Source organism: Nostoc sp. CALU 1950, assembly GCF_051172895.1.
GTDB lineage: Bacteria > Cyanobacteriota > Cyanobacteriia > Cyanobacteriales > Nostocaceae > Nostoc > Nostoc edaphicum_A.
Genome location: NZ_JBDNJQ010000030.1, coordinates 1 through 57,671, shown reverse-complemented (window position 1 = coordinate 57,671; position 57,671 = coordinate 1). Strand labels below are relative to the sequence as shown.

Genomic DNA, 57,671 nt, shown 5'->3' with positions numbered 1-57,671 from the left:
CTATTAATCAAGTTTTACTGGCAACTAATTTGCCAACAGCAGAGGCGATCGTGCATTATCTTAAACAGATATAGCAATCATAGATGAGTTACGAACAAAAAGATCCCCGACTTCTTAAAGAAGTTGGGGATCTTGGCATTTCAGTGCTTGCAAGTAAAATATAATTACTATATTTTTTGAAAAGTTGCAAATTGCGTAGAATAATTTCAATAATAAAAATTCATCTAAAAATATCCGTATATTTTAAAGTAAAACCTATTTAAAAAGATGGTTGCAAATTATAAAAGTTTATTTAGACAGCCAGTTATTCTTTCAAGTGCGATCGCTACACTTTTACTAGTAGGCATTCAAAAACTTGGGGTTTTCGAGCCTCTGGAAATGAAGGTCTACGACCAAATGATGCAATTACGTGCCGACCCAGGCCCAGACGCTCGTCTGTTGATAGTTGCTTTAAGTGAAAAAGATATCCAAAAATGGAATTGGCCCCTGTCTGGTGAACTTCTAGACCAACTATTAGGCAAACTTGAAGCTTATGAACCGCGAGCCATTGGTCTAGATATTTTTCGTGACTTACCAGTACAGCCTGGTCATGAAAAACTCCTGCAACGCCTACAACAGAGCGATATCATCATTCCTATCTGCAAACATTCTGGTTCTAACAATCCGGGAATAGCGCCCCCAAAAGGGGTTGAAGCAGAGCGAGTAGGATTTAATGATGTCGTAGAAGACACTGATGCCACAATTCGCCGCAACCTATTATTGGTAAGTGCAGAAGAGTCCGATTCTTGTCAAAGTACTTATTCTTTTAGCTTACAACTCGCACTCAAATACTTAGAAGTTGGAGGCATCCAACTAGAATTTACCCCAAAAAAGGAACTACAACTACGAGATACTGTATTTAAACCTCTGCAAAGTAACGCTGGCGGTTATCAAAAAGCCGATACCAATGGCTACCAAATCCTGCTTAACTACCGTTCTGGTCATCAGGTCGCCCAGCAGGTAACTATTACAGAAGTACTTGCAAATCAAGTTAAACCAGATTTGGTCAAAGACCGCATCGTTTTAATTGGTTCAACAGCCAATAGTTTAAATGATATTTTTAATACGCCATTTGCTAGTGGTAAGTCAGATAATTCTGGCAAAATAGCCGGAATTGAAATTCATGCCCACAGTGTTAGCCAAGTTCTCAGTGCTGTTCTTAACAAACAGCCTCTATTTTGGTTTTTGCCTGAGTGGGGTGAAGTCCTTTTGATATGGGGATGGACTTTAGTTGGTGGGTTGTTAGTATGGCGAATTCAACATCCACTAGGCTTAGGATTAGCAGGAGCAACAGCCCTTGCAGTGTTATTTGGAGCTAATTTTGTCATTTTTACCCAAGCTGGATGGTTGCCAGTAATATCTCCGGCGTTGGGGTTAGTATTTACCGCTGGGAGTGTCCTTGCTTATACTGCTTATCAAACGAAGCAAGAGCAAAAAGAAATTACCCAACGGGTTCAAGAACACCAACAATTAATTGTGGAATTGCAAGGTCTTTTACGACAGCGCGGCAATGCTGCTAATGAAGCACCAACGGTAATTGCTGATTCCATTGGGCAGGAAATCTCGCTAGGCACGTTACTAAACAACCGCTACAAAATTACTCAACCCTTGGGTTCTGGAGGATTTAGCAATACTTATTTGGCTGACGATATCCAGCGCCCTGGTAATCCGCAGTGTGTGGTTAAACAGTTGCGACCTCCCCGCCAAGATGCAGAATATTTAAATGTCGTCAGACGCCTATTTGATGCTGAAGCAGAAATTTTAGAAATTTTGGGTAAGCATCCACAAATTCCCCAATTGCTAGCTTTTTTTGAAGAAAATCGACAATTTTCTTTAGTCCAAGAATTTGTTCGAGGGCACGCTATGGATAAAGAGCTATCTTCTGGGAAACGACTCAAACAAGCTGAAGTTGTAGAGATGCTCAAAGAAGTTTTAAACGTGCTTGTTTTTGTTCACAGCTATGGCGTCATCCATCGAGATATTAAACCTAGTAACTTGATTAGACGAGAATCAGATCAGCACATTGTTTTAATTGACTTTGGTGCTGTTAAACAGATTCAACCTCAGCAGCAAGAAGCTCAGACTATTTCAATTGGCACTCCTAATTACGCACCTTCTGAACAAATGAGCGGATTGCCAAAACTGAACAGCGATATTTATGCGTTGGGAATTATGGGAATACAAGGTTTAACTGGGGTAGAACCAAGAGAATTTCGTAGAGACACAAACACTGGTGAAATAATTATTTCAAAAGAATCTGATGGAAATCAACAGGTTTGGCAACATTGGCGCGAACTAACTGAGGCTACAAACGAATTAGTGATTATTTTAAATAGAATGGTACATTTTGACTTCACTCAAAGATATCAGTCAGCCGCAGAAGTGCTGAAAAATCTCGAAAGTATTTAGTACTTTTTTATCAACGCTAAATTGCTTAGAAAAAAGCCTGGTCACTCGCATGACCAAGCTCTTAACTATTTCAACCAATCATTGGAGGTAAAGTAGTCTGATCGCAAACCATTAGTTAGCACGTTGTTCCAAATTAACCTTAACAACTTTGTTCTTTTCTTGCTCAGTTTTAGGCAGTGTCAGATTCAAGATACCGTCTTTATAATCTGCCGTAACGTTAGTATTTTGAATTCGAGCCGATAGAGGAATTACGCGTTGAAATTTGCCGTAATGAAACTCACTTCTAGTAACACCTTTTTCCTCTGTTTTAGTTTCCGACTTCCGCTCACCGCTAACGTAAACAGCATCTTCCGTGACTTGCACATCCAGGTCTTTCGCTTCTATTCCTGGCAGTTCTAACTTCAGATGAATCGCATCTTCAGTTTCTTGTATTTCGGCAGCAGGAACTTTGCTCAAGCCTCTTTCCAAGAATGTAGATGGTAGTCTGGTATCTTCAAATAAACTATTGATTTGATTTTGTAGAGTGTCAATTTCTCTCCAAGGATTCCAACGAACTAGTGTCATAACCCTTCCTCGCATCAGTTAGCTTTTACTTAATCAGTTTTGCACTTCAACTTGTGCTTACATATTCATATTATGTAGAGTTAAACCTGCTGTAAGTTCGGTTAATATCACCAAGTAATTGATGATTGCCGTCCCAAAATAGACGTGAGAAATAATTACGGTTTACTATAATTTGTATGTTCGGTAAATTCGACTAGACAGATTAGATTCAATTATAGTTAAGCAATAAATCGGCTGTTGAAGGAGATAGTACAGAAATGCAACGCCTGGGTTGGGCTACGCCTCTAACTGAGTGCCAGCACTGCATAAATTTTTAGATTACCTCAGTTAAATATATATCTGTTCAAGTTTATCCTGAACTTTACTCCCAATTTATTAACCAACACAACATCAGCGATGAAACTCTTTCCCTCGCTCAATTTTCCACACATTGTTGATTTTTTCAATTATTGGACTCAACTAGCTCACCCGAACGGGTGAGGAACAAATCAACCGTTCAGGTGACCTGAGTGCAGGAGGTTAAGACTGATAAAAAATAAGACTCTATTACTCAAGAACACTAACTGCACTTAATTTTAACTAAAGATAATCCTATGAAACTCTCCACATTGATAGATTCTGTACTCATTGTTACTTCTATTGCTTTATTGCCTGGAATCGGTGGCGCTCAAATAGCTACTAATAATAGTGGCGAACTTATAGCTATCAACTCTAATAATTTATCTACTCATTCTACGAACGTCAGCTACCTCAAACCCTTTGATGCTGCATTTCTCGCTTATCAAGGTAATCTGAAAGCACAGGGTATTCCTAGTGGTAGCGCTTTGGTATTTCAATACCAAACAGGAAAGCTGACTGCACTAGATGTAGTTAAGGCTGCTGTCAACGCGAAAAAGTTACCAGTACAAGCTTTGAATGATAGAGGTTATCTAAATGCTGTTGAGTCGCAGCTGACATCATTTGACAACACCAGTAATTTATCTTACTAAATACAGCGTTGCCGTAATGGATTATAAAATGCTGTACTATCATCTCGTTGCTTTGATTAGAAAATCCGTCACAAAGCAGGAAAAGCTGCTGTCTTTCCTCAATTACTATCCCATTAGCAAAAATTACTTTAACCCCTTCTAGCTTAGAGGGGTTTTTAGTTGGTGCTACGGTTGCTGCTTGCTCTAGCGCACCTTTTCGAGAGAAAACGGGGAGGAAATGCGATCGCCACTTCGCACCGTGCATTTGAAGCCTAGTATTTACTTGTAGAGTGCTTCCTGCTACCACCAAGGTACGTAGGCGTAGCCCGTTAAAGACATCGCTCTCACAGTGGGGCCGATCACACAATACGGTTCGGATAAGCTCTCTTCACTTGCTTTATGACCTGGGAATTGGTTTTGGGGTAAGGGGTAAAAGATGTATTTAAAACCTTTCCCCGTTCCCCTTTCCCCTTTAACCGAACCGTATTGGCATATCACACTCCTGAAAAAAAGTGTGGAGTCACAAATTATTTACTGTTCTATCAAATTAACGTTGTTAAGTTACTCAGCAGGTGTAGTTCTCACCTCCAGGCTGTACTAAATATGTGACGCGAAACAGGAGTATAGATACGTTGCTAAAGCTTTCTCCAGACTCTCCTCTATTTCTTGTATTAATAATTATTAGTTTTCTAATAGTAACTTTGTCAACTTGGTTATCATCTAAACCATTTCTTTTAAAACCATTTGGGCTTAATGATATTGTCCAATTACTCTCATTACAACTATTTATTTCTTTGTTGTTGGAACGTTCATTAGAAGTTTTTCTAACTACTTGGCGCGGTTCATTTATCGAGCAATTAGATATTAGTATTAGGCAAGAAAAGACTCTAGTTTCGGAGAAAATAAGACTTATGGAAGCCCAACAGAAACAGTTTCCTTCTTTAGAATCAAATCAAATCAGTGGATTACCTCCTGAAGGAATGAGCCTAGAACAGCAAATCATTCAAAATTTTACCCAAAATCAACAAGACTCGTTAAAAATATTCAAACCACAAATTGATGATATAAATGAAAAAGAGCGCCAAAGAGCGGCCTATAAATCTGATACACGAATAATTGCCCTATGGACATCCCTTTTATTCGGTCTTTTAATGAGTGCAATAGGTATTCGCTCAATTGAACCACTTGTAGTTATTGATTTAGATAATTCAATCCAAGTAATTATTTTTCGTTGTTTAGATGCATTGTTGACAGGAGGTTTAATTGCAGGAGGTAGCGAGGGAATTCATAAGCTTATAAAAGTTTTTATTGACTTTATGGAAGCTACATCTAAGCAAATCAAAAATCAGGGATTATCTTGATGAAATTAAGCATTTTCCCTACCAAAATACTAGGTTATATTACAAATATCATGAAACCAATAGTACTATTCTAAATATAGAGTGTAATCTTCCCATAGATAATCTTTAATATCTACAAAATTTTTGTTTAAGTTTCCCAATACATCTGTCTCAGATAAAACCTTAATTCCTTCAGCCTCTAACTTATTTTTTTGTTGATTAACATAAGTTATCAAATAGCCTTTAGAGTCTAATATTCTATGTACCGGATAATCAGTATCCGAGGTTTTTTTCAGGTAAGTAGGAATAGCTCTTAGATAACTATTATCTACTCCTATCCCTTTGATTATCTGTTTATATGTAACTACTTTTCCACTTGGAATTTTGATGATAAAATTTAGGAATCGTTGATATGGATTTTCAGATAGTGCAGGAAATTCATTAGTTTTAAGCTGAAAATTACTACCAACTTGGATTTTACCTGATTTAATAACTATACCTAAAATTCCTCTTTTATATTGGATGGTTTTTAATGATTCTACCAAGTGGGCTATTCGCTTACAAGGTTCGCAGTGAAAAGTTAGACGAATTGCCGCACCACTTTCAAAGGTTAATAGAGATCCAGGGATAAAATTATCAAATTCTATACCTGTAACTACAATATTTTCTCGCAAATCTCCTGGCTGAATTGATAAGTCTAAAATATCTTCATTCCTAACGATTAAAATTTGCCTGGGACTTATAGGATCGGCATTAATATCTCCTTCTATACCATGACCTACCTTTAAATTTAATGTTTTAAGCTCTACCATTGCAGAACCTGATTTTACCTTTCTGAAAAGATGAATTGTTGAGAGAGCCATATTCATTCGGTGGAGCGATCCATTTCAAGTTGAGGAGGTGAATTCAGGTAAATCATCGGATTTACGAAGAATGAATAAACTGCCATCTCCTCCACGTCCAATTCTTAAGGTTTCATCTAAGTAAGTAATATCCAGTGTGGGAGTTCTACTAGTAGGATTATTAGCTGGGACAACCTTAAATGGATTGAGTTGAGGGGTATTAATGCCAACAATCTTCTCAATCGATAGGTAACGTTTGTCAAAATAGACGTTGATCCGTTTGTTCGCTAGAAGCTCGAAATCTTCTTTGGCTGGCTCAAAGCTAGCTGTCACTTTGACATATCCCGATACTATCCCCAGAGGATGTTTAACTTGAGCTAGATTGAAAAAAAATTTATTTGCAACATCAATCACTTGATAAACTTTACCCAGCTTTAATCCGAGTGGGAGAGAAACTAAAGAACGGATTTCTCTAGCTGTGGAGTATTGCAGTTGCCAAGTTCCCGCCAGCAAAGAAGTCGCGTAGAGAAGAGGATGGGAATTAGGATTGACGCTCTCTAGTTCCGTCGTCAATTGTTCAATTTCTGCGGCTAAGGTTTTATCTAGCTGCAAATCGGTAATGGGAGAGCCATCGCTTTTTGTTTGAATCTTTTCAAGCGTGGCTTGTAATTTTTCCTTAATTGAAAGTTGATTGTTCAATGGTTTTACCAGATTTCAAATTCTTGAAAATTTTGATCGCGATCGCACAAACATAGTCATAGCTCTCCCCAATGTCCAAATAGCCCTGCAATTAAGGCTAACTGAATGTCAAACCCTTAACTGAGTTACGGCGATATTACCGGAAAAACATACATCCACATCGCTACCAGGAGTGCGATCGCGTTTGCCATATTCCCCTACATAATAAAAATCGTCGCCTTCAATTCGATAGTTCACGGGCAAAGGTTTGGTACAAGCTTGGCAAAACACCACATTAGGATCTGCTTCTCCTGGTTGTAGATGGGGTAAGTTGACATTCCAGAAACTTCCTGGTTCTAGAGGACGCTTGAGCAAGTCCACTAAAACTTCAGCTGTGAATTTGGCAGCTAGATCCCAATCAAAATCCTGGTTGGCTTTGCGATAGTGAGAAATAGCAATTCCGGGTATACCGTGCATTGCAGCTTCCCGTACAGCCGCAACTGTCCCAGAAATATAAGCATCTACTCCCAAGTTACCCCCAGCGTTAATACCTGAAAGCACAAATTTGACATCTGCGGTAATTTGTGTAATTGCAATTCTCACACAATCTGCGGGAGTGCCTGCGATCGCATACTCAGTCTCAGAACGTCGCTGGAGGTTGATGGCACGAGTGGTAGTAACTTGATGTCCACACCCAGATTGGTGATCAGCAGGAGCAGCGATAATAGTATTTTTGCCGTTTACAGCTTTCAGCAGCGCTCGGATGCCGGGGGCATCAATACCGTCGTCGTTAGTTAAAATTATGGTCATGTATATATTATTGATATAGATTTAGCTAAATTATCAGAAAAATGCAGATATCATCCATCAAAGGGTATAACAGCAAAAACTACTTGCAGATATGAAAAAATATGCTTGATTCTGCCAAAAATATTGATCATACGATATGATTTCTAGATGGTTTGCAAATTCCGCCCTCAGTATTTGGGTTAATCCCCAAAATGGGCGGTATTTCTTGTGACTAGCAAAAGTGTTAGCGTCAAGTTAATGCTTGCAACCGCCATTATCACAAGTTTGTGCATTGAAGAAGAAGTCAGAATTCAGGAGTCAGAATCAAGACGCTGCGCTATCCGCCAATCATACAGAATTCATTTTGTTAGCGGGGCGTTTAGCCCATTCTGACGACTGACGCCTTTATTCTGTTTGATCAAAAAATCCCGTACAATCTATATCTGCTAGTAGTAGCAGAAATTTAATACTTGAGAAAACCAGGAACGAGGTGATTTTTGCAGTGGTTCTGTAGTATTTTGGGTGCAAGTCTGTCTTAGGGATCACACAATGAAACAGCTCCTCAAACAACTATTTAGCAGTCAAAAACACCTCATCCGGCTAATTCTACCTTTGGTGATGGTTATTTTAGCAGCCTCACTGTTTGCTACACCTGCTTTAGCCACAGGTGTGTATCAAATACCCAATCTCAAAGCAGGGAATGACACCTGGGTTTTAGATCAAGCTGAAGTCATCAGCCGTCTGAATGAAGGCAAGATTAGCAGCGCTTTTGAGGATTTGGCAAAGCAAACAGATAAGGAAGTTAGAATTGTTACTGTTCGCCGCCTCGATTATGGCGAAACACCAGAAAGCTTCAGCAAAGAACTGTTTAAAAAATGGTTTCCTACTAAAGAAGCCCAAGCTAATCAAACCTTATTGGTTATTGATACGGTTACCAATGGTACTGCCATTATTTCTGGGGATCAAGTCAAGCCTTTACTCACAGACTCTATTGCCGAGAGTGTCGCTACTGAAACAGTAAGTGTGCCGTTACGCAATGGTAACAAATACAATCAGGCATTTCTAGATGCGAGCGATCGCCTTGTCGCCGTTCTCTCTGGCGAAGCCGATCCAGGCCCACCCAAAATAATTGATAATGTGCAGGTTGGAGGCACTTTCAAGAAAGCAGAAGAAACCAACCAAGGTAACGCGACTGCTTGGGTAGTAGGATTGTTAATTGCCGCCACCGTTATCCCAATGGCGACTTACTATATCTATCAGATAAATCAGCCATCATCTAATGGGTAATGGGAGAATCATTCAATTTTAGATTTTAGATTTTAGATTTTCCTTCAATCCAAAATCCAAAATCCAAAATTAAAAATCTAAAATTGGCTTAATCCTGAACATACTCTTGTTCTGTAACTAAAGCCACCTCAGCCCGAACAAATTCTCGACCTAAATAAGCTGCATGATTTAATTGAGTTACAACACAGGGCTGAGTTTCTTCAAAAATCTTCACGCAAAGTTCTTTCGCCGTCCTCGCACTAAAAACTGTCGTGTAAGTTCGTTCCACCTTTTCTCGCGCCGGAATTACCTTTCCCGTTTCGGGATCGACAGCTAAACCGCGATCGTCAATTACATTTGTAAAATGCTTGGCATAAATTAACCTTGCATCTCGATCCAAGTAAATAATGAAATATCCACCGGGATCAAGGTCAATATGACGCTGGGAAAGTTTATCATCAATTGCGACCAAATTTTCAACTATTAAATCCATAAACATTATAAAAAGAAATTTTCTTTCTTGAGGGTTTTTATACTCTATATCAAGTGTAATTCGTCGTTCACCCTCTACCTTGGCAAATATTAAGAATCTCGGTTACTAAATGGCAACTCTGCATTAATGTCCTCAATCTGCTGCTGTTCGAGTTGATTCACTTCCTTAATATAGGGACGGATAATTTGTCCTAAACGATTATTGTAAAATCTGTGCAGACTGTGATTGGGCATAGCTGGGAAACCGCGCCGTTTTTTATGGCGTCCACCTGCGCCAGGATCAAAAATTTGGATGCCGTTAGCGATCGCCCACTCAATTGGCGCATAATAGCAAGCATCAAAATGTAAGCAATCTATTTCTTGAAAACTCCCCCAATAGCGTCCATAGAGTTTGTCATCTTTAAACAAACAAAAGGACATTCCTAAAGGATAAGAGTTATCTTGTTCGCTATATGCAGCAATAAACAAGACTCGATGGCGATAATCGGTGTATAGCTGCTCAAAAAACCGCTGTGTCAGATACTTGCTACCCCACCAGCCAAACTTATCACAGGTGTCAGCATAGAATTGGTGCATCAAGGGAAATAAAGACTGAGGAATTTCATCACCAGTCAACGGTTGTAATCGTAAACCTGCTTTCTCCACAGCTTTGCGTTCCCGCTTGATATTGCGGCGCTGATTGGCATTAAACACCTGCAAGTAGTCATCAAAAGTTTTAAAGCCAGCATTTTCCCAGACGTAGCTGTGGTGCAGCCAAGTTGTAAAGCCATGCCGTTCCAGCATCGGACGCCATTGGGGATCAACGTAGAGAAAATGACAGCCAGAAATTCGATTTTTGGAGCAGAAAGTGTCAATTTCATGCACCATCATCGCGGTGATTTCATCCTCATCTTCTCCTGGGGCAATTAGAAACCGATAACCTTCAGCGGGAGTAAACGGTGTCATTCCCAGCAATTTTGGGTAATATTGGACTCCGATGCGATCGGCTAACTCTGCCCATTGGTGATCGAAAACAAATTCACCAGAACTATGTCCTTTAAGATAAAGTGGCGCAGCAGCAATCAGCGTTCTATCTCGCCACAATGTCAAGTGATTTGGCAACCAACCAGCTTTAGCCGTAGCACTCTGGGAAGTTTCGAGATTGTTTAGCCACTCCCATTCTAAAAACGGTGTTTTGAGTGGCATTGCCAAAGCATTCCAGGCATTTTGGGGTACTTCAGCGATTTTGTTCGTCCAAACGACAGAATAGCGAGGCTTAAGTTGTTCCACCATATTAGGGGATTGGGGAGTGGGGGAGTAAGAATTTTAGATTTTAGATTTTGGATTTTAGATTGAAATTTAATCCAAAATCTAAAATCCAAAATCCAAAATTGAATTGCCCAATAAATAACTTAACTTAGCTTAATCTAATCTGCTGATCGTTGTAGGCGATAGTGCAAAAAGACTTCTTGCTCAACGGTATGAACTTCTAGTAGTTGCAACTTGGGAGCTAAATCGGGTAAAAATCCTTTCCCTTCTACAGGTGTTGGTGCGGTATTACCACCTAAAATCAGCGGACAGACAGTCAGCCATAATTCATCAATTAAATCTAATTGCAGTAAAGAAGCGACTAATTCACCTCCACCTAAAACTACCAAGCGTGTTATATGTATATTGGCTAGATATTTTAAAGCTGCGGGAATGTCAATTTCTCGTGTTGGTGTTTCAAAAACCAGAATCTGCTCAAATTCTGGAGGACACTCCTGTGATCCGGTTCCCAGAGTTGAGTGAAATGTCTGTAAGCGTTCTTTCCATGAAAGTGATCCCGCTGTTGTCGTGAGCAGCCAACGTCTAACTGGTTGCTTAAAAAAGTTAATTTCCGGATTGAGGTTTGCAGAGTGTGTAGTCACTATATGAACTGGCTGCGGAAGCTTTCCCCCTTGCGCCCGAAGTTCTACTAAAGTTGGATCTGATACAGTAAGTGTTGTTCCATAGGCCCGGAGAGTACCAGCACCGAATAAAACAGCATCAGCGGCAGCGATTTGTTTTTCTAAGTGTGCTTTATCAACCCTTGAGCCAAACCGAGCAGGCGATCGCTTAAAATCTGCTATTTTGCCATCTGCACTCATTGCTAAAACAACTGTAGTATGAGGACGATGTTGCAACATTAGATTGGTTTGATAGTTTGAATATTCTCTTTGCTAGTGTGTAGATTCTCAAAAAAAAGTCTATGCTTGCAAGGTAATATTTCCCGATTTTACCACTGTATTTCTATGCAACACAAATCGCTTTTCCATTTACCATACATGAGTTTTGGTATACTACGTTTCTTTTTAAATTATAGCAATTTGTTATTTTTAAACATTGAAAATAAAATTCTGATAATTTAATAAAATGTCTCATCTAGCTCGTCTAATTACATATCTTTGCTGTTGTGGTTTGCGGATGCAAAGTGAGACACTCAATGACTAATTCCCGCCAATCTTCCTTTCGTCGGATTTTAGTAACGAGAATATTGCTGCTGTTTGTTCCAGTTTTACTTATAGGTGAGATTGTTGCCTTGAATAAGGCACGTTCTAGCATATTGGGAACTGCACGTCAAAATTTAACAGAAAGCGCCATCAGTAAAGGACAGAGAATTGAAGATGCGATCGCTCTCTTAAAAGCTAATTTGTTGACTGTAAGTAAAACAACAGTAATTCCATCGGGTTCGCTCATACAAGAGCAAGAAATTCTCACGCAGTTAAAGCAACAACTTCCACCAAGTGTTGAGTGCATCCAATTAACGGATCTGCTAAACCAGAAAATAATTGCTAATAGCTGTGGGGATCAAGCAATTGGAAAATTGACATTACCTTTACCTAGTGAAGGAATTGATGTCAAAACAATCTTCCCGTCAAAGACAGGAATGACTGGTAAAAGAAACACACAAAATCAACTGCAAGTAGTGCTATCTGCACCAGTCTCCGATAGCCAAAAAAATTCAATTTATAGTTTAAGTATTCAGTCTGCATTATACCAACAAACCTTAAATCCACCAGGATCGCTCACAGGTGCTATGGTAGTGATTGCTGAAGATGGGACGGTTTTGGCGCACCCATTGACAGGCTGGGTGGGAACTAATATTAATCAACATCCAAATTCTTCTCAATTCAAGAGCATAATTAAAAATGCCATTGCAGGACGAAAAGATTCAATAAATTTATCTTTTACAGATGGTAAAGAATTATTGGCTGGCTATACAGCTATTACAAATCCACTTACTCAACAACAGCAGGAAAAATGGATAGTCTTAGCTGTTACTAGCGTCGATAATGCGCTTTTTGGTTTAGAGGAAATCAAACTAATTCTCATCGTTTTGACAGTCGGTTTAATTGGTGCAAGTTTATTAGCATCCCTATATTTAGCTCCTTACTTGGCACGTCCTGTAGAAGAATTGCGAGACTACGCTCTCAATATTCACTCTCACCACGCCGCACAACCAGTTCCGCAGAATTTTCAAATCCGGGAATTCAATCAACTGGCCCAAGCATTAAACCAAATGGTAGAAAGGCTCAAAGCTGGGGCAGAAGAACTAGAAATAGCTTGGAAAGAAGCAAAAAGCGCTAACCAGATTAAAAGCCAGTTTTTGGCTACGACTTCTCATGAATTGAGAAACCCATTACATACTATTATTAGCTGCATTCGCGTGGTTAAAGATGGCTTATGTGATAGCCGCGAAGAAGAAATGGACTTCCTCAAACGTGCCGATGAAACAACAATTCATTTGCTAAGTATTATTAATGATTTACTCGACATTTCTAAAATCGAAGCAGGTAAGCTTTCTGTAGTCACCACACCTCTTGACCTCCGACAAATATTGTTAGAGGTGATTAATTTACAATCCGTTAATGTTCAACAAAAGGGCTTGCAATTGAAATGCGAGTTAGATCCTCAAGCAATACCAATTAAAGCAGACGCAGCAAAACTGAAGCAGGTGCTAATTAATGTTATCGGTAATGCCACTAAGTTCACCGACACAGGAAGCATCACCATTGCTACAGAAATTCAATCTAGTAATGTGGTGGTAGTAGTCAAAGACACAGGTATAGGAATTGATCCCACTCAACAGCACAAACTATTTCGCCCATTTGTGATGGTGAATGGCACAACCAGCCGCCAGTTTGAAGGCACTGGACTGGGACTAGCAATTTCACGAAACTTAATTGAACTTATGGGAGGTAGGATTACTCTTGAAAGTACGGGACTTCATCAAGGTACGACACTGAAAATTACCTTACCATTGATTGATATCTCGCTGTTACCTGTTCCCAAGAAAGAAGAAAATATAGGGGATCTTGGATTTTCCTCTGGGAATGAGGGAGCAAAAGCAAGCCATTACCCTAGCCTACAAGAGCCTGTGAGAAGTCCCTCTTTGAAGATTAACAAATCTGTAAAAGCAGGTGTAGACAAAGAGAAGCCCTCAAAGTTCCAGTTACTACTTGGGAACGAGACTTACGAGATTAGTCTTTCGCCACAGCAAACTCTCTTGGTAACTCTTCCCAAAGCAGAAGTTTATGCAAATTGGACTTCTAAAAGGTAATCCTTGGTAGATTGTAATTTAAAAAAGAAATTTGAATTTTCCAGAATATTAAGGTTGAGAGCGCTTGTCAATAAAAACAGGTTGGCCGCCTTGCTCAAGAGATGCTGTTAAAGCAGCAAGAATTTCTACTAACTCAGTGCCTACCCAGCCAGACGAAACCTCTGAGGGAGTATTGTTAAGGATAGAGACAACAAAGCGATCGCAAACTCGCCCCAATGGTTCCCCTGGCTCTAATTCCAGCACCACCTGCTTTTGATTCACAGGAATAAATTGATTTCCCTGCTGTTTAAACTCTCCATGCAGCAGGGTTAGAGGTGATGATAGTGACATTTCATCAAAAATCAAGCTGCCAAGACTACCTACAATCCCCAACCGTCGCTGCTTATCAGGATTCAGCCAGCACAAATGAATATAAGCTTGAAAGCCATCTGGGTATGTCAGTGTTAGCCATACTAAATCAGCCAAACCTTGAGGCAGAGGAGAATTTATATCTTTCTTCCCCTCTGCCCCCCTGCCCCCCTGCTCCCCTGCTCCCTGTAGCCACACCGTACCGGTTGCTTGTACTTTCACAGGAATCTGACCTAGCCAAGCGTTAAAGATAGCAATATCGTGAATAGCTAAGTCCCACAATGCATCAACATCTTGCCGGACAGGCCCTAAATGGGTGCGCGTCGCGTAGCCATAGCGTAAATCTCCTAATTTCCCCGCCTGTACTACAGTTTTTCCTCGCTCAACTGCTGGGTGAAATAAATAAGTATGGTCAACCATGAGTATTAAATGATGCTGCTCTGCTAGATGGCAAAGTTCTCGGCATTCTACTGGGTTGAGAGTTAGAGGTTTTTCTGCCAAAACATGGCATCCCTGTTGGAGAGCATCTTTAATTAAATCATAGTGAGTGGTAGCCGGAGTTGCGATCGCCACTCCTGTCAATCCTGGCACTTTCTTTAAATCTTGCCAATGAGTTGTTAATAATACATTTTCATCTAAATTAAACTGCTGCTTTACCGCCGCTAATCGTTCTGGATGAGGATCTACTACAGCAACTACATTTACTTCGGGATGTGCTAAGAAATTTCGCAGCAGATGCACTCCCCAACGTCCAACTCCGATGACAGCAATTTTAATTTGGTTTGTCATTAGTTATTTGTCACTTGTCATTGGTCATTAGTCATTAGTCAAATAACAAATGACTAGCAACTGATTATCAGTTTATTTGTAATCTTTTGAGTTCAGGGGTTTTCCGGATTAGAGATTGCTAAAAAAGCTACCTTGGCTGCGGCTTGTTCAGCGGTTTTGATTGAGCGTCCCTTACCAACTCCTAGCTTGTTTTCGTGCAGCCACACTTCAGCCACGAAACGTTCATGATTACGGTGCGGTTGACTAACTTCCACAACGCGATACTCTGGTAAAACTTTAAATTGTGCCTGAGTCCATTCTTGGAGAGCAGCTTTGTAATTAAGTCTGGCAGGATCAAGGCGAATTTCTGTTGCTAATTGTAGGAAGTGGGGATCTAGCCAAGAGCGGATCAGTTCTAGATTTTGAGTACTTAAGTAAAGCGCACCCAGAACTGCTTCAAAAGCGTCTGCTAGTCGTGACTCTAGACCAACTTTATCAGCGGTAGCACTGCCAGCAACGAGTAAGTATAACTCCAAACCATAAGTTCTGGCCAATTGGGCGAGGATGCGATCGCTCACCAATACCGAACGAATTGCCGCAAAATCCCCTACGGGACAATCAGGATAATTTTCCCATAACACAACAGCCGACACCAGGCGCACCACTGCATCGCCAACAAACTCCAGCTGTTCATAATTTGCCGAATCAGAAACAGTGGGATGAGTTAGCGCTAAATCTAGCAGTTCCCACTTTATAGGTGCTTCTAGCGACAAACCTAATTTTTGGACTAAACTTTCAAGTTGCCGTTGACGGCGTGGATAGGGAAGGGACATTACATAACAAGGGGAAGGGGGCAGGGGGAGCAGGGGGCAGGGGAGGCAGGGGAGGCAGGGGAGGCAGGGGAAAAATACAAACTTCTAACTCTTGTACAGACGCGATTCATCGCGTCTCTTCTAACTCAGCACTAAAAAAAAGGGGGAGAGAGCAGTACATAAGCCGGGTTCTGTTCTCTTGCGAGGGCAGTTATCTATCTGGGACGCCTGTTACCAGACGCCTCTAGCGGCTCTCATTGAGCGGAACTGGTAAAAGACCAACCATAGTTCCTATCGCCTTGCTCCCAACCGGGGTTTACCGAGCCAGCACCTCTCGATACTGCTGGTGCGCTCTTACCGCACCTTTGCACCCTTACCAAAGATTGGAGAGTGGGGAGTGGTGAGTGGGGAGTGGGGTTTTTCTTTCCCTATTCCCTATTCCCTATTCCCTATTCCCTATTCTTGGCGGTATCTTTCTGTGGCACTATCCTCACGATCGCTCGCACTGGACGTTATCCAGCAAGTTTGGTCTTTCGGGAGTCCGGACTTTCCTCAAACCAGTGACTATGACTGATCTGCAACCGCCTGCGTCTACTCTCTCCTTAGATCCAGTGTAATCTTGGATGGCATAGTCTGTCTGGTTGATATTACTTTTTTTTATTCCAAGGTAGAGCGTAAGTCCAAGGTAGTTTCCTGACTGTGAAAGGACAATTGATAATACTAATGGGAGGAAAATCACGACCTGGGGCTAGACCTAAACGTACCTCAGATATCCTTAGTACTAGTTGCAGGGAAAAGTCCAACTCCTTTCTTCTATTGATAAAGTCGTTGTACAACTTTTTTTGCCCTTTTTGCAGCCCGTTAATATCAATTAGTGGTTTTTTGGCTGAATAGGTTCCAGCTTCTTTGTCGCGCTCGAAGACATCTTCTGCTGTCACCGTTTCAGAAAGTGTTTTTTTGGGAGCAATCAGGCTAGGACTTTGGGGTACTGCTAAGTCGCGGGTTAAGTCTGGTGATTTCCGAATCACACGCCGCGATTGTTTGCTATGTTCAACTACTAAAGAACTATTGTCCCAGTCAACGTATACGGCAACATTCTCAGATTTATTTTCTATGCTGATTCCTAAATCTTTCAAATCTTCAATTGCGTATGAGGGTTTAAGTTTAAAGGAAATTCCAATTTTGTCGTCGAGATTTTGTTCTTTGAGTTGCTCATCAACGATTCCTTTTTTAAACTCAAATTTAACTTGGTCATCAATGGATTCAACCATGCGGTTAAAAACGTATGAGACACCAATAATATAAATCGTCAAAACTACTAAATTCTGGTCGCTACTCCTCATAACTCAGAATCTTAACTCCCGGTGCTAATGAATGTATATTCGACTCCTTGCTCATCTCAAATCTTTAATTGCGCTTGATTGCTACAGAATTTTGCAGCCAGCCGCGTCGCCAAAAAAAGAATAGCAAACTAAGTGCGATCGCTACCATAACTGCCAAGCAAATTGGGTAGCCCCAATACCAATTCAATTCAGGCATATTATATGGCGATTTTTCAGTATTGAAATTCATACCATATATTCCGGCCACAAAAGTTAGAGGAATAAAGATTGTTGAAACTATCGTTAGCACCTTCATTATTTCATTCATTTTATTACTCACTGCCGAAAGGTACACATCCATTAATCCAGATGATAGTTCTCGATACGTTTCTACCATATCCATCACTTGCACTGTATGGTCATAACAATCTCGCAGATAGATTCGTACTTCTTCGCCAATTAGTTCACTACCATCTCGAATTAAGGAATTAATTGCATCTCGTTGGGGCCAGATAGCACGACGTAGTTGCAGTAATTCTCGCCTAATTTGATAAATATTTTGTAGTGTTTGTGGGGTTGGTTTGACTATTACCTCCTCTTCTAACTCTTCGATTCGCTCTCCATAAAGCTCCAGCACTGGGAAAAAGCCATCAATAATCGCATCTAACAGAGCGTAAGCTAAATAATCCGCTCCTTGTTTACGGATGATACCTTTATTTTTTTCAATTCGCGATCGCACTGCTTCAAAGCAATCATGTTCTGGTTCTTCTTGTACTGTCAACAAATAATTTTTCCCTAATATTAAACTCACTTGCTCACTATAAAAACCACATGTTTTCTCCTTTGGTACTACCATGCGGGCAATGAATAGCAATTGGTCTTCATAATCCTCGGTTTTGGGACGCTCTGGTACATTGACTACATCTTCTAAAACTAGAGGATGTAACTCAAAGACGTTACCCAATCGTTGTAATATGTCTTGACTACCTAAACCTTGTACGTCTACCCAAGAAATCGATTCTGCATCAAGATAGGGGAGACACTCCTCTGGAGTTGCTATTTGTTCACGGATGAAATTGGTTTGATTATAGTCAATTAAGAAAATTATCGGTAGCGGAGCATCTGCATCAATAATTATGGTTCCTGGTAAAGTTCCTGGTTGGTGATAGAATTCATCTTCGTATAGCTTGGTTACTATTTTGGGAAGGCGACGCAGTTTTCGTGCCATAAAATATTACCTAATAGTGATTAGTCATTTGTCATTTGTCATTTGTCATTTGTCATTTGTCATTTGTAAATAACAAAGTACATAAGGATAACTTACACGTAATCTTACAAAAATCAATATAAAGACTGTAATTTATAAATTACGCAATTATTTAGGTTGATAATTTAGTCATCAGTCAGATTTAAATCTGACAAATTACGAATTACGAATTACGAATTGGTATAACATATCGCCTCTGAATCAGCAATGCTACAAAAAACAGTTTGCCTGGGTAAGACAAACTGTTTAAAAAATATTTATCTGGGTGAGCAGAAGTTAGAACATACCCATGCCGCCCATGCCGCCCATGCCACCCATACCGCCCATGCCGCCCATACCGCCCATGTCAGGGGCAGGAGCAGCGGATTTCTTCTCTGGCTTTTCAACAACGATCGCTTCGGTGGTTAAGACCAAACCAGCAATTGAACCAGCATTTTGCAAAGCTGAACGCACGACTTTTGCAGGGTCGATAATACCAGCAGCAATCAAGTCTTCAAATTCGCCAGTAGCAGCGTTGTAGCCAATGTTGAATTCGCTATCCCGAACTTTCGAGACGATTACAGAACCTTCAGCACCGGCGTTGTCTGCTATTTGGCGCAAGGGGGCTTCTAGCGCTCGTTGTACAATATCAGCCCCAATTCTTTCTTCGTCATTTTGTAAGGTCTTTTTAATCGCTTCTACCGTCTTAGCTAAGTGAATTAGGGTCGTCCCACCACCAGGAACAATACCTTCTTCCACAGCAGCTTTAGTAGCGTTCAGTGCGTCTTCAATCCGCAGTTTGCGGTCTTTGAGTTCGGTTTCGGTTGCCGCACCCACTTTAATCACTGCCACGCCGCCAGCAAGCTTGGCGATGCGTTCTTGGAGTTTTTCTTGATCGTATTCAGAATCGGTTTCTTCCAACTGTCTACGAATTTGACCAATCCGCTTTTGTACTTCTGGCTTGGTGACACTGCCAGCTACAATGGTGGTGCTTTCTTTATCAATGGTAATTTTGCGGGCAGTTCCCAGCGCTTCTAAAGCAGCAGTATCTAGGCTCAAGCCGATTTCTTCAGAAATCAACTGTCCATCGGTGAGAATGGCAATATCTTCTAACAAAGCTTTGCGGCGATCGCCAAACCCAGGTGCTTTAATGGCAGCCACGGCTAGTACACCCCGCGCTTTGTTCACTACCAGAGTTGCCAAAGCATCACCTTCGACATCTTCTGCAATGATTAGCAAGGGCTGACCAGAACGGGCGACTTTTTCCAAAATTGGCACTAAATCTTGGATGCTGCTGATTTTTTTATCAGTAACCAAGATCCGAGCGTTTTCAAATTCCACAATTTGCCGCTCGTTGTTGGTGACGAAGTAGGGAGAAATGTAACCTCTGTCAATCTGCATCCCTTCAACTACTTCTAGTTCAGTTGTGAGGGATTTAGATTCTTCAACGGTAATGACACCATCTTTGGTGACTTTTTCCATTGCTTGGGCTAACATTTGGCCAACTTCTTCATCGTTACCAGCAGAGACAGTAGCAACTTGAGCGATCGCACTTCCTTCTACTGGCTTGGCTATCTTGGCAATTTCCAGTACCAGTGCCTCAATAGTTTTGTCGATCCCACGTCTTAAGCTAACTGGATTACTACCCGCCGCGACGTTCTTTAAACCTTCCCGAATCAAGGCTTGTGCTAAAACTGTGGCGGTGGTTGTACCATCCCCAGCGACATCTTTAGTTTTTGAGGCTACTTCTTGGATGAGTCTTGCACCAGTATTTTCCAAAGGATCTTCTAATTCAATTTCCTTGGCAACAGTGATACCATCGTTGACAATTTGAGGTGCGCCAAACTTTTTTTCTAAAAGGACATTGCGACCTTTGGGCCCCAATGTGATTTTTACGGCATCGGCAAGGGCGTTAACACCCCTTTCTAAAGCTCGCCGCGATTCCTCGTCAAATGCAATAATTTTTGCCATGTTTCATTTCTCCAGCGCTTCCATTAGACAATTTAGCACTCACAGCGCAAGAGTGCTAATCTCTCAAGCGGCTCAAGTTACAAATGGAAATAAAAAAAATTGATTAATATACAGGTGATGCTCATATTAGATACTGGCAGTAATGCTTGAATTGGGAGATGAATCTAGACAACTCCCTTAAGTCCCTCGGTATTGCCGACCCTAGCGGCACCGGCTGGTTGGCAGTAGTATTTACGTTCCTATTGGCTTGGCTTGTAACTTGGCGTTTAATTCCGACAGTAAGAAAATTTGCCTTGCGGGTAGGTTGGGCTGACCAACCCAACGCACGGCGACTCAATCGAGAACCTTTACCCAATGCAGGGGGGCTAGCTATCTACGCGGGTGTGATCGCCGCGCTGGTATTAGCTAGCCTTTTACGACCGATCGAACTCCAAAACGTATTGGCTCAGGTGCTCACTATTCTGTTGGGGGGTTCGATATTAGTTCTTGTGGGCTTTATCGATGATCAGTTCGGCTTACCGCCCTCTGTTCGATTGTGGGCGCAAATTGTCACGGCACTGTTGCTAGTAGCTAATGGCATCAGTGTTCAAGTGATGTTTGGCACTCCCATCGACTCTCTCTTGTCCATGTCACTGACAGTACTATGGGTAGTAGGGATTACCAACGCCATTAACTTAATGGATGGTATGGATGGCTTGGCGGGGGGAATCAGCTTTATTACCGCCATGAGTTTGTTGGGGGTTGCAGCCCAATTTAACAACCGTGCAGCGGCAATCTTGGTACTCGCAGCCTTGGGAGGTGCTGCACTGGGCTTTTTGCGCCATAATTTCCATCCGTCACGAATTATTATGGGTGATGCCGGAGCATACTTTTTTGGCTATGTGCTGGCAGCAACTAGTATTTTAGGAAAACTGCAACAAAACACAGTTTATGCACTAATTCCTACGGTTTTATTTCTGTTGTTACCAGTGCTAGACACCACTCAAGTATTTGTGCGGCGGCTACTAGCAGGAAATAACCCTCTCAGTACTCCTGGCAAAGACCATTTGCACCACCGCTTACTCGCTTGGGGACTTTCCCAGCGCAATGCTGCGTTCACGCTTTGGTCAATTACCTTAGTTTTCAACTTGCTGGCGATGAGAATACAAGGCATGAGTTTGGCTGTGATACTGACTACCGCCAGTAGCATTATCCTTCTTTTGGGCTTTACTGTCTGGCAAAGGATACGCCAACAGCCTTAGTTGCTTGTAGGGTGGGCATTAGAATGCTAGCCCTACTATGGTTTATTCTCTGTATGGAAGCGATGTCTAGGACTGGCTATTTGGTGATGCACAATTGTGTCTTGACTGAATTTTAGATTTTAAATTTTGGATTTTAGATTGAAAATTTAATTGCCGTTAGTCCGCGCAGGGGCATTTTGCTTGTGTCGTTGCGACTGAAGTCGCCTGATAAGATTGGTGCGTTATACCGAAGGCTAACGCACCTACGAAAATTACTATTTAGGCCATTACCATGCCGCCATCGACATTAAAAACTTGTCCCGTAACGTAAGCAGCAGCAGGGTCGGCAGCGAGGAAGCGCACCATCCCAGCGACTTCTTCGGGCTGACCGAAACGACCGAGTGGAATGTATTTCAGAATATCTTCGGGGTTGTTGAGATCGCTGGTCATGTCGGTGGTGATGAATCCAGGGGCGACGGCGTTAACGGTGATACCGCGTGTAGCTAGTTCTTTAGCAACGCTTTTGGTGAAACCAATTACACCTGCTTTGGCGGCGCTGTAGTTGGACTGACCTGGGTTGCCCATTTGCCCCGCAACGGAGGTAATGTTGATAATCCGCCCCGATCGCTGCTTCAGCATAATTTTACTGGCGGCGCGTGTACAAAAGAAAACACCAGTTAAATTAAGGTCTATCACAGCTTGCCAATCTTCTGGCTTCAAACGCAAAAGCAGTGTGTCACGAGTAATACCCGCGTTGTTGACCAAAATATCCACACGACTGAACTTTTCCATGACGGCGTTAACTAGTGCGTCTACTTGCTCGATTTTAGAAACGTCTGCTTGGATAGCGATCGCTTGACCTCCGGCTGCTGTAATTTCTGTAACAACCGCCTCAGCCGCAGCACTAGAATTGGCATAATTGACAACTGCGATCGCTCCTTGTGCAGCTAATTCAATTGCGATCGCTCGGCCAATTCCTCGTGATGCACCTGTGATAATTGCGACTTTATCTTGTAATAGTGTCATTTAATGTTCCTCAATCTTAGAAATACCGCGCTAATTATCTTATGGTGATTTCGGGAACATCTGAATATTGTCTGGATAAAATCTAACTCTTGCGGGATGACAATCTTGCTGGCATGATGCAAATTAGATATCTAAATAGATAAAGTTCTACGTCGTTTTTAGCTAGATATATATAACTTAATTTAGACAAATTAACGTTTTACTATAATTAAATATCTTATGAGTTATTTTTTGTTAATGGATGAATAACTTGAAGCAATATATTGTTGATTTATTTATAGCTGCGTCACCGAATAGCCCGTTGTAGTCATCACTTAATTGGAATAGACTAGGAACTATAGCAGCTACACTGTTGTAGACATCACTCTCGTGAACGCCTCTATAATTAGTTGGTTAGTCAGAATAGGTTTAAATACATATCTAATGGATATGCATAAAATAAAATAGTATACGTGTTTTATTATAATTATTTAAGGTTTTTGGCTGGCAAATCAGTCTATATTAACTAATCTAATCTTTTCCCAACAAAACCCATAATCCTATACCTATTTTATTTTCTAAGAATTACTATTGAAACAAACAATTGAAAATCGGCGTGTGTCACAATGGCAACTAAAAAAGAATTTAACAGTTTTGATGATATGCTGTCCGCTTCTGATGTGCCTGTATTAGTAGATTTTTACGCTGACTGGTGTGGTCCCTGTCAGATGATGGTGCCAATTTTAGAGCAAGTCAATGCCCAACTTAAAGATCGCCTACGAATTGTCAAAATCGACACAGAAAAATACACAGATTTGGCTACTGAGTATAAAATTGCCTCTCTCCCAACCCTGGTACTGTTTAAGCAAGGTAAGCCTGTGGATCGGATAGAGGGAGTGATGCAAGCACCACAGTTGGTGCAATATCTACAAACAAAGATTTAAGCTAACACTTAGAATTTTGATTTTGGTTCTTAGAGGCGCGAAATATCGCGTCTCTTTCAGTAGATAGTAATTGTGCACCTTAATCAAATTACTGCTTGATTGAACTTCTAGCCGATAAAACCTTAAGTAAACATTAAGCATATTTACTTATACGTCTAGAGAAAGTAGTTTAGAAGTTGAGAAGGATATATTGTGTAGATATAACAAAATATCTTGACAAGTAAAGCAATATATGAATACTAAACAGCAAAGACCTGACACAACCTATATTTGGGTGAGCATTGATTTTGATAAGGTTAAACATAGAATAGACGCGGTAACTTGCCAGATTGAGCGGGTTATAGAAAAGCACCAACTTTCAAATCAAACTGGTAAATCAGGCAAAAGAAATAATTAGGTTATCTGTAGAGCGATGTCTACGATGAGCTACACCTAAGTACTTTATTTTTAGTGTAGTGATCCAGTTTTGCACAGCAGATTTTAGTCCACAATTACTCTGATTGAGATATTTTAAGAATTCAATCCCACCAATAGCAAACAACAACCGCATCACAATCCTGGTGAACATCCTCACCCAATAGCGCTCCTTCCAATCTAGTTCTCAGTCGGCGCTTAAGCCGCAAACCGTAGTCTTCATTCGTGCCATCACTTACCTCTACAGAGTCAGCTCGCCACTTTTTGCCCAAATCTAAAAGCTCAGACACTTTTGTATCTTGGTTCTCTGTCAGAATGTATAGCGTATCGGCAGGATAAGCAATGAAATGGATAATGCTGGTTTCAGGCATAGGTCGATAGTTTGCCATCGCAAGCAGGGTATCGACCATACCACCAAAGCTTAAACCGTTTTCATCTGGTGCAAAAATTGGTTTTGTAAACAGAAAGCTTGCCCATAAATTTCTGTGGTTGGAAAGGTCGGTAATCACTTCTTCGCCATCAAACTCATTGAACCGACGCTGCCAAACCAAGGCAGCAAAGAGTTCTTGAGGAGAATAGGATGTCGCAATCGATTGGATTTTGCCTAAATCAAGCATCACATTCACGGTAAGTAATATTTTTAACAAAACATTTGTAACTACCCTTGCAGTTTATTTACCCAGTCCCTGCTATTCTTATAGTTACTTCGGTCTGTCATAGCAGATAGATTATCCTCGATAATGTTTTTATTTGTTAGCGCTCATATACCAATCGTGGTAATGTGGGTGCTTTTACTTTATAAGAAGAATTCAGAACTCAGAAGTCAGAATGGGCTAAACCTTAGCTATCCGCTAACAGAATTGAATTGGAGTCCGACTGGGTAATGAATATTGGTTTAAAACCTTGCCCGCAAGTGGCGCGAAAAAAATTAAAATATTCTCGCCTTAAAACTCATCCCTTTATGGGTAGAGTATTCAGAATTCTGTTAGCGCAGCGGGGCGTAGCCCATTCTGAATTATGACTCCTGTTTTATCGCTCATGGCAAAAACTGTCTGGGTTAGTTTTGAGGCGATGTCTGGTGGTTGGTACACTAAGCTGACAGTGAAGCTTTAACTTGACCAAAACGGCGATCGCGACTTTGATAGCTCAACAAAGCCTGATAAAATGCTTCTCTATTAAAATCTGGCCAAAAGATATCGGTGAAATACATCTCTGTATACGCCATTTGCCATAAGAGAAAATTACTCAATCGCATCTCACCACTGGTACGAATCAGCAAATCGGGTTCTGGAGTGTCTGCGGTGTAGAGGTGTTGTTCTACAAGACTTTCATTCACTTCTTGGGCACTGAGTTCGCCCTGTTCCACGAGTTGAGCTACTTGACGACAAACTCTGGTAATTTCGTTGCGGCTACCGTAATTGACTGCAACAGTAAAGTGGATTGCTTGATTGTTCAACGTCTCTGTCATTGAACGTTCCATTTCTGTCTGTAGAGACTTGGGTAAAGCCGATAAATCTCCAATAAATGAGATTCGTACTCCTTCACGATGCATCTGAGCCAACTCGCGGCGTAGTAATCGCTCAAACAAATGCATCAGAAAATTCACTTCTTCAACGGGACGCTGCCAATTTTCTGTTGAGAAAGCATAGGCTGTCAACGCTTTGATTCCCCAATCTTTGCAGCAACGCAATAATTCTTTGAGTGTTTTTGCTCCTTGGCGATGTCCAGCGATGCGCGGTAATCCTCGACTGGTTGCCCATCGTCCGTTACCATCCATGATCACGGCGATATGTTGGGGTATTTTTTGGGGGTTTAAATCGCTGGGTAATTTTGATTTGTCATTTGTCATTTGTCATTTGTCCTTTGTTTTGACTAATTAGTTTCAAATAAATTTTGTAAGTATTCTGGTGTGAGGGTGTTGTTCCAACTCCACAGGCGATGCATTGTATAGGTGAAGGTGAAGAGGAGAGTTGTTTTGTTGGTTAAAGACCAAGCATTCCAGTTAAGGGTAGCCATCATGCGGCGGAGAGTACGAGTGAGGTTGTTACGCTGATAGTTTTGCGATCGCGTTTGGATGAGCGTGCGTCCAATTCGCATCAACCCAGTATCAGGAAAAGCCCAGACTCCAAACCCCCAGAATTTGGTCATGTGGTTGATTTCATCCTGTGCTAGTTCTTCTAAAACATCCTGGAGTGCGCCAGTGGTGTGAGCCATCAACCAAATATAAAGACAGGTAGCACCGTATTCTGTAGCAATGCGGTGTAAGCCGTGGCGATATAAGTCTTCGTGAGCGTCATCTGTGGGAAGATAGCTTCTAACAGTCCGAAGTTTTGGGGTAATTTTCTCGCCTGTTAATTGGGTGTAGATTTTGATTAATGCAGGTGTGTGCTGGCGTTCTTCCTTTTCCCACAAACCAAGTTCTAGCAGTTCGCCATCTTCACCGACAGTTCCACCAACAAACCGAGCCATTTGAGGATGCAATTTTTCCAAATACTGGCGACTGGTTTGGGTATAGCCACGAATTGGGGCTTCTGTGTCCATTGCACCTATCAATATAGATAGAAATACCTCTGCGTCTAAGCCGATAATTTGATTGCGGTTAATTGTTTGCCAATCAATGGGTTTCCAGGGACGCGGTTGAGGATTGGCAAACTGTATCGGTAAATCTTGCAGATGGTCATGTAGTTTTTCGACTGCAATATATTTGTCTATGAGTGAGCGAATGCGGCGCTGTGTTTGCAAGTAATAAGGGCTGGGATAGCTTTGACCTGCTAAGTCTTCTGTGATTGGGCTGAGGGCATTAAGCATATTTTTATACTTAAATTTTTATCTCTATGCCCAATAGCCTAAGCGATCGCACTTTGTTTTGTCAGTCGGCTGAAGTCGGCAGTTTTATGTGATGCAGTTGCAAAAGTCGGGGGAAAAGTTGCTTATAGAAAATTTCGGTTTCAAACCTCGCCCTTCTAGGACGACTTTACAAAGCTTAGAAGAGAGAAATGCAGAGAATGTAGCGAAATTGTTAGAACAAGGGTAGATAAAAGTTGAGTAACAAGCTTTTCACTTCAATAACAATTCTTTGAAATCCCCTCTCGGCACTGATATAGCGATTCTTAGTTACGGGAGGTACAGATAATATTTTGAAACGCAAAGGGACGCAAAGTAAAGCGCAGAGGTACGCAGAGATTTGTACCTCAGCAGACTAGGAAACGCTATAAGGCGTTCTGATCCCGAATCACTCGATAAACTCTTTTTCTCGATTTGAAGTCACGATAAGAGCCTAGCCAGGGCGATCGCTCTCTCCCCTAACTAGGCTGAAATAGGAGGTAGCGTTACCAGGGCCCCCAGATAGCAAAGGTTATTCCTGGACTCTGTACGTTGACAAACATGGTCTGACCATCGGGGGAGAAACAGACACCGGCGAACTCTGATGTGTTGAGGGCGTTCTTGGCAAACTTATAAAGACTGCCACTGGGAGTAATGCCCAGAATGTAATCCGTTCCATCCCCATCTTCACAGAGGAAGATGTCCCGGTTGGGGAAAACCACAAGATTGTCTGGATTGTCTAGCACACCAGAATTGTTGGGTTCAATATACAGCTCAACAGTATTATTAGCGGGCGAATAACGCCAAATCTGACCATTTCCAGAACTACTACCACTTTTGCAAGTGAAGTAGACATAACCACTGCCATAAAAGATGCCTTCCCCACCTGAAAACCTGGCGGCACCGCTGTTATACCCTGCTGTTCTGACAGTATCAGATGTGGGATCAGGATTGCTAATCTGTACCCAGTTCACTGCCCTAGGCGTATTTTTTGGGAAACCCGTAGCTGTGTTAATTCCAGACGACCCTATAATCCTTAAAGCGTATAGCGTGCCGCCAGCACTCAGGTTGTTGCTTTGGTTGGGAATGAAGCGGTAGAAAAGCCCATTACTCCGGTCTTCTGTCATGTAGATATACCCTGTGTTGGGGTCTACAGCAGCAGCCTCGTGATTAAAACGCCCCATAGCGGTTAGTGGGACGGGGGTGACAAAAGTATTTGCACTACTGGGAACTTCAAACACATAACCATGCTTCTTGCCGTTATTGGTTTCAAAAGTTTCCTCGCAGGTTAACCATGACCCTGAAGGCGTAGGGCCACCGGCACAGTTGCGAATAGTTCCCGCTAGAACACCCCGATGTTCTACCAGGTTACGGGAAGAATTAACAACCAATTTAGTACAACCGCCTCTTGCATTTGAGTTGTACTTGCTGCCATTGGGAGCGCCCACACCATTCCCAGAAGTACCGAGTTCATGATTGCGAATTAGAATCGTATTGCCATTAGACCCGGCAAAAGCACCCATACCATCGTGACCACCCGGCACTAAGTAACCATCATTCATCGTTTGGCCTGTTTCGGACAGTCTGCGGTAAGTGAATCCAGGTGGCAAATCTAATACTCCGTTGGGGTCAGTCACTAAATTGCCGTAGGGGCCCGCAGCGATCGCAGGTTTAGCATAAAATGCTTGCAAAGGAGATAGAAGGACAGCACCTGTAGCAGATGCCCCTGCCAGGGTAAAAAACTGACGTCTCGATAAATTCAATGTATACTCCCTGATGTTCTGGATGAGGCTTAATTTGTTGCAAATATCTAGCCTCAATTATCTAGGAATAGTAAGTTTTTCAAATTAATAAGAGGTTAAAAAAAGATTATTCAAGGCATTGAAGTAATACAAATTTATAAACTTATCTCTTTCATGTTTTTTCTTCGGCAAATGATTATTCGTATGTAATAAGTTAAGTCCCACTTCTATCGTTACAATTATGTAAAATTCATACAAAAATGACAAAGCTACAAATTGGCTCTCCATCAGAAACAATAATAGACGCTCACAAATACTGGAACGCCACTGGTATTTTTCTAGAAATAGGAGCAAGTTATAAGTTTGAAGTACAAGGGGAACAGTTTTGGTATGATGCCAAGATTAGAAGTGATGCAGATGGGTATACAAAACCGTGGCTACGTTGGGCTGAGATGTTCCGAAGAAAACCAAACGAAAACTGGTTTTCCCTAATTGGGAATATTGGCCAGTCTGGTGAACAAGAGTTCTTAATTGGGAAGAAATTGGAGAAATATAAAGCTTCTTCAAGTGGGGAGTTGTTTTGTTATGCCAATGATGTTCCAATAATGTATTTTAACAATCATGGAACTTTAATTTTGACTATTAGAAGATTGAGCTAATTGAAGAAGAATTTAGGTGCGATTCGTTGTGTGGCAAAATCTCGGTAATCAGCCCGTAAATAACCCATTCCATAACGAAAAGGCTTATGGTTAATAGCAAATATCCAGATGAGAGTAAGTGGATGTTCGTAAGACAGGATAATAACGCACCTGACGGTGAAAAGCAAGATTGCTACTATGGCACCTTAGAAGATTGTTTATGGCGTATGCGTGTATGTATAGCTGATCAGCTTAATGACGAAGCCATGCGAGAACTAGGTTATACATTTGATGAAGTCAGTAGAGCAGAAATATGGTTTGAGGAGCAAAAAGATTTTTGGGCGAATACAGAGGATACTTCAAAAACGAGGCAATATGTAGCTGCAATGACAGAAAAGGCTGAACGAATTTTAGACTCTCTTCAAGCTAGAGTAAACGAGAAACTACAAAGGATCAAAACCCAGTGTCTAACAGCAGGAATTGTTAGTACTACAAATTGGTTTATTAAATATAACGGTAATGACAATGAGGGGTAGATGGTGCTGATGTTACCTAATGAGTTTTATTCTAGACGATTCGACGCGGACGATATACTTTAGGTAAACGTTCTAAGTTAGTGGCGATGAAGAATTTTGATATTCAGCTAGATGAAGAATATGCTCAAAAGCTTGCCTATATCCAACAGGAGGCTGACCAAGATACAGTAGAGGCAATTAAATCTTCGATTGAACTGCGCTATCAACAACTTCAGCAACAAAAAACAGATCCCTTAGCTAAACTCAAGCAAAGTAAATTTATCGGCTGTTTCAAAGGAGAAACTGACTTAGCTGCTAATTCCGAAGCTATTGTGCGATCGCTAATGCAAGAAAAGTATGATCGTCGCTGATACTGGCTTTTTCGTGGCACTTGGGAACCAAAACGATCAATACCATCAATTAGCACTACAAGTTTTAAATGCTCTCAATGAACCACTAGTCACTACTTACCCTGTAATTACCGAAACTTGTTACCTTCTTCTTGCTAGAGGAGATGGTAACAATGCTCAATGTAGTTTTTTGATAGAGGTTGCACAGGAAGCATTTGAGGTGTTCGACTTACGAAGTCGCCATGTTACACGTATGGTTGAACTTATGGAAAAATATGCAGATTTGCCAATGGATATGGCAGATGCTTCTCTGGTTGTCCTAGCAGAACATCTGGGACATGGCCGAATTTTGACGCTTGATCAACGAGACTTTAATACCTACCGTTGGAATAACAGCAATCGTTTCAAGAACTTGCTGCTGAATTTTGAATAAAGTTTGCAAAAGTCGGGAAAAAAGTCGGATTTACAGAATCTTATCCGAAAACTCCAGCAGCATAACTGTAAAGTGATTTATAGTTGTCCCTAAAATCTGAACTCCCCTCGTCGTTACACAATGGACGCTGAAGCAGCATTAGCATGGTTAGACGCCACAATTCCCCCACAGACTGGGGAACGGTTGAGCGATTTGCAAAAAGTGATTCTTGTGCAAGTTTGGTTGGGTAGAAAATACTTGGATATCGCTCATTCTTACGGTTGTACGGAAGGACACGCCAAGGATGCTGGTTCTCAGTTATGGAAGCTGCTTTCTAAAGTATTGCGAGAAAAGATAACCAAAAGTAATTGTCGCGCTACTTTGGAGCGAGTTCTGAGAAAAACTACTGCGATATCATCCAGTCTGATTGATTACTCGCGATCGCCACACCCCACCCCAAAATTAGAGGATACCAATTTTATTGGACGAACAGCAGCGATCGCTCACCTGAATACTTTGGTAAATCAAGGGTCAAAAGTCATTGTTATCCAAGGTGAGGGAGGCTTAGGAAAAACTACTCTAGCGCAGCAATATCTCCATCAAGAATTTGACTTGGTTTTGGAACTGCTGATGGCGAAGGAAACTCAAAATATCACCCCCGCCGAACGAGTAGTAGAGGAATGGCTCAAACAAGACTTTGATCAAGAACCTGGGGTAGAATTTGGGGTTACATTGGGAAGACTCAAGCGCCAACTCCACAATCGGCGCATTGGGGTGTTAATTGACAATCTCGAACCTGCATTAGATCAACAAGGTAAGTTAATTGCTTCTCACCGCAACTATGTAGAACTATTGCGGGTGTTGGCTGATGCCAGGGTGCAATCTGTTACTCTAATTACTAGCCGCGATCGCCTTTGTGAACCTGGGCTAAATGTGAATCACTATCGGCTTCCCGGCTTGGATCAAAGTGCATGGCAACAGTTTTTTAGCAACCGTGGGTTAGTCATCAACTTGCCAACCTTGCAAATCATGCATCGCACTTATGGCGGTAATGCGAAAGCAATGGGAATTCTCTGCGGTTCAATTCAGGAGGATTTCGACGGTGATATGGTTCTTTATTGGCAAGAAAATCATGCCGATCCTTTAGCAGCAACCGACTTAAAAAATTTAGCGGTTAGTCAAATCAATCGTCTGCAAGCCCTTGACCCCCAAGCATATCGCCTACTTTGCCGTTTGGGATGTTATCGTTACCAAGATATACCGACTATCTCATCACAAGGTTTATTTTGTTTACTTTGGGATGTCCCACCTGATCAACATCGCCAAATCATCGCCTCCTTGAGAAATCGGTCTTTGGTGGAGTGTGATAAAGGTGAATACTGGCTGCATCCAGTGATTCGGAAAGAAGCGATCGCACGTTTACGCCCCAGCGATGAATGGGAAATTGCCAACCACAAAGCCGCAGAATTTTGGACAGTTAGTGTTAAACAAATTGAAACCTTTAAAGATGCTTTGCAAGCTTTAGAAGCATATTATCACTACATCGAAATTAGCCAATTTGCGTTGGCAGGAAAGGTCATTTTAAAAAGTCGAAATAATCAATGGCAACAGTTTTTGCCTCTTGGCAGTACGTTGTATCGCATGGGTTTAATTCAACCGATACTTGTGGCAATTAGTCAAGTTGTTAAAAATCTGGAGAATGACCAAAATCTCAGCGAAATTTATAATATATTGGGTGATTTATATTGGATAACTGGTAAGATTAGTCAAGCGATCGCCTGTCAAGAAAAGACTATTAATCTGGCAACACAAGCACTCAAATCACTTATACCTCAGCCAGAAAATAAACATAAAGTTTACTATCTGAGAATGCTAGAAGTAGATTCTTTATTAAGTATTGGTCTTTACAAAATAGATTTGTGGGAACTAGAGGCAGCCGCGAAGTTATTTCAACAAGTAATTTACCTTGCTCAAAATACCGAACATCATCGCTGGGCAGAGAAAGCTTCAGTCTGTTTAGCTTTGGTGTATTCTTATTTAGGTTTACGTGATGCCTCATATCAATTAGCAGATGTAGCTTATCAAAATATTACGAATGTAAGATTGGTGGAACAGACTGGAAGATTTGTCTATTTCATGCAAATTTTGGGTCAAACCTACGTCAATTTAGGAGACTTTTCCCAGGCTAATCAAATATTCCACCAAGCCTTGACCTTTGCTGAAGAAAGTCACTATATGCAGGTAAAAGCCAAAACACTCAATGGTTTAGCAGAAATCCATCGGCAACAAACAGATTTTGCATTAGCACTTGCTAATCATACAGAAGCAATCGAACTTTTGGATAAAATAGGTGCAAAATGTGACCTAGCAGAAGCTTATTTTCAATTAGGTTTAACTAATCAAAAGATGGCCAAGCCTGATGAAAGTCAAATGAATTTTAATAGAGCAATTCAGCTATTTACTGAAATCAAAGCACCGAAACAAGTTGAAAAAATTTTCAACTTGCGGTGCTCAAATTTTTGTCACAGTAATTGAGTGACGTAGTGCAATACCAATTTATTAATGGCGACTGTAGGAATCCTCAAATTGGGTTTTGAGTCTCTGAGCCATAACTGCCAAACTAATTAATGCTACAGCAGCAGACACTGCTGCTATTTTTATTCCAGAAGCATCTGTAAGTATTGCTATAGCCGCGAAAGCGATCGCAACTCCCACGCAGCTTTGTTGTAATCGTTTGGTTAACTTATAAGCTTGGCTACAGGAATTACAGATAAGTGTGTGTTGCGAAAATCGGTCTAAGGGTTTTAAATGTTTACTATCTTCGCTACTATCAATATTTTTTGCGGTAGAATAACCTTGATAAAAAGGCAAAGACGAGCCGTATTTATCTAACCACTTGCGATATGCAACTACTAATACGTCTGATGTTTTGAGCGGTAAATACAATTCTTGTAAATTTTTTCCTAACCGCTCAATTTGTCCCTTTTGTTCAACAACTATTGGCATATCACCTTCCAATACTTTGTTGCGGATCATTATATGATCTACCCAAGGAGGCATTAACTTCGTCTTAAAATCAAAAAAGTTACTATAATTTCTGACGAGAACCCGACATCTATTTTTACCGAGGGGAATTGAATACAAAGCAGATCCCCAAAACTTGCTTTCATGTCCATTGCCAATTCTGTAAAGAACTAAACTGGGAGCAACAAAATCTAATAAATGCCAAGGCTGATTGGGGGTTTTTGTCTTTCGATACCTTCCACGAATTCCTTGATGGGAACTCTCAAGGACTTCCATCTCTAGTGGTTGAGCTTCAGTGCGATCGCTAAATATGCCCTCATGACTAATAGGAATATGCGCTGGGTCAATAACGTTTTCAATAAAATAGCTTTGGTCATAAGGTAAGTCTCGCATGTAATCTAAGTTAAAACATCCCGATTTATCCAAATCTGGTACAGTTGGTATTAACTCATCAACAGCTGTTTCAACTTCTCCAGCCCAAATCCAAATCATTCCTTGACGTTCTATAACTTTAAAGGATGAGACACAAGCACTAACAGGAATTTTCGCCTCTTTTGCTAACTGGGGAATATGCAAACATTGACCATCTTGGCCAAATTGCCAACCATGATATAAGCACTCTATTCTACCGTCAATAATTTGTCCATCAGATAGTCTAGCTGCACGGTGTGGACAACAATCGGTTAAACAAGTAATCTCTCCATCTATATTTTTAAATAAAACAAATGGTTCATCGTATAGTGAAAAGCTATAAGGGCGATTTATAGGCAAGTCTTGCAGAAAACATACAGGATACCAACATTTTCTCCAATTAAATTCTGACTGAGATTCAAGAGTCTCAAAAGCAGAATTTATTGGTGTTACCTGTATTTGTTTTGTTTCTAATGTCATAGTTTTCTCCAGAGTTATATTAGTCTATGTCCTCAGAAAGAATTATCTCAATTTTGTAGCGGTGGCTGCATTTGTTCGTAATCTAAGTTTTCTCTACTAAACTTTTCTAAGATTAACAGTACAAATTAACCATCACTATATTTAGTAGTGAGGTGTTTATACTTAATTTTCTGCAATTCCAGCAGTTTTCTTTTACATGAAGTACAAAGTTATGGTTTTTGAGGCAGGAAGCAGGAACTAGAAACTATTTGTGTCTTATTTTGAGTCCGGCATTTTGTACTTGATTTACTTGAAAACTGCTGTAACTTACTGAAGAGTATCTCAAATGCTTCTTCTACATTCAATTTTTTAGGAATATTTACAACCCACCTTCGGCGTCAAGAAAGGTGAATTTGCTTACAAAAAATTAAATAACGTGAGTTCGATGAACCTCTCCCTCCCAGCCTCCCTCTGGGAAACGGAAAGGGAGGAGCAACGAAAAATTCAGCTTTTTGCTCCCCTCTCCGACACGGAGAGGGGTTGGGGGAGAGGTCAAATAAGACTTGTCGAACTCACGTTATTTAATACGCTTTTTAAAATGGACGAGTCAGTAGGATCGTTCCCCTACTATTGAATATCTATAGTCGAATGGCACTAAGTTAAGACACAGCCTTTGCCCTATCTGGTTCCTAGTCTCCAGACTGGGAACCGATCCTGAGAGGCTCCGCCTCTAGTGGCTTGACCGAATGGCACTAAGAAAAGGGAAAATCGTTGAGGTAGCAGGGGAGCAAAGGAGCAGGGGAGAAAGAAGAAATTTTAGGCATTGCGTTCAGATATTTAGAAATTCCCCTCTGCCCCCCTGCTCCCCTGCCCCTCTGCAATCCCTACGCCGCTTACCTTTCAGCTTAACTTAGTGCCATTCTGGCTTGACCAGAGGTAGCAGCCCCTAGGAATACATTCCCAGCCTACAGGCTGGGAACGAGGCAACACAAAACTTTGGGCTTATCTTAGTGCCACAGTCTATGTCTTAGTATGATTGCCTACAGCTATAGTAATTCTTTGCTCAACCATTCCTCCCATTGTTGAGCAGCTTTGTCGCGTTCTGCCTGTGGCCCTACGGGATCATAACTTCCTAAACTCTGCCATAACTGATTCCAGTCTTGCCCTTGGGGTAATTTACTCACCACAGCTTTAACAATCAAAAAAGCTCGTTCACGAGTCAAATCATTAGGTGCTTTTAGCAAAGGAACAACCAAAGGCAAAACTTCTTTCCCCCCCCGCATTAAAGGATACATCGAAGCTGTGTAGGGATTGTGCAGGATGTCAGGGTAATCGTCAAGGGTGGCAACCAAAGCGGCCAATGAACGTTTATCCCCTAATTGGTGTAGGGCAGTGGCAGCACGGGCACGCACTTCTCCATTAGTGTCATGGGTGGCTTGGAACAAAGCATCGGCACTGGCGGGGTCGGCAATTTCGCTCAGTCCTTCAGCGGCAAGCCGACGGGTACGGGGGTTGGAATTAGTCAAGGCTTCCAACAAAACAGGGGTAGCTTGTTTGCCTAAACGGATCAATTCACCCAGAGCTAAACCGCTAGTGTCTTGATCTGTGGAGTAGAGCCGTGCTTTGATCTGCTCCATAGGTGTGGCGGTAGCGTCTTGATTATTCATATACAAATTTCCTCCAACTACCAGTATCAAAAACGTTATGAATATTCCTGCCGTTCTCCAAATCACGGTGTCGCTCCTCCTCCCCCGGCTGGTGCTGGTGCTGCTGCTGGCACATGCCTAAAGTTCAAAACGACCCGGCGATTACCCCGACGATTCGCTTCTGTATCTTGGTTAGTAGTGGCATCAGGGGTAAAGTCTTCGGTTGCTCCAGAGCCGATAGTTACAGCACTAATCTGAGCTTCAGCTACACCCTTAGCACGCAGGGCTGCCCCGACTGCTTCGGCTCTGCGTAAAGACAGATCCAGGTTGTGCTGCGACGCACCACCGCGCCTGTCGGCGAAACCTTCAGGAGTAACATTTACATCAGGGAACCGCTGTAGATAATCCAAGAATGTATCGATTTTGCCTGTTTCGCTGGAACTGAGTTGGTCGCTGTCGAAATCAAAGTAAAAAATTACTGGTTCATGCACGTAGAAATCCCGGTGCTTCTCCAGAGCCGCATCAAAAGTTGCAGATTGCCCTTCCTGTGCTGACGCTTGATCATTCTCAACTTTACCGGCACGAATCTGGAAGCCCCAATGAAGCGCACCGTAAGTTGTCATGGTGTCTTCTCCCTTAGCCACCGTCTGAAAGTCGAAGTTGAACTCACCAGCCCCTCCAGGGGCGTCGGTTAGCTCTGCTGCTTTGATATCGCTGGGATCATCGGAGCGTTTGTAACCGATAGTAGCTCCGCTTGCACCACTGGAAGAAGGTCGCGAAAGTCCAGGGGTTGCAGGATTGGGTTGGGCTGGGTCATTACCAAAGGGATACTGAGCAGGTAAAGCACTTCCGGCTGGGGCATTGGTTCCTGTACCACCGTGGGCAGGTGCATCATTGTGCAGTACATCAGTGAAATATCCGCCCTCAACTCCTGTGGTGGCATCAGCGGTGGTGCGTAGACTAGCACCACGAGCCGCAGGTAAAGATTGAGGTTCGACATTTGTGCCTGTAGCATTTGTCAAACGCACAATCTGAATCAGTCCAATCTGGTTAGAGTAGGGAGCAGTGGTTTTGGGTTTGAAACGAATAGTAATAGGTAGACTTGCGCCGTTTGGTGTGGCATTTACTTCAAAAGTACCGTGAGTCAGGTCGTATGTAGGGTTAATTGCCCGTTGAATTAATTTTCTCTGGGCTGCACCTGTCTGCTGTACTACATGAGTCAGTTCATGGGCAGTTAATGCATCATTCCCTGGTGACTTACCTGCACCAAAAAAAATGTTTTGCTTGTGCGTAAACGCCTGGGCATTCAAATCCCGATTCATTTGCACTGCTTCATTGCCTGTATGTACCCGCACTTGACTAAAATCAGTGCCAAAGCGGGGTTCCATAAAGGAACGTACTGTATGTGGTAAAGGACTTCCTCCACTTTCACTGCTGTTTAGCCGAGTTTCAAAATTGTCCCCAGTCTGGAAGCTGCCATTTGTAGCGAGTTGTAGCGATCGCTTTGTTTGCAATTCTTCTTCCTCTTCTGGCATTGCTTCCCTTTGCACTAGGGGAGTTATAGCAGCTGCTAAAGGCTTGGTTTGCACTTCCTGTTGAGTCTGTGTATCCGGCAAATCTATGGATTGAGGTTTAGCCATTCGCATGATTTGATCGGCGACTTGATCGGCTTCCTGCTCATAATAGTCGTCTGGCGCACCAACTGTAAGTTTTGCCTGGGGACGATGCAAGGATATGCGACTAATGTCGTGATTAAGGGGCTGTTGTTTGATGGCTTGTGGTTCCAATAATTGCTCATCAACAGACTGCACCTCTTGAAGGTCAATTGATGCTTCAGTTAGTCTTTGGATTGAAGGATTATTTGTTTGTAAACCAAAGCCACGTGTTGGAGAAGCTAGTGTAGGAATAGTTGAGGAGGCAAGGGCGGGATTTGTAAAAGTTGATGTGGCTGATTTTTGGCGCCCAAGCGTGTGTAGACTCCCAGTGGCTTGTCGTCCGACATCGCTCATTTCACCTTCCCTCCATCAATATTCTTAGTAACAGACATTATATAATTTGTCTAGTTGCAATCGCTATCGACTTAAGTGTAAAGGATCACACCTATCCCTGGAGTGTAGATTGCGATCAAGTTCCAGAAAATTTATCTGCGATCGCTAAAAGTAGGAATTATCATCTGGTTCACCTCTCCATCTTGGACTAGCAAATGTAGGTTTTCCATCGGGTTGAATATACAGAGGAAAATCTCCTTGTGTCGTATTTCCATCCCAATTCCAGTCAGTAGAGTAAGTGTGTTCTCCATGTCCATAGTTGCCTGCATGGTCAATTGTCGGGCCGCTACCTGTCAAATTGATGGATAGTGAATCACCATAGCCAATTGACATTGAAGAACCCCGGCGCATACTTCCACCTCGGAATTGTCTCACATCCATCTCTTGTCCCCGGCTCGGCGGATCTAAGTTCGGGATTTGAGCCGCATCACTACTTAATTGCAGAGTTTCCTTAATAAAAGTTCCTCTAAGATTACTAAACTCAACCGATCCAACAGTACCGATTGAATCTGCGGTGTGATCTCCACTGTCTGACCAGATATACTCTACGTTGGTTAGTGTTTTTTGGTTTGTATTGAGTAGTGTTTCAACCTGCAACTGAACTTCTGCCTTCACAGCTTCCAAAATAGCTAAATCCAAAGTGCCACCAGATTGATTAGGTGAATCGGGAGCAGATGGTGCTGGAGTTGTTGGGGTTGGCGCTGGAGTTGCTGGGGTTGGTGTTGGTGTTACTGGGGTTGGCGCTGGCGTTGGGGCTGTTCCCTGAGTCGGTGGAGCTAAGGGTACATCAGGATGTTGTCGTTTCCAGTGACTCACGTAGGCATTAATCAGACGATACTGAGTAATCAACTGTAGCTTTTGTTTGTCTACAGGTGACATATATCCATTATCTAGTTGAACGCTTTGGACACCGCTTTGTCCAGGAGCAAGTGCACCTCCTACTTGGGCTGCGGCTTGAAGACCTTGAATTGTTGCTGCTGTTACTGTTGCTGCTGCTGCTGCTGATTCAGTTGCAAGAGTACCACCCCAAGCAGTTATTGCACCAATCATTGGTAGAGCATTTTGCACAATTGGCTTTTGCTGGACTGTGCTGCTTACAGTTCCGTCTATTTTCTGGGTTTGAATTGACTGCTTGCTGTCCATCTCAGAGCTAGCTGCCGCCTGATTACCTAGCATATCAGCTTCTGCTTCCAAAGCCTGGTCTTGCACAACGATGGAATTCCCTTTTCCAGGTAGTTGTGGTATGTTCACTCGCCCTTGTCGCTGTTGCACTACATGGGTTAATTCATGTCCAATTAGGGCTTGACCAGACTGGCTTTCCGGGTCGTATTTGCCCTGAGCAAAATGTAAATTATTACCAGATGCGAAAGCTTGAGATCCTAACTTTTCGGCTTGACCGTCTGTATGAACTTTTACATCCGATAAATCTGCACTAAATGCCGTTTGCATCTTTGCCAGGAAAGGCTCTGGAAGATTTTGTCCACCACTAGGAGACACAACATCGACTCCGTATGAGGCATTTTTGATACCACTTCCCTGGATGACTGCATTTTCTGATCTATTTACTACGCCTTTGTTTAAGGCTTTTTGTGGACGCAATGACATGCGACTAATGTCATGACTCAGGGGCGATTGTTTGATGGCTTCTGGTTTTACTAGTTGCTCATCAAGAGAATGCGCCTCTTGAAGGTCTGGTGATGCCTCTGTTACTCTTTGTAGACCAAAGCCGCGTATCGGGTTCGCCAGTGTCGGAATACTTGGTGAGGCAAGGGATGGATTCAGAAAAGTGGATGTATCTGCTTTCTCACGCCCAAGGTTACGTGGATGCAAAGCGGCTTGTCTTTGGACATTGCTCATCTCAATTTTCCTCCATATACCGCTAAGACATAGGATACAATTTGTCTGCATCAAATCCTTATGGACTTTAGTATAAATTATCCTATTTCACACCTGAATCTAACTTCTCAAAAATCCTTGATTCATCGCTGACCAGGAACACCAGGTTCCGGTTGAGGTGGGCCACCGATCGCAGTAGGAGAAGACGCACCAAAACCTAAGCTGGGAGGTAACAATCGTCCGACATCTATATGCATTCCTAACATCAGGTTGTCGCCACCTGTATTAATTTCTAAGCGCAACCAGTTCAATCCAGGTACGGGTAACGTCCGTCCATTGAGTTGATCGAGTGCAAACCGTCGAGCGGTTGGATCGGAAAGAACGCCTGCTAGCGCTCCAACTCCAATTAAGGCTGTAGTGCTAACGACACCAATCTGCCCTCCTGTGCTTAAGCGTCGCCAGTCTTGCTGGATGCGATCGCTTGCTTGTGTTTGCAACGAAGTCAAAGCACCATCGATCGCAGGAACAGCCATAATCGCTTGTACCAAATCCCCTGCGGTTGCAGTTCGGGAAGTGTCTGGCCCCGCACCCGCAGGTACGGTTGGAGAAGCCGCAGGTAGTGTTGGGGCGGCAAATGGGTTGGGTGTGCTAGGACTACCAGCCTCCGGAGTAGGTAAGACTCCTAAATTTATCTGATTTAGGAAAGGTCGAATTGTTGCCGGATTCAACTGCTGCTGGACATGCTGCATGATCATTGCTTGCAACTGGGGATCGAGTTGCAAATGCATATCCATACCCAGTTTATAACGTGAGGTAGGGTCGGGAGGTTGCAGTAATGAAGGGGGAGTAAGTTGGTAGTTGGGAACAGGTGGTAAACTGGTGCTTTCGTCTCGTTGGATTACCGAAACATTTCCTTCCTCACAAGGAACACTTTGGCGCTGCAAAATTTCTGGGATAATTTCTCCTCCCCGACTAGCTACCCAATTCGTTTCCGACTGATAAGTATTTCCTAGTTGACGTTTTGCCTGGGGATGAAACAGCGATATTCTACTAATGTCATGACTAAGGGGCTTTTCTGAAATAGCTTCTGGTTCCAATGATTGCTCACCAGCAGACTGCACTTCATGAAAGTCCTTTGATACTTCAGTTGCAGTTTGGATTGGGAAATTATTTGTGATGCCAAAACCGCGTGTTGGATTTGCCAGCGTTAGAGATGTTGGTGAGAGAAGCGATGGATTTGAAAAAGTGGATGTACCTGCTTTCTTGGGCCCAAATATGCGTAGGCGTAGCCCGTCGTTGACATCGCTCATCTCACATCCTCAAGCACATTTTTGGATCAAATTATACAGTTTGTTTCGTGGCGATCGCTATCTACTTAAGTAGAAATTATTCTTTGGTAGCAGTGGCTCTGTGTGAGCAAGACTTATAATCATAGAAAGATAGGATGAAAAACTGGGGCGATCGCTTTTGCAGGTGAATGAATTGGGTTAAGTTAGATTTATCTTGTCAAAATAGAAATTATTATGTCTTCTGCTCAAGATTTAGGAATAATTTTAGAAGACACACCAGAAGATGTTATATTTCCTCCTGGTGATTTATACAGTGATGAACCACCTTTGGAAACAGAACTTCACTTGCGGCAAATACTGCTGTTGATTCAGTGTTTGGAATGGTTGTGGCAGGAGCGTCAAGATTTTTACGCTTGCGGTAACATGACGATTTATTACAGTCCGCGTCAACGCAAGTCTGAGCACTTTAGAGGCCCCGACTTCTTTGTAGTTTTAAATACCCAACGCAAAATACGCAAAAGCTGGGTAGTTTGGGAAGAAGATGGCAAATACCCAAATGTGATTGTAGAGATTCTTTCTGACAAAACAGCTGCTACTGATAGAGGGTTGAAAAAGGAAATCTATCAAGATATTTGGCGGACTCCTGATTATTTTTGGTTTGACCCGGTAAGTTTAGAATTTAAAGGATTTCATTTATTAGATGGTCGTTATCAAGAACTGCAAACAAATGAAGCAGGTTGGTTATGGAGTCAGCAATTGCAGTTATATTTGGGAGTTTATGAATCAAAGTTGCGCTTTTTCACTCCCGATGGACAACTGATGCCCACGCCAGAAGAAGTAGCACGCCAAGAACAGCAACAGCGTCAACAAGCCGAACAGCAACGCGAACAAGCCGAGCAGCAACTTGCCCAAATGGAGTCCATGCTTGCTCGCTATCGGGAAAGATTTGGTGAATTACCAGAGTAATACTATTTTAGATTTTGGATTTTAGATTTTGGATTTGGAATTGCCTTGGTGCGTCTGGCTTGGTGTGAATCCATCTGTCGCAATCATTTTTCAAATTGGTATAAGGTCAAAATTGCCAAATTACATCCATCCGCCAACTTCCGCATCAGTCAGGGGTTTCTCTAACTTACTATATTCTGTTTGAGCCGCCCGCAATACGTGTTTCATTTGCACTGGTTCCCCAGCATCGGCAGCGAGGAAAGCTGCATTTAAGGCTATGTTACGGATATTACCCCCAGCGACATTTAGCCGTCCTAGTTGCAGAGCATCTAAGTCTGCGGTTGGGGTTTCGGCTGGAAAGACGCGTCGCCAAATTTCCGCTCGTTGCGTTGTATCCGGGAAGGGGAATTGCACCACAAAGCGAATCCGCCGCAGAAAGGCTGTATCAATTGAACTCTTCAGGTTGGTAGTTAGGACTGCTAAACCTGGGTAGCTTTCCATGCGTTGCAATAGGTAGCTAACTTCAATATTGGCATAGCGATCGCGGGCATCTTTAACTTCACTCCGTTTACCAAATAAAGCATCAGCTTCATCAAATAACAAAATCACGCCGCCTTGTTCTGCTGCATCAAATACCCGGCGCAAATTCTTCTCTGTCTCGCCAATATATTTGCTGACTACCGATGATAGGTCAATGCGATAAAGGTCGAGGCGCAATTTATGGGCCAGTACTTCTGCTCCCAATGTTTTACCAGTGCCGCTAGCACCTGCAAATAGAGCGCTGATTCCCAATCCCCTAGCACTCTTGGCACCAAAACCCCAATTATTATATACAGTACTACGTTGGCGGACATGAGCCGCAATTTCCCGGAGAATTTGTTTCTGTGTCTCTGGTAATACCAAGTCCTCCCAATCACCCGATGGCTCAATCCGTTGGGCGAGTTCATCCAAGCGCGGACGTGCTTGCACACGGCAAGCATCCCATAAAATATTGCTGATATTATCGTTGTCTGGTGTTTGTGCTAACTGTCCTGCGGCTTCTGCACAAGCAGCGCGGATAGTTGGGGCACTTAGGTTAAATTGATCCACTAGGGTTTTAACTTGCCCGTTCATTTGCGGTGCGATGGTACTTAGTGCATCTTGCCAAACGGCACTTTGTTCTTTGCTAGTTGGCTGATATACGTCAAAATTAACTACTAGGCATTGTGATAAGCCGATGCGTTCCCGACTAGTAACTATTAAAAAGCCCTTTGTACGTTCGATAAAACGAGCGATCGCATTTAGCCGCGCTGTATCATTGGTATCCAGTTCGTTGCAGTCTATGAGTAAAGCAGACTTACTTAAAATCGTCTCGCGAGTCCACAGGCGGATGAGATTATCCAACTCACTAGGTGCTAATGGAATGAGTTGTGCAGGCATTACCCACAGGTTTAAACCTTGGAGTTGACAAACTCTAGCAGCGATGGCGCGTTTGCTAGTAGTTTCCTTACTACATAACTGAACAACTGGCAAGCTCTTAACCTTGTAAGCTTGTGACCAAACTGCTGCTACTCGCTCTGCTAAATCTTGGTGGGAGGGTACTAAATCACTAATCTCTTGTGATGGCTCAATGATGCCAGCCAAGCGTTCATCAAGATATTGAATGCCCGTGAGATAATGTAAAATCCGCTCGTCAATTCTTAGGGGACTGAGGGTCAGGGCATGACCGTCACCAATCTGAATCAATCGCCAATGACGTAAGGGAGCATTTGGAGCGATCGCATCCCAGTGGACGTTAGGTAAAGCTGCCAGAGCTAAACTCAAGGTTGGGTAAGCTCGTTGCAAATCCCCGTGCATTATAGCACACAATTTCGCAAAATCTCCATTCAACTCCATACCTGCACACAACAGCAATAAATCACGTTCAAAGGATGAGAGGCTAAACATTTTGCATATTCTCTCCAATGTCGATGGTGCAGGCATAGCAGCAGCAGCTTTCTGTAACGCTTGCTGTAAATTCCCTTGCTTTTCCTCCTCTGGTTGATTTTGCTCTTTTGCCGTGTGATTTTCTAAAATACCACGCACCACCGCTAGGGCTGCTGATAAGTAGCAGTAGTTTGCTTCATCCCAATTGCGATTAATTGTTGTCGGATTCATAAAATAGCCACCTGTGGCAAATCATAAGCTCCAGACTGACTCTTGAACAGTGGACTTTCCGCTCCATCTACCCGCACCCGGACAATATAAGTTCCTGGCTTCACGTTTTTTACAGGAATCGTGACTACATCAGTATCTTCAGTGCGTGGTGCAACCAAAAAAGAGTAAGTTACCGGACTATCACCTGATACCTCATTGAGTAGTAAAACTACCCGCTGTGCGTTACCTACTTTAGGTTGGAATTTAACGGTAATTTCTGCTGTGCGTAAATTGTCGCCGCTATTTTCCACTTGAGCGACGAATGCTGTAATTGTTGGATGGAGAACAAAAGCCGCAACGTTTGATTCAACGAGATGATCTGTTTGCCCTGCATTACCCATTGTCAGATGGACAATTTGGATACCCTGTACGCTTGCGTATAAATCTGGCGGGACTAACAAACTGATTTGTGTTTCTTTTACTTCTTGAGGTACTAGTAATGTCTCCCTATTACCCAAACGAACTCGTGTGATTTCACCGCGTAACCGTTTACCACGGATTACTAATGTTGTACCTGCAACAATCATTTGATCAGTCTTTGCCGGAGCTATAACTTGCTCTATACTCGGTTGAGACAAAGGCATCATGGAGAAACTTTCAGACTTGTCATTGCTACTTTCAATCAATACCATTGATGCCAGATAGGTAGCTGAAGGTCGATAGTGCGTTTGTAAAGCAGACCATAACTTAGAAGTTTCTTCCATATTAAAAAACTCTGGAGTCAATTTTATCTGCCCAATTTGTTCAGCTAAATCGGATACGGACACAGTTGCTACAGCTTGCGAAAAAGCACTTGAGGTATTGGTTGTAGATGCATTTATTAAAGTATTCTCAATAATATCTGATGTGATAGCTGGTGTTTTATGTAATAATTGCATTGCGTATCCCAGTAATAGCTCCGCCTGAAAGTCTTTGGCTCCGTAGGCTGTTAGCAAATAATGGAGGTCAAGAGCTAGTGGTGGAGTTGGAGAGCGCGGGTTTCCATTAATACGCGAATGCCTACTCCGAAATTCTTGAGATACCCAATCGACATTGCGATTCTGCGTCACTTGATAGAGAAAGAGGTTAATTTGGGCACGCTCGTCAGCTTCAACTGAAATTCGATCAGGCGGTAGGGCAGTTACAATCACATCACCAACACTAGCAGCGATCGGATCGCTGACTAAACCATTTTCCAGCAAGACTTTAAGTACTGCTGTCACTGCGGCTATAGAGAGCACATTACTCATCCTTATTCCTCATGGCAATAGCACATATTAATCATGTACGCCAGAGCACATTGACAGAATATATTTTGCAAAACTTTAAATATTCTGTAGCAGAGACTATCCGCAGGGTATAGAAATGCATATTAGCAGCTATTAGTACAGCACTGCATAAATGCACTTAGCATCTCAATTAATAAGGCTTGGCAAGGGGCAAAGTCCCCTAGCTTAATTTTTCGTTAAACTTCATGCAGTCTATAGGACTCATATTTGATTTCTGAAAAAACTCAGTACAACTAAGAAGCCTTCTTTCCTATTGCCTATTGCCTATTGCCTATTCCCTGCCTACGCAAATCAGTTCAGAAATCAAAGCGAATTCCTATATAACAGCAAAATTATACCTTCCGGTACTTTTAAAACATCCTCTTAGCTCGACTTTATCCATTTTTTGGCAATGTTCAAGCTGATACTGAAAACTTTGTGCGACGGTAGTTTTACTTTTTCGATTTTAACGAGAATTAGTGATATGGAAAAAGTTTTTGCCGTATCCAGGGAACCAAGTTCTGAATTTAGGATAAAGTCGAGCTTAGTTAAGACTTTAAATGATTAAAACTAAAGTACCTATGAATATTAACCCAGTTCCTAAAATAATCTTCCAGCTTAAGGATTCTCCCAAAAAAATGACTGAAAATAATAAAACTAATACCAAGCTTGATTTATCAATTGGTGCGACAAGAGAGGCTTTTCCGGCTTGTAAGGCTTGGAAGTAAAAAATCCATGATAACCCTGTAGATAGTCCAGATAATAATAAGAAAATCATGGTTTTTTGGGGTATAGCTAAGATATTAACTACATTTCCCTGAAAAAGTACAATCCCCCAAGCAACTACTAAGATGACAACAGTTCGGATTGCTGTTGCTAAATTAGGATTCACATTTTCTATACCAATTTTGGCAAAGATAGTTGTCAATGCTGCAAAGCCAGCCGAAAATAATGCATATATCCACCATGCGCTGGTGTTGCTTTCCATCTTGCCTCCTGATTCACTAGTCAAAATTAGCAGTGTAATTTAAGCTCATCTTGCTAGCATAAATTACTCATCTGTCAAGTTTGACTTGCTAGGTTCGTAGTTTGCGCTTTGCCGTTTCCCTCTCTTGGTTACTCAGCACTCAAGACTCAGCACTACTGAAGCTATTACCTGCGTCAACTTTGCGTTAACTTAACATTAGGAACAAATTTCAACTATCATAGGTCTTAATTTTAAACATTTTATCAAATTGCTAGCATTACTTTTATGTTAAGCTGGGTATAGTTAGAAAAATGCTGGTAGCATATATTACTAATATTTATCTAGATTACGAAGCAAGCAATCATATTTGTAATACTAGTATTATCTCGGACTAAAGCTAACACTTTAAAGTAACTAGGATGGGTTCCCCCAGATGAAATCCCCACCTTCTTCAAATTCTTGGAATGGTCGCTTTGTAGGTGATAACCAGCGATACCGTTTAGACAGACGGTTAGGCGGGGGTGGCATGGGAGAAGTCTTCCTAGCAACGGATACCCGTGTTGGTCAACAGGTAGCGTTGAAGTTGCTCAAAGATACGCTGGTGGCATCACTAGAAATGAGAAAGCGTTTTGAGCGTGAAGTGGCAGTTTGTGCTGCTTTGCAAAGTGACCACATTGTTAAGATTAGTGACTGTGGAGTTACCCCAGAAGGTTTTCCATTTTATGTGATGGAATATTTGCGGGGACAAACGCTCAGACAATTATTGCTGCGCGAAAAGCGGCTATCTGTTGAGCGGACGGTGAAGATTATGGCGCAAGTTTGCAAGGGTTTACAGCTTGCCCATCAGGGAGTGACTCTGCAACGGGATGGTGGCAAAACCACTGAACATATTCAGGTAATTCACCGCGACCTGAAGCCAGATAATATATTTCTAGTACCTACAGATTTGGGAGAGTGGGTCAAGGTTTTGGATTTTGGTGTTGCCAAAATTCGGAGTGAATCTTCAGAAAATTCCAATATTACAAATATAACTAGTACATTTATCGGTACATTTCGTTACGCACCTCCTGAACAGATCCAAAGCGATCAAAACTTGGATGCTAGAGGTGATATTTACAGCTTAGGGATTATCCTTTATGAAATGCTGAGTGCAGCCGACCCATTTGGAATCAGCATTAAGGGTAGTCATATCAGTGAGGCTTCTTGGGTATTAGCTCATGCTTATGAGCCACCGAAACCACTGCGATCGCAACCAGGGTGTGAGCATTTATCCGTACAATTAGAAGCGGTGGTGATGAAATGTCTCCACAAAAACCCAGCAAACCGATTTGCAACTGTAGCAGAACTGAATCAGGCTTTGCAAGCTGCTGCCAAATTTGCCACCGGGACTACTAGTGTACCCGACCAGATTAGTGGGCGATCTTCCTATAATCAAGGTTCAAATAACGAAACCGTTCCGAGACAATCAAACGACGATACTATTCTCCGCCCTCCATCTGCATATAATCAGGGTTCAAATCACGAAACCGTTCCAAGACAATCGAACGACGACACTATTCTCCGCCCTCCATCTGCATATAATCAAGGTTCAAATCACGAAACCGTTCCGAGACAATCGAGCGACGATATTATTCTGCGTCCTCCATCTGCATATAATCAGGGTTCAAATCACGAAACCATTCCAAGACAATTTAACCCGATTGAGCAAAACCAATCTGAGGAAACCATTCCTCCCCTTCAACCTGGACACAACCAAGGTTCAAATCACGAAACCGTTCCCAGACCATTTAACCCAGTTGAACAAAGTCAACAGAGTCCTGTGAATAATCCGAACGCCAACAAACCGGATGTGACGTTGTATCAACCACGACCTGCGTCTAATCAAGGTGGGCAACAAGTACCACCAGATAAGACATTATTTCAACCGCGACCTGGGGCTAATCAAAGCGGACAACAAGTACCACCAGATAAGACATTGTTCCAACCGCGACCTGGGGCTAATCAAAGCGGACAACGAGTACCACCAGATAAGACATTGTTTCAACCGCGACCTGCGGCTAATCAAAGTGGGCAACAAGTACCACCAGATAAGACATTATTTCAACCGCGACCTGGATCTAGTCAAAGTGGGCAACAAGTGCCGCGAGATGTGACTTTATATCAACCGCGACCAGCATCTAGTCAAGGTAGACAACAAGTGCCAACGGATGACACTATTTACCAACCAAGGCTAAGTGGGCAGCTAGCTACAAGAATTACTCCCAATTTTTTGCGAATCCTGGGAGTGGTCTTTGCCATTGGGCTGACTCTGGCATTAGTAACCTATATATATACTCAATCGCAATCTGGTAAAGAGCCAAATAACCAGCAAGGTTTACCTAATAGCGATCAGCGCATTCAGAACTAATCCGCTAATCAGTTATATCAACACTCCATATCCTGTTTCGGTAAAAGAGATTTAAAACCCTGCGGCTCTAACTCTTTCAGCCACAGTTAAAGCTGCATTTCCATCCCCGTGAGGGGTAAGAGATTTAAAACTATTTTTCACTAGAGTCAATCAAGCTAGCAAATTGCAATTTCCATCCCCGTGAGGGGTAAGAGATTTAAAACCCTTGGAAGATTTTGAGCTTTAAGGAAAAGGAAGGTTAAGTTTCCATCCCCGTGAGGGGTAAGAGATTTAAAACATCTGGTGTTAGAATTACCACCAGATCCGCCTCCAGCGTTTCCATCCCCGTGAGGGGTAAGAGATTTAAAACAACTAAAAATTTGAAAGTGTATGCAACAGTAACTAATGGTTTCCATCCCCGTGAGGGGTAAGAGATTTAAAACAATGGGGAATGTAAATGCACAAGCAGCATTTAGAAATAGTTTCCATCCCCGTGAGGGGTAAGAGATTTAAAACGCAGAAACCGCTGCAACTATGCAGCGTGTCCTTGAGCTGTTTCCATCCCCGTGAGGGGTAAGAGATTTAAAACAAATAGCTATTGACGTATGCAATGCCAGTGGCGTTGCTATGTTTCCATCCCCGTGAGGGGTAAGAGATTTAAAACTATTGCCACATTGCTTCTTCTAGCAAACATTATCAAAGGTTTCCATCCCCGTGAGGGGTAAGAGATTTAAAACAAGCAGTTATCATTAACATTGATGGCAGCAAGCCAACGTTTCCATCCCCGTGAGGGGTAAGAGATTTAAAACTTTTGCCTGCATTTGTGTACACTTCACTTTCTTGAGTAAGTTTCCATCCCCGTGAGGGGTAAGAGATTTAAAACTCCGATTATTTCGGCTAACTCCAATCTAAAATTTTTGTTTCCATCCCCGTGAGGGGTAAGAGATTTAAAACACTAACCTGATTAATGCAGGAGTGAAAGTAGCTAAATGTTTCCATCCCCGTGAGGGGCAAGAGATTTAAAACATGAAAGAAGACGGGGCAAGATTATGGTTGGATGAAAGTTTCCATCCCCGTGAGGGGTAAGAGATTTAAAACCCTACCCTTACAGAAAGCTTACCAAATAAGGCTTACAGAACTGCAAGACTGAGGGGGGTCTATTTTACCTGTCAACAAACCACAATTATTGACAATAATTATAGTCTTCAAGTAGCTCAAACCTTTATACAGCAAGTCATCTGAGGGGGTCTACGAAACAATAAGCTTTTCAGCCATTGCACGACCCCCTCAGTTTACACTTCTTAACACAATGGCTTCAGGAAACTAACCATTAGCTTGCACGCAAAACGTATGTACTTATTTAATTTTCATGGTGCATTTGTTGGTATAAACCATACCATAGCAACCGACAAAATACAATCTCCCTATTCTTAACTATGTTCATCCCAAACCACGGGAAAGGAATAATCTGAAAGCGCCGAGAAATCACGATTTTCGCTGCGGGTTTCTTCATCCAGAACTTTCACAACTCTGTTATAAATATCTTGTGCTTGTTGCGGAGAATCACCGATGCTGGTTAATCCCAACTTGCCAAACTGCGAAAGGCAACCCATCAGATGAAACACTGTGCCCGTCTCAGTACCGCTATCGAAGTGCAGTCTGTGGTGAGCGATGATATCCATCAAATCATTAGGTAATAATCCCTGATAGCGCTCTTTTTGCAGATTGTCAGTGGCAATATAGTATTTTGGACGACCTTGCTGACTATAAAATAAACCCGTGGAAAGGTCATAGCGGCCGTTCGTTAATAATTTCAGGGTCATGAATGGATGAGTTGTACCGCCTTTACGCAGGTTAATTTCGATCGCCTGAATATCCCACTCTCCGTTACCCTTGTCAACGGCGATAAAATCTACACCAAATCGCTCTAAAGTACCTTTTTCTGCTAATTTTCTGCCGACTTGCAGCCCCAATTGCTGTAATTGCAATCGATATCTTTCATCAGCGGGAAAGCTACAACCAAGATAAATCTGACCGTCTGGGCCTCCCAGAATTTGGTCATGGGTTGAAAGAATTTCGACTTCGCCAGTGGGTGTAATCCGTCCTTGGACACTGGGCGATCGCTTAATTTCACCTTCCACAAAAGCTTCGACAATTGCCCCTAATTCCGGGATTCTTCCCGAAAAATTATCCCAAGTTTCAAGTTTTGCTTGAAAGCGCATTGTTGAGAAGCGATCGCTAATTGCTGCTACCCTTTGGTCATGAGTACCAATTCCTGGTGCTAAATTCTCAATCGGCCTAAAATCCACCAATGCATTTCCCTCTCCAGAAATGCCTTCGTTGAGTTTTACCACTACCCGTTTTAATGTCGGTTGACGTTCCCACAAATCACTAGTAGCTTTTGCCAAATCTTCGTGGTTCCAAACTTTTTCGCTGCCATCTGGGTGAGATACTCCACTTTCGGCGAAGATTTGCCGACTGCCACTTTTTGTCCCCCAAATCTGTAAATCTGGTGCAGCAGCATACAGTGGTACACCTAATTTTAAAGACAATTCGCCTTCCCAGTGCGAAGAGTTGTAGCAGATCATAAATGATTTGTCTAGCCTCAAAGATTGATGAATCCTTTCTAGCAGTCGGGGGCGTTCTAAAATCTTTTGGCTAAGAGGCTTAAGAGAGGAATCGTAAGTAGAAAGTAGCAGCAAGCGATTGCGGGCATGAGAAAAGGGAATTCCTGGCAACAGTTGCAGATAATAATCAATGATACTAGGATGCAGCGGTACTGATGTTACATAAACCAGCCGAGTCCGGGGATTCCGCAACCGAATTAAAGAAAATAGTAATCTTTCTTCATAATGCTCACAGCCTTCGATCTTTTGGAGTTCGCGCTGGTCAAGACTCAAGGAGGGAATAATTAAAATATCCGCTTCACTATTGTCAAATAGCTCGCTAGTTTTCCAGCGATCGCGTAGGGTTAATTGTAAGTGGCGAAACTTTTCAACTTGCTCTAACTCAGAAATATTTAGTGTTGCCATAACCCCTGCCCTCTAATAATCTCAATGTAGCGCACCACACAAACTTTTGGCCTATTAGTTTATCAATTGCTTTTGCAATAAATTTAGTCTGCAAAAAGGCAGCTATACAGATATAAAACTAAATAAATATTAATATTAACAAAATTTGACTTCATAAATTAGGTATTTTTGCAACCATGAAGTGAGAAAGTAGAAACATTTATTTTCATTTAGCGGTAATGGCACAATTCATAAGATACAAGAGATCATAATTAGCTAATTGAGTAACTCTTATTTAAATTATTTTCTGTCTTAAGATTGAGCAAATTATAGATTACTTTACCTCTATGGAGCGATAAACTACAGCTACAGAATAGTTACCTTAAAAGCAGATGAGAATAATAAAATTTTCATCAGAGAATCGTTGTGTACTTGTTTTCGTAATTAGGTGTGAGGATAAAAAATCTAAGCAGCATAAATCTACCAGCAATAAGTAACTTTGACAAGCATCTGGGGTATAAAAGCCTAAAGTTGCAAATGGCAAGTGAGAGTCAAAGCAGAAAATAAACCTTGGGTTAAATTTTTGATCCGAGGTTTGCTTTTGATGAATATGAAGAATAAAGTACAGATTATTTCCGATCACCTGTTAACTTTCACCTCTTACCTAACCCAAATTCCCAATACTTAATTACATTCAAAATTCAATTACCAAGAGAAAAACTATGCCTAAATCAAAAGAGAAAAAAGAGCAAAAATTACAACCGCCACAGCAACAAGAAGTACCAGGTATTGAATCAGAAATGACGCCAAAACCTAAAGCAGATGATGCTCAGTATCGGGGTAGTGGCAAGTTACAAGATAAAGTAGCATTGATTACAGGTGCAGATAGTGGTATTGGTCGTGCTGTAGCGATCGCATTTGCTAAAGAAGGTGCAGATGTGGCGATCCTTTACCTGAATGAACACGACGATGCCAAAGAAACAAAACATTTGGTAGAAAAACAAGGGCGTCGTGCAGTCACCATTGCAGGTGATATTGGCGATGAAACCTTTTGTCAGCAAGCAATCCAACAAACAGTTGGTGAGTTTGGCAAACTCGATATTCTCATCAACAACGCCGCCGAACAACATCCAAAAGAAAGTATCGAGGAAATTACCAAAGAGCAACTAGAGCGAACTTTCCGCACCAATATATTCTCGATGTTTTTCATGACTAAAGCTGCACTCAAACATTTACAAGCAGGCAGTTCTATCATTAATACCACATCGGTAACAGCTTATAAAGGTAATCCACAACTACTAGATTATTCATCTACAAAAGGTGCGATCGTTGCCTTTACTCGCTCCTTGTCACAAAATTTGGTGTCAAAAGGAATTCGCGTTAATGCTGTTGCACCAGGGCCAATTTGGACACCTTTAATTCCTTCAACTTTTCCTGAAGAGAAAGTTGAAACTTTTGGTAAACAAGTACCAATGCAACGAGCCGGACAACCAGAAGAAGTTGCTCCCAGCTATGTATTTTTAGCCTCTGATGATGGTTCTTATGTCTCTGGACAAGTGTTACATGTCAATGGTGGAGAAGTGGTTAATGGGTAAGTAAAATAGTTAGTCATTTGTCATTTGTCTTTGGTCATTTGTCATTTGTACTGAGCTTGCCATTAGCGTAGCCTCTTGTAGAGTAGTATTAGTCATTGGTTATTTACTAATGACAAATGACAAATGACAAATGACTAATGACTCTACCCTAATGGTCTTCCATTGGAGGGATGAGTAAATGTTGAAATATTGGTAATCTATCTAGCAGTGTACATTTAAGAAGTAATAACTAAGTCTATGGCATCTCCTACACCACTGTATGGCACAGAACTAGTAGATTGTGCTAGAGCAAATGCCAAGCAAGGAATTGAAACTGCTGCTTATCAATGTGGCTATGGTCAAGACCTCAACAAATTTGCACAAGAACTCAGACAAGCTTGTGAAGAAATGAATTTACAAGTTAAAGAACTCAGCGGATTGATTACTGATCAGGACTTGATACTAGAATTAGGTACTGGCGAAATTGTTGCTCCAGAGACAGCATCAGAATTGTAAAAATTAGTCATTAGTCATTTGTACTTTGTTCTTCACTAAATGACTAATGACAAATAACTAATAACAAATGACTCTTTTCATAACTTTAAAATTACCCGCGCTAAATTGAAGTAAATCAAAACACCTACTACATCAACTGCTGTGGTGATGAATGGTGCTGACATTAATGCCGGATCTAAACGGAGGTAGCGAAATAGAAACGGCAGTGCTGAACCGGAGATAGAAGCTAAAAGAGAAATAGCTACCAAACTAGTGCCGACTGCGATCGCTACTTCTAATCGTCCTTGGAGAAAATAAGCCCAGACAGTAGCGATCGTACCTAACATTCCCCCCAATAATGCGCCTGCGATCGCCTCTCGGCCAATTACCTGCAATGCGCCAAGCGATCGGATTTCATCGGTGTTCATCCCGCGAATCACTACCGTGGAAGATTGAGCGCCCACATTACCACCAGTCCCCGTCAGCAAGGGGATAAACGCCGTCAGTGTCACCACTTTTGCTAAAAGGTCTTCTTGCGACTTAATAATCGTTCCTGTAATGGTATTGGTTACAAGTAAGACCAATAACCATACAACCCGCTTCCGAGCAATTTCCAGTAAATTCATCTGAAAATAGTTGTCGCCCCCCGACTGCACACCACCACCCAAGGCATAGATATCTTCGGTGGTTTCTTGTTGCAAAATATCAATCACATCATCTACGGTGACAATACCTACTAGACGCTGTTCTCTATCGACTACAGGCACAGCTAAAAAGTCATATCTTTGGATTAATCTGGCAACTTCTTCTTGGTCTGTATCAGTGTAGACAAACACCACATCACGGGTCATAATTTCGCCAATAATCTGCTCAGGCTGAGAAGTCACCAATTCCCGCAACGATACAATCCCCGTTAAGCGCCTTGCCGCATCCATGACATAAAGATAATAAATCATCTCACTGGCATTAGCTAAGTTGCGAATTCGCTCTAGAGCTTGAGATACTGTAAAGTTTTCTTTCAGCGAAATTAACTCTAGCGTCATGATTCGCCCAGCAGTATCAGCTTCATAACCCAATAGTTGGGCTGTAGCTTGGCGTTCTGCGGGACTCAGTTGCTCTAACAGACGATTAACAACTTTTGCTGGTAATTCATCAAATAATCTAGCCCGGTCATCCGACGACATTTGATCGACAATATCGCGGACTTCCTGGCTTTTAAGTTCCTCGATTAACCGTTCTTGAACACTATAGTCGAGATATTCATAAACCTCGATCGCCTCATCCTTAGAAAGCAAGCGAAAAGCCAAAGCGTGCATCGCTTCTGGTAAACCCTCAATCGCCTCGGCAATATCCGCAGGCTGTACAGGTACGAGAATAGCTTTTGCTCCCTGCAAGTCTCCTGCTTCTAGGAGCATTTGCAGCTGAGTCCGCACTAAATCTCGCAATTCCCTGCGTGAGACATTCTGGATGGTAGAGTTTAAATTGTTTGTCTCAGTCAAAATCCACTTTCCTCAGCCAGTTTGAACAAGGTTGCTGCCCCTAGTCTAGGGGAAAGTGGGAATGTGCAACGTCAAACTTGTAATTTTTCCGACTTGAAGTAAATTAAAAACTTTTGTAAATGAACGAAATAGTAGGGTTTCAGACGCTGATAAGTCCTTGCGTTCAGTGAAACTGCTGCGTAGCAATTCGCTGGATAGTTCACCTACAACAAGGTTGCTCGAAAAGTCCGATATTCGGGGAATTGCTACGGATTGTGTTCCGAATACGCGTCAAGATAAAGCATAGATAAATCATACTTTGTCAAATCTTTAAATAGAAAAAGATTTCTTTATACAATTTTCATATAATTAATATCTATACAGAGAAAAAACATGGGATTATCCTGTATGTTGGGGATTTTTATGTAAAACTCATCAAAACTTTTATATTCCTTTAAAAATATATATATCAATGTGAATATTTAAACAAAGTTCCACAATAAAGATAGACATAACATCGTGTTCTAGTGTCAAATATGTAATTGATTAATCTAAAAACAGTACTTAAACGAAATGTGTCTTATTGCCCCTATAAATACTTAAGTATCTATATACTCCGATTGTGCTTTGCTTTGCCTCACCTTCATACACCTGCACGTCAGTAGAAATTAGAAGCTCTCAAAAATGGTGATTTGTGATTTTTTATAAGAGAAGGCTGGAGGACTTCGGCGATCGCAATTTTTACCCTTCTCTACGAGAGGCTGCACCAAAGACAAGCTCAGGAAATACAGGCTCAGTATAAAGTCAGTCGAGTTGCAGAAGGCAATTCTTGCTGGAGGAAAAAACTATGAATTAAACTCACAAATTTGCCTGAAGAAAACAAACATTAACCAGGACTAATACCCCCTTAAAGTAATCTTTAGTATTTGATATAATACACGTTTTTTATATTTCCTTTCAGAGAAAACATAGGCAGGCATATCATTAAGGCATACTATTTTAATGTTGATACAAATAGCAGAACCCAAAGTATCATGCATTAATAAATTGCTTTGTATTAGCAAGTGAATGAAATAGTATCAGTCTTAATTAAGAATATGTTGATAGGTAAATAATGATTTGATTATCAACATAATCACGCTACGATTATTACGCATTTTTTGTTGAAAACATTAAACATAAAACTAATCCAAAAGTATTGATTATGGCATTAGTTTTAGCTCTATTGTGAGGCATATATCTCAATGAATGAACAGAATCAACAGCTGTCAACATCTGTAAATCCAACAATTGTTGCTCAACCATCTGCTTTAGAGAATCAGGCACAACCCAGCAATATTTCTGCTCGGGCTAGTGCTAGCGCTCTCTCTCAGGGAGATGGGCTAAAAGCAGAGTACTACGACAACATCGATTTCACCAACCTGAAGAAAACTCGCACAGATGCGACAGTTAACTTTAACTGGGCCCTTGGTTCTCCAGATCCATCCGTAGGTGTAGATACCTTCTCAGCACGTTGGACAGGTCAGGTAGAAGCCAAGTACAGCGAAACTTACAATTTCTACACCACTACTGATGATGGCGTGCGACTGTGGGTGAATGGTCAACAAATCATCAACAAGTTTGTCGATCAATCAGCCACAGAAAACATTGGCGCGATCGCACTGGTTGCTGGTCAGAAGTATGATATTAAACTCGAATACTACGATAATACATACGAAGCCGTTTCCCAACTATCTTGGTCAAGCACTTCTCAAGCAAAAGAAATTATTCCTCAGTCCCAACTGTACAGTAATGTCAACAATGTCAACGTACCTCCTGTAGTTGGTAATGGCAAGGGACTCAAAGGAGAGTACTATGACAACATCGACTTCACCAACCTGAAGCAAACTCGCACAGATGCGACGGTTAACTTTAACTGGGCCCTTGGTTCTCCAGATCCATCCATCGGTGTAGATACCTTCTCAGCGCGTTGGACAGGTCAGGTACAAGCCAAGTACAGCGAAACTTACAATTTCCATACCTCTACTGATGATGGTGTGCGACTGTGGGTGAATGGTCAACAAATCATCAACAAGTTTGTCGATCAATCAGCTACGGAACACAGTGGCTCGATCGCACTGGTTGCTGGTCAGAAGTATGATATTAAGCTCGAATACTACGATAATACATACGAAGCCGTTTCCCAACTATCTTGGTCAAGCA

The 57,671-nt window shown here is 41.9% G+C and carries 45 protein-coding genes, 1 other RNA gene and 1 CRISPR repeat array (1 of these 47 running past the window's edge); of the genes, 18 read left to right on the top strand and 28 right to left on the bottom strand.

Features of this window, described 5'->3' with window-relative positions; translation table 11 throughout:
* Both ABF638_RS11265 and ABF638_RS11260 read left to right on the top strand, forming a co-directional pair.
* Positions 1 to 74: the final stretch of an FHA domain-containing protein gene (locus ABF638_RS11265; protein ID WP_435022817.1), read on the top strand. Its footprint begins 1,918 nt before the window's first position; the window shows 74 of its 1,992 coding nt (coding positions 1,919–1,992); its start codon lies beyond the left edge, outside the window; its stop codon occupies positions 72 to 74.
* Positions 75 to 267: 193 nt separating this feature from the next.
* Positions 268 to 2,448: a CHASE2 domain-containing protein gene (locus ABF638_RS11260; protein ID WP_435022816.1), complete on the top strand. Its 2,181-nt coding sequence runs from the start codon at positions 268 to 270 to the stop codon at positions 2,446 to 2,448.
* Between the two features lie 111 nt (positions 2,449 to 2,559).
* Here the strand turns inward: ABF638_RS11260 and ABF638_RS11255 are convergent, their stop codons facing one another.
* The gene (locus tag ABF638_RS11255; protein WP_435022815.1) at positions 2,560 to 3,012 is read right to left on the bottom strand and encodes an Hsp20/alpha crystallin family protein; all 453 of its coding nucleotides are present in this window, start codon (positions 3,010 to 3,012) and stop codon (positions 2,560 to 2,562) included.
* A 593-nt stretch (positions 3,013 to 3,605) separates the two neighbouring features.
* On the opposite strand from ABF638_RS11255, the gene ABF638_RS11250 reads away from it, so the two are divergent.
* Together ABF638_RS11250 and ABF638_RS11245 are read left to right on the top strand one after the other, a co-directional pair.
* Positions 3,606 to 4,001, top strand: a complete 396-nt coding sequence (locus ABF638_RS11250; protein ID WP_435022814.1) for a hypothetical protein — start codon at positions 3,606 to 3,608, stop codon at positions 3,999 to 4,001.
* Between the two features lie 611 nt (positions 4,002 to 4,612).
* A complete protein-coding gene (locus ABF638_RS11245; RefSeq protein WP_435022813.1) occupies positions 4,613 to 5,341 on the top strand; it encodes a hypothetical protein in 729 nt (242 codons plus the stop codon).
* 65 nt (positions 5,342 to 5,406) lie between these two features.
* Here the strand turns inward: ABF638_RS11245 and ABF638_RS11240 are convergent, their stop codons facing one another.
* The 3 genes from ABF638_RS11240 to surE form a co-directional block, all read right to left on the bottom strand.
* Entirely contained in the window at positions 5,407 to 6,189 is a 783-nt protein-coding gene (locus ABF638_RS11240; protein WP_435022812.1) for an MGMT family protein, read from the bottom strand.
* Positions 6,190 to 6,207: 18 nt separating this feature from the next.
* Positions 6,208 to 6,861, bottom strand: coding sequence for a PAP/fibrillin family protein (locus tag ABF638_RS11235; protein ID WP_435022811.1), 654 nt, complete (start codon positions 6,859 to 6,861; stop codon positions 6,208 to 6,210).
* Positions 6,862 to 6,969: 108 nt separating this feature from the next.
* Positions 6,970 to 7,650, bottom strand: coding sequence for a 5'/3'-nucleotidase SurE (gene surE, locus ABF638_RS11230; protein ID WP_435022810.1), 681 nt, complete (start codon positions 7,648 to 7,650; stop codon positions 6,970 to 6,972).
* Positions 7,651 to 8,178: 528 nt separating this feature from the next.
* On the opposite strand from surE, the gene psb32 reads away from it, so the two are divergent.
* A complete protein-coding gene (psb32, locus tag ABF638_RS11225) occupies positions 8,179 to 8,916 on the top strand; it encodes a photosystem II repair protein Psb32 (RefSeq protein WP_435022809.1) in 738 nt (245 codons plus the stop codon).
* An 88-nt stretch (positions 8,917 to 9,004) separates the two neighbouring features.
* Here psb32 and ABF638_RS11220 read toward each other — a convergent pair whose 3' ends face one another.
* From ABF638_RS11220 to ABF638_RS11210, 3 genes are all read right to left on the bottom strand, one after another.
* On the bottom strand, positions 9,005 to 9,388 hold the full coding sequence (locus ABF638_RS11220; protein ID WP_181931627.1) for a DUF4346 domain-containing protein: 384 nt from the start codon (positions 9,386 to 9,388) through the stop codon (positions 9,005 to 9,007).
* An 89-nt stretch (positions 9,389 to 9,477) separates the two neighbouring features.
* Complete coding sequence (locus ABF638_RS11215; protein WP_435022808.1) at positions 9,478 to 10,659, bottom strand: GNAT family N-acetyltransferase; 1,182 nt, start codon at positions 10,657 to 10,659, stop codon at positions 9,478 to 9,480.
* 134 nt (positions 10,660 to 10,793) lie between these two features.
* Positions 10,794 to 11,534 (bottom strand): RibD family protein, encoded by a 741-nt coding sequence (locus ABF638_RS11210; protein WP_435022807.1) that lies wholly within the window; start codon positions 11,532 to 11,534, stop codon positions 10,794 to 10,796.
* A 296-nt stretch (positions 11,535 to 11,830) separates the two neighbouring features.
* On the opposite strand from ABF638_RS11210, the gene ABF638_RS11205 reads away from it, so the two are divergent.
* Complete coding sequence (locus ABF638_RS11205) at positions 11,831 to 13,948, top strand: sensor histidine kinase (protein ID WP_435022806.1); 2,118 nt, start codon at positions 11,831 to 11,833, stop codon at positions 13,946 to 13,948.
* A gap of 48 nt (positions 13,949 to 13,996) precedes the next feature.
* Here the strand turns inward: ABF638_RS11205 and ABF638_RS11200 are convergent, their stop codons facing one another.
* The 6 genes from ABF638_RS11200 to groL all read right to left on the bottom strand — a co-directional run bounded on the left by ABF638_RS11200 (position 13,997) and on the right by groL (position 20,415).
* On the bottom strand, positions 13,997 to 15,085 hold the full coding sequence (locus ABF638_RS11200; RefSeq protein ID WP_435022805.1) for a Gfo/Idh/MocA family protein: 1,089 nt from the start codon (positions 15,083 to 15,085) through the stop codon (positions 13,997 to 13,999).
* Positions 15,086 to 15,177: 92 nt separating this feature from the next.
* Positions 15,178 to 15,897, bottom strand: a complete 720-nt coding sequence (rnc, locus tag ABF638_RS11195; RefSeq protein ID WP_435022804.1) for a ribonuclease III — start codon at positions 15,895 to 15,897, stop codon at positions 15,178 to 15,180.
* 143 nt (positions 15,898 to 16,040) lie between these two features.
* Positions 16,041 to 16,475, bottom strand: an RNA gene (gene rnpB / locus ABF638_RS11190) — RNase P RNA component class A.
* Positions 16,476 to 16,523: 48 nt separating this feature from the next.
* Complete coding sequence (locus ABF638_RS11185) at positions 16,524 to 17,219, bottom strand: hypothetical protein (protein ID WP_069068953.1); 696 nt, start codon at positions 17,217 to 17,219, stop codon at positions 16,524 to 16,526.
* A 64-nt stretch (positions 17,220 to 17,283) separates the two neighbouring features.
* The gene (gene corA, locus ABF638_RS11180; RefSeq protein ID WP_435022803.1) at positions 17,284 to 18,426 is read right to left on the bottom strand and encodes a magnesium/cobalt transporter CorA; all 1,143 of its coding nucleotides are present in this window, start codon (positions 18,424 to 18,426) and stop codon (positions 17,284 to 17,286) included.
* 315 nt (positions 18,427 to 18,741) lie between these two features.
* Positions 18,742 to 20,415, bottom strand: coding sequence for a chaperonin GroEL (gene groL, locus ABF638_RS11175; protein WP_435022802.1), 1,674 nt, complete (start codon positions 20,413 to 20,415; stop codon positions 18,742 to 18,744).
* Positions 20,416 to 20,573: 158 nt separating this feature from the next.
* Here groL and ABF638_RS11170 point away from each other — a divergent pair, with 158 nt between their 5' ends.
* Positions 20,574 to 21,656, top strand: a complete 1,083-nt coding sequence (locus ABF638_RS11170) for an MraY family glycosyltransferase (RefSeq protein ID WP_435022801.1) — start codon at positions 20,574 to 20,576, stop codon at positions 21,654 to 21,656.
* A gap of 258 nt (positions 21,657 to 21,914) precedes the next feature.
* Here the strand turns inward: ABF638_RS11170 and fabG are convergent, their stop codons facing one another.
* Positions 21,915 to 22,661, bottom strand: a complete 747-nt coding sequence (gene fabG, locus ABF638_RS11165) for a 3-oxoacyl-[acyl-carrier-protein] reductase (protein WP_435022800.1) — start codon at positions 22,659 to 22,661, stop codon at positions 21,915 to 21,917.
* A 605-nt stretch (positions 22,662 to 23,266) separates the two neighbouring features.
* Between fabG and trxA the strand changes: the two genes are divergently transcribed.
* Complete coding sequence (gene trxA, locus ABF638_RS11160) at positions 23,267 to 23,584, top strand: thioredoxin (protein ID WP_181931637.1); 318 nt, start codon at positions 23,267 to 23,269, stop codon at positions 23,582 to 23,584.
* Positions 23,585 to 24,102: 518 nt separating this feature from the next.
* Here the strand turns inward: trxA and ABF638_RS11155 are convergent.
* From ABF638_RS11155 to ABF638_RS11140, 4 genes are all read right to left on the bottom strand, one after another.
* Positions 24,103 to 24,615 (bottom strand): hypothetical protein, encoded by a 513-nt coding sequence (locus tag ABF638_RS11155; protein ID WP_435022819.1) that lies wholly within the window; start codon positions 24,613 to 24,615, stop codon positions 24,103 to 24,105.
* Between the two features lie 473 nt (positions 24,616 to 25,088).
* Positions 25,089 to 25,847, bottom strand: a complete 759-nt coding sequence (locus ABF638_RS11150; RefSeq protein WP_435022799.1) for an isoprenyl transferase — start codon at positions 25,845 to 25,847, stop codon at positions 25,089 to 25,091.
* A 23-nt stretch (positions 25,848 to 25,870) separates the two neighbouring features.
* Positions 25,871 to 26,806, bottom strand: a complete 936-nt coding sequence (locus ABF638_RS11145; protein WP_435022798.1) for a ferritin-like domain-containing protein — start codon at positions 26,804 to 26,806, stop codon at positions 25,871 to 25,873.
* A 521-nt stretch (positions 26,807 to 27,327) separates the two neighbouring features.
* Positions 27,328 to 28,584: an alkaline phosphatase PhoX gene (locus ABF638_RS11140; protein ID WP_435022797.1), complete on the bottom strand. Its 1,257-nt coding sequence runs from the start codon at positions 28,582 to 28,584 to the stop codon at positions 27,328 to 27,330.
* Positions 28,585 to 28,823: 239 nt separating this feature from the next.
* Here ABF638_RS11140 and ABF638_RS11135 point away from each other — a divergent pair, with 239 nt between their 5' ends.
* The 5 genes from ABF638_RS11135 (at position 28,824) to ABF638_RS11115 (ending at position 33,013) form a co-directional block, all read left to right on the top strand.
* On the top strand, positions 28,824 to 29,222 hold the full coding sequence (locus ABF638_RS11135) for a hypothetical protein (protein WP_435022796.1): 399 nt from the start codon (positions 28,824 to 28,826) through the stop codon (positions 29,220 to 29,222).
* Positions 29,223 to 29,308: 86 nt separating this feature from the next.
* A complete protein-coding gene (locus ABF638_RS11130; RefSeq protein ID WP_181931648.1) occupies positions 29,309 to 29,737 on the top strand; it encodes a hypothetical protein in 429 nt (142 codons plus the stop codon).
* A gap of 86 nt (positions 29,738 to 29,823) precedes the next feature.
* Positions 29,824 to 30,087, top strand: a complete 264-nt coding sequence (locus tag ABF638_RS11125) for a CopG family transcriptional regulator (protein ID WP_322681652.1) — start codon at positions 29,824 to 29,826, stop codon at positions 30,085 to 30,087.
* A complete protein-coding gene (locus ABF638_RS11120; RefSeq protein WP_435022795.1) occupies positions 30,074 to 30,499 on the top strand; it encodes a type II toxin-antitoxin system VapC family toxin in 426 nt (141 codons plus the stop codon). The genes ABF638_RS11125 and ABF638_RS11120 overlap by 14 nt, the downstream gene beginning before the upstream one ends.
* A gap of 120 nt (positions 30,500 to 30,619) precedes the next feature.
* Complete coding sequence (locus ABF638_RS11115) at positions 30,620 to 33,013, top strand: tetratricopeptide repeat protein (RefSeq protein WP_435022794.1); 2,394 nt, start codon at positions 30,620 to 30,622, stop codon at positions 33,011 to 33,013.
* A gap of 24 nt (positions 33,014 to 33,037) precedes the next feature.
* Here ABF638_RS11115 and ABF638_RS11110 read toward each other — a convergent pair whose 3' ends face one another.
* The 5 genes from ABF638_RS11110 to ABF638_RS11090 form a co-directional block, all read right to left on the bottom strand.
* Positions 33,038 to 34,393, bottom strand: a complete 1,356-nt coding sequence (locus ABF638_RS11110) for a Rieske 2Fe-2S domain-containing protein (protein ID WP_435022793.1) — start codon at positions 34,391 to 34,393, stop codon at positions 33,038 to 33,040.
* Between the two features lie 1,025 nt (positions 34,394 to 35,418).
* The gene (locus tag ABF638_RS11105; protein WP_435022792.1) at positions 35,419 to 36,039 is read right to left on the bottom strand and encodes a HEAT repeat domain-containing protein; all 621 of its coding nucleotides are present in this window, start codon (positions 36,037 to 36,039) and stop codon (positions 35,419 to 35,421) included.
* A gap of 62 nt (positions 36,040 to 36,101) precedes the next feature.
* On the bottom strand, positions 36,102 to 38,027 hold the full coding sequence (locus tag ABF638_RS11100; protein WP_435022791.1) for an eCIS core domain-containing protein: 1,926 nt from the start codon (positions 38,025 to 38,027) through the stop codon (positions 36,102 to 36,104).
* 144 nt (positions 38,028 to 38,171) lie between these two features.
* Positions 38,172 to 39,923 (bottom strand): eCIS core domain-containing protein, encoded by a 1,752-nt coding sequence (locus tag ABF638_RS11095; protein WP_435022790.1) that lies wholly within the window; start codon positions 39,921 to 39,923, stop codon positions 38,172 to 38,174.
* A 122-nt stretch (positions 39,924 to 40,045) separates the two neighbouring features.
* Entirely contained in the window at positions 40,046 to 41,212 is a 1,167-nt protein-coding gene (locus ABF638_RS11090; protein WP_435022789.1) for a hypothetical protein, read from the bottom strand.
* 213 nt (positions 41,213 to 41,425) lie between these two features.
* Here ABF638_RS11090 and ABF638_RS11085 point away from each other — a divergent pair, with 213 nt between their 5' ends.
* Positions 41,426 to 42,157, top strand: a complete 732-nt coding sequence (locus ABF638_RS11085) for a Uma2 family endonuclease (RefSeq protein WP_435022788.1) — start codon at positions 41,426 to 41,428, stop codon at positions 42,155 to 42,157.
* Between the two features lie 120 nt (positions 42,158 to 42,277).
* On the opposite strand, the gene ABF638_RS11080 is transcribed toward ABF638_RS11085, so the two are convergent.
* From ABF638_RS11080 to ABF638_RS11070, 3 genes are all read right to left on the bottom strand, one after another.
* Positions 42,278 to 44,272: an ATP-binding protein gene (locus tag ABF638_RS11080; RefSeq protein WP_435022787.1), complete on the bottom strand. Its 1,995-nt coding sequence runs from the start codon at positions 44,270 to 44,272 to the stop codon at positions 42,278 to 42,280.
* Complete coding sequence (locus tag ABF638_RS11075) at positions 44,269 to 45,540, bottom strand: DUF4255 domain-containing protein (protein ID WP_435022786.1); 1,272 nt, start codon at positions 45,538 to 45,540, stop codon at positions 44,269 to 44,271. The genes ABF638_RS11080 and ABF638_RS11075 overlap by 4 nt, the downstream gene beginning before the upstream one ends.
* 574 nt (positions 45,541 to 46,114) lie before the next feature.
* Positions 46,115 to 46,546 carry an EamA family transporter gene (locus ABF638_RS11070; protein ID WP_435022785.1) on the bottom strand — a complete coding sequence of 144 codons (432 nt, stop codon included), beginning with the start codon at positions 46,544 to 46,546 and terminating at the stop codon, positions 46,115 to 46,117.
* 412 nt (positions 46,547 to 46,958) lie between these two features.
* On the opposite strand from ABF638_RS11070, the gene ABF638_RS11065 reads away from it, so the two are divergent.
* A complete protein-coding gene (locus ABF638_RS11065) occupies positions 46,959 to 48,932 on the top strand; it encodes a protein kinase domain-containing protein (RefSeq protein WP_435022784.1) in 1,974 nt (657 codons plus the stop codon).
* A gap of 96 nt (positions 48,933 to 49,028) precedes the next feature.
* A CRISPR array of direct repeats spans positions 49,029 to 50,009; the repeat unit is 35 nt; unit sequence GTTTCCATCCCCGTGAGGGGTAAGAGATTTAAAAC.
* 332 nt (positions 50,010 to 50,341) lie between these two features.
* Here ABF638_RS11065 and ABF638_RS11060 read toward each other — a convergent pair.
* A complete protein-coding gene (locus tag ABF638_RS11060; RefSeq protein ID WP_435022783.1) occupies positions 50,342 to 51,943 on the bottom strand; it encodes a peptide ligase PGM1-related protein in 1,602 nt (533 codons plus the stop codon).
* 701 nt (positions 51,944 to 52,644) lie between these two features.
* Here ABF638_RS11060 and ABF638_RS11055 point away from each other — a divergent pair.
* Positions 52,645 to 53,517, top strand: coding sequence for an SDR family oxidoreductase (locus tag ABF638_RS11055; RefSeq protein WP_435022782.1), 873 nt, complete (start codon positions 52,645 to 52,647; stop codon positions 53,515 to 53,517).
* A 237-nt stretch (positions 53,518 to 53,754) separates the two neighbouring features.
* Positions 53,755 to 54,012, top strand: coding sequence for a hypothetical protein (locus ABF638_RS11050; protein ID WP_069074584.1), 258 nt, complete (start codon positions 53,755 to 53,757; stop codon positions 54,010 to 54,012).
* Between the two features lie 77 nt (positions 54,013 to 54,089).
* Here the strand turns inward: ABF638_RS11050 and mgtE are convergent, their stop codons facing one another.
* Positions 54,090 to 55,490, bottom strand: coding sequence for a magnesium transporter (gene mgtE, locus ABF638_RS11045; protein WP_435022780.1), 1,401 nt, complete (start codon positions 55,488 to 55,490; stop codon positions 54,090 to 54,092).
* A 1,223-nt stretch (positions 55,491 to 56,713) separates the two neighbouring features.
* Here mgtE and ABF638_RS11040 point away from each other — a divergent pair.
* The coding region (locus ABF638_RS11040; protein WP_435022778.1) for a PA14 domain-containing protein at positions 56,714 to 57,671 on the top strand (958 nt) is incomplete at its 3' end.

Bases quoted from the DNA above. Each gene is read 5' to 3' on its own strand.
- ABF638_RS11260 (WP_435022816.1), top strand. From the start codon at position 268: ATGGTTGCAAATTATAAAAGTTTATTTAGACAGCCAGTTATTCTTTCA.
- ABF638_RS11255 (WP_435022815.1), bottom strand. From the start codon at position 3,012: ATGACACTAGTTCGTTGGAATCCTTGGAGAGAAATTGACACTCTACAA.
- ABF638_RS11250 (WP_435022814.1), top strand. From the start codon at position 3,606: ATGAAACTCTCCACATTGATAGATTCTGTACTCATTGTTACTTCTATT.
- ABF638_RS11240 (WP_435022812.1), bottom strand. From the start codon at position 6,189: ATGAATATGGCTCTCTCAACAATTCATCTTTTCAGAAAGGTAAAATCA.
- surE (WP_435022810.1), bottom strand. From the start codon at position 7,650: ATGACCATAATTTTAACTAACGACGACGGTATTGATGCCCCCGGCATC.
- psb32 (WP_435022809.1), top strand. From the start codon at position 8,179: ATGAAACAGCTCCTCAAACAACTATTTAGCAGTCAAAAACACCTCATC.
- ABF638_RS11220 (WP_181931627.1), bottom strand. From the start codon at position 9,388: ATGGATTTAATAGTTGAAAATTTGGTCGCAATTGATGATAAACTTTCC.
- ABF638_RS11215 (WP_435022808.1), bottom strand. From the start codon at position 10,659: ATGGTGGAACAACTTAAGCCTCGCTATTCTGTCGTTTGGACGAACAAA.
- ABF638_RS11210 (WP_435022807.1), bottom strand. From the start codon at position 11,534: ATGTTGCAACATCGTCCTCATACTACAGTTGTTTTAGCAATGAGTGCA.
- ABF638_RS11205 (WP_435022806.1), top strand. From the start codon at position 11,831: ATGACTAATTCCCGCCAATCTTCCTTTCGTCGGATTTTAGTAACGAGA.
- ABF638_RS11200 (WP_435022805.1), bottom strand. From the start codon at position 15,085: ATGACAAACCAAATTAAAATTGCTGTCATCGGAGTTGGACGTTGGGGA.
- rnc (WP_435022804.1), bottom strand. From the start codon at position 15,897: ATGTCCCTTCCCTATCCACGCCGTCAACGGCAACTTGAAAGTTTAGTC.
- ABF638_RS11185 (WP_069068953.1), bottom strand. From the start codon at position 17,219: ATGAGGAGTAGCGACCAGAATTTAGTAGTTTTGACGATTTATATTATT.
- corA (WP_435022803.1), bottom strand. From the start codon at position 18,426: ATGGCACGAAAACTGCGTCGCCTTCCCAAAATAGTAACCAAGCTATAC.
- groL (WP_435022802.1), bottom strand. From the start codon at position 20,415: ATGGCAAAAATTATTGCATTTGACGAGGAATCGCGGCGAGCTTTAGAA.
- ABF638_RS11170 (WP_435022801.1), top strand. From the start codon at position 20,574: ATGAATCTAGACAACTCCCTTAAGTCCCTCGGTATTGCCGACCCTAGC.
- fabG (WP_435022800.1), bottom strand. From the start codon at position 22,661: ATGACACTATTACAAGATAAAGTCGCAATTATCACAGGTGCATCACGA.
- trxA (WP_181931637.1), top strand. From the start codon at position 23,267: ATGGCAACTAAAAAAGAATTTAACAGTTTTGATGATATGCTGTCCGCT.
- ABF638_RS11155 (WP_435022819.1), bottom strand. From the start codon at position 24,615: ATGCTTGATTTAGGCAAAATCCAATCGATTGCGACATCCTATTCTCCT.
- ABF638_RS11150 (WP_435022799.1), bottom strand. From the start codon at position 25,847: ATGACAAATGACAAATCAAAATTACCCAGCGATTTAAACCCCCAAAAA.
- ABF638_RS11145 (WP_435022798.1), bottom strand. From the start codon at position 26,806: ATGCTTAATGCCCTCAGCCCAATCACAGAAGACTTAGCAGGTCAAAGC.
- ABF638_RS11135 (WP_435022796.1), top strand. From the start codon at position 28,824: ATGACAAAGCTACAAATTGGCTCTCCATCAGAAACAATAATAGACGCT.
- ABF638_RS11130 (WP_181931648.1), top strand. From the start codon at position 29,309: ATGGTTAATAGCAAATATCCAGATGAGAGTAAGTGGATGTTCGTAAGA.
- ABF638_RS11125 (WP_322681652.1), top strand. From the start codon at position 29,824: ATGAAGAATTTTGATATTCAGCTAGATGAAGAATATGCTCAAAAGCTT.
- ABF638_RS11120 (WP_435022795.1), top strand. From the start codon at position 30,074: ATGATCGTCGCTGATACTGGCTTTTTCGTGGCACTTGGGAACCAAAAC.
- ABF638_RS11115 (WP_435022794.1), top strand. From the start codon at position 30,620: ATGGACGCTGAAGCAGCATTAGCATGGTTAGACGCCACAATTCCCCCA.
- ABF638_RS11110 (WP_435022793.1), bottom strand. From the start codon at position 34,393: ATGACATTAGAAACAAAACAAATACAGGTAACACCAATAAATTCTGCT.
- ABF638_RS11105 (WP_435022792.1), bottom strand. From the start codon at position 36,039: ATGAATAATCAAGACGCTACCGCCACACCTATGGAGCAGATCAAAGCA.
- ABF638_RS11100 (WP_435022791.1), bottom strand. From the start codon at position 38,027: ATGAGCGATGTCGGACGACAAGCCACTGGGAGTCTACACACGCTTGGG.
- ABF638_RS11095 (WP_435022790.1), bottom strand. From the start codon at position 39,923: ATGAGCAATGTCCAAAGACAAGCCGCTTTGCATCCACGTAACCTTGGG.
- ABF638_RS11090 (WP_435022789.1), bottom strand. From the start codon at position 41,212: ATGAGCGATGTCAACGACGGGCTACGCCTACGCATATTTGGGCCCAAG.
- ABF638_RS11085 (WP_435022788.1), top strand. From the start codon at position 41,426: ATGTCTTCTGCTCAAGATTTAGGAATAATTTTAGAAGACACACCAGAA.
- ABF638_RS11080 (WP_435022787.1), bottom strand. From the start codon at position 44,272: ATGAATCCGACAACAATTAATCGCAATTGGGATGAAGCAAACTACTGC.
- ABF638_RS11075 (WP_435022786.1), bottom strand. From the start codon at position 45,540: ATGAGTAATGTGCTCTCTATAGCCGCAGTGACAGCAGTACTTAAAGTC.
- ABF638_RS11070 (WP_435022785.1), bottom strand. From the start codon at position 46,546: ATGGAAAGCAACACCAGCGCATGGTGGATATATGCATTATTTTCGGCT.
- ABF638_RS11065 (WP_435022784.1), top strand. From the start codon at position 46,959: ATGAAATCCCCACCTTCTTCAAATTCTTGGAATGGTCGCTTTGTAGGT.
- ABF638_RS11060 (WP_435022783.1), bottom strand. From the start codon at position 51,943: ATGGCAACACTAAATATTTCTGAGTTAGAGCAAGTTGAAAAGTTTCGC.
- ABF638_RS11055 (WP_435022782.1), top strand. From the start codon at position 52,645: ATGCCTAAATCAAAAGAGAAAAAAGAGCAAAAATTACAACCGCCACAG.
- ABF638_RS11050 (WP_069074584.1), top strand. From the start codon at position 53,755: ATGGCATCTCCTACACCACTGTATGGCACAGAACTAGTAGATTGTGCT.